This window comes from Roseovarius ramblicola (assembly GCF_042430665.1).
GTDB lineage: Bacteria > Pseudomonadota > Alphaproteobacteria > Rhodobacterales > Rhodobacteraceae > Roseovarius > Roseovarius ramblicola.
This window is the reverse complement of record NZ_JBHMEC010000026.1, coordinates 223081-275871: the sequence shown is the minus strand read 5'-3', so window position 1 is coordinate 275871 and position 52791 is coordinate 223081. Positions and strand designations below refer to the sequence as shown.

Here is a 52791-nt window from a genome sequence, read left to right as displayed (position 1 = left end):
CGATCAGCAGGTGCAAAGAGTAGCTTGATTTACGCCAGATCCTGTCCAAGAGACGGGGAGTAGCTCAGACATTCGAACCGGCAATGTGACGCACATAAAATCAATAACCTAGACGCCAGAGAAGGTTGGGTTTCAGGCCCATCCCCTCCGCCACTTGCCCTTGCGAAAATGTTCTCCCGATCTGGCTGCGACCGGATTGTTCCGTTGTTGTCGGGGGTTGTGCGGGAGGGGCTGGGCACTAGCCCCTGCGCCAAAAGGCCCGGAAAGGGTCTCTCCGGGCCAGTTTTCTCCGGACCTGATGACTGCACTGATTTGGTGAAGAGCTTGTAGCTTGCTGAAATTATTATTCTTTTCAATCCGGAAACCTGAACACTTTGATGCCAGTGGCTCTCGCAGAGATGGAACGTAAATCGAACGTTCGCCATTTCTCGTGCGCTTACTGCTGCAGGTCAGTCTCCCCACGCAGAATCGCCCCGTGTCGCGATACCAGCCGTTCGCCGCGGCCCGCACAAACGACCGGGTTGCGGACAAACCGCTCTGATGCTGGCGCAGCAACTCTTTTGGCCCTTTGTCCCACCCGCCCCTTGCACTTGCAGCATGGCGATTGCGGCATTGCGGCAAACTTCGCCGAACCGGTCGTTCAAGCGCCCACCTGACCCCTGAATTTGATCCGGCCATTCGACGAGCCGTCAATGAACTGGCCCGCCCCCACCGGTCGCAGAGCTTATACATGACGACGATCCACGTGTAGCCCCTGACATAACGATGGGTGGAAACATCAGTTTTGATATGTATAGTCTATTCAACGACCAACAGACGTTTAACCAAAGGGGAGGTCTAGAAATGAGAAAATTGTCTGCCACACTTATGTCGGTCGCGGTATCGGCGGCGCTCGCGACGGGCGCCTCGGCGCAGGACCAGGTCAAGATCGGCATGATGCAGGGCTTCACCGGCCCGACCGAATCGCTGGTGAAGCCGATGGCGCTGGGCGGCGAAATGGCAATCAAGGAGGTGTCGGACAGTGGCATCTTCCTCGGTGGCCGCGAGGTCGTCACAGTCCGAGGCGACAGCACCTGCATCGACGCCGCCGCCGCCACGGCCGCGGCCGAGCGGCTGGTGTCGTCCGAGGGCGTCCACGGCATCAACGGGGCGACCTGCTCGGGTGCTACCACGGCAGTGCTCAATAACGTCGTGCGCGCGAATGGCATCGTCATGATCTCGCCGTCGGCAACTTCGCCGGCGCTGTCGACGATCGAAGACGGCGGCTATTTCTTCCGCACGGCCCCGTCGGACGCGCGTCAGGGCCAGATCATCGCCGACATACTGGAGCGTCGCGGAATCGGTTCCGCCGCGCTGACCTACACAAACAACGACTACGGCAAGGGTCTCGCCGATGCGATCCAGGCGGCCTATGAAGCCACGGGCGGTGAAATCACCGCCGTCGCGGCGCACGAGGACGGCAAGGCCGACTACTCGGCCGAGATCGGCACGCTGGCGTCGGCCGGCGGCGAAGTGCTGATCGTGGCCGGCTACCTCGACCAGGGCGGCAAGGGCATGATCCAGGCGGCCCTCGATACCGGCGCCTTCAGCAAGTTCGTGCTGCCGGACGGCATGGTCGGCGAGGCGCTGACCGATCACTTCGGCGAGGCGCTGGACGGTTCCATCGGCACCAATCCGGGCACCGACAGTCCGGGCGCCTCGATGTTGGCCGAGTTGGCCGAGGGCAAGGACTTCAAGGGCGACGACCCCTATGTGCCGGAGGCCTACGACGCCTCGGCGATTATGCTGCTCGCCATGCAGGCCGCCGATTCGACCGACAGCGCCGTCTACAAGGACAAGGTGTTCGACGTCGCCAACGCCCCGGGCGAGAAGATCTTCCCGGGTGAGCTTGCCAAGGGCTTGAAGATCCTCGCCGACGGCGGAGAGATCGATTATGTCGGCGGCACCGCGCTGGAGTTGATCGAGCCGGGCGAATCCGCCGGCAGCTTCCGCGAGACGGAGGTCAAGGGCGGCACGTTCGAAACGGTGATGTACCACTGAGGCATCGCCGGGCGAAAGACCGGCCTCACGGGAACGGTTGGGGAGTCCGACCCCCAGCCGTTCCTTCCTTATCGGCAACCGGGAACGATTGAATGATAACGGTCGAAAACGTCGCCAAGAATTTCGGCGGCATCCGCGCGGTCGATGGCGTGTCGCTGTCGATCGAGAAAGGCTCGGTCACGGGACTGATCGGCCCCAACGGGGCCGGCAAGACGACGCTGTTCAACATCGTCGCGGGCGTCTTCCCGCCGTCTTCAGGCACGATCTATCTGGATGGCGAGGACGTGACCGGACTCGAGCCGCACGAGCTTTTCCACAAGGGCCTGTTGCGCACCTTCCAGATCGCGCATGAATTCTCGACGTTGACCGTGCTGGAGAACCTGTTGGTCGTCCCCGGCGATCAGCCGGGCGAGCAACTGCGCCAGAGCTGGTTCAATTTCGCCCGCGTCAGGGAAGTCGAGGCGCAGAATCGCGAGCGGGCGCTGGACGTGATCGAATTCCTCGAGATCGACCACCTGAAGGACGAGCTCGCCGGCAATCTCTCGGGCGGCCAGAAGAAGCTGCTGGAGCTGGGTCGCACCATGATGGTGGACGCCAAGATCGTCTTTCTCGACGAGGTCGGCGCCGGGGTGAACCGCACGCTTTTGAACACCATCGCAACCTCGATCCAGCGCCTCAACGAGGAGCGCGGCTACACCTTTTGCCTGATCGAGCACGACATGGATTTCATCGCGCGCCTGTGTGACCCCGTCATCGTCATGGCCGATGGCAAGCTCCTCACCCAAGGCACGATCGAGGAGGTCAAGAACAACGAAGAGGTCATCGAGGCCTATCTCGGCACGGGCCGCAAGCACGAGCGGAAGGCGCCAGCATGAGTTTCCTGAGCGCGACCGGCATGACCTGCGGATATGGCGGTGCCGACATCATTCACGATTGCACCATCACGGTGGAGCAAGGCGAGATCGCCGTTGTCGTCGGCCCGAACGGCGCCGGCAAGTCGACGGCGATGAAGGCCGTCTTCGGCATGCTCGACCTGCGTGAGGGCACGGTCACGCTGAACGGCAAGGACATCACCGGCCTCGCCCCGCAGGACCGGGTGCCGCAGGGGATGGCCTTCGTGCCGCAGAACCGTAACGTCTTCGTCTCGCTGACCGTGGAAGAGAATCTCGAAATGGGGGCCTTCATCCGCGAAGACACCGAGATCGAAGAGACGAAGGAGCAGGTCTTCGCGCTGTTCCCGATCCTGGCCGAGAAACGCAACCAGCCGGCGGGCGAGTTGTCCGGCGGGCAGCGCCAGCAGGTGGCCGTCGGTCGCGCGCTCATGACACGCCCGGACCTTCTGATGCTCGACGAGCCGACAGCGGGCGTCTCGCCAATCGTGATGGATGAGCTGTTCGACAAGATCCTGGAGATCGCCAGGACCGGCGTCGCCATCCTGATGGTCGAGCAGAACGCGCGCCAGGCGCTGGAGATCGCCGATCACGGCTTCGTCATGGTTCAGGGCCGCAACCGATTTACCGACACGGGCGAAGCGCTTCTTGCCAACGAAGAAGTGCGCCGGTCCTTTCTGGGGGGATGAATGGAGGTCCTTAACGCACTTGCACTGTTCGCCAATTTCGTGGTCGTTCCGGCGACGGCCTATGGCGCGCAGCTTGCATTGGGGGCGCTCGGCGTCACCATCATCTTCGGAATTTTGAAATTCGCCAACTTCTCGCATGGCGAGTTGATGTCGTTCGGCACCATGATCACGATCCTCGTGACATGGGGCCTTCAGGGCATGGGGGTGAGCATCGCGCCATTGCCCACGGCGCTGCTGGCCCTGCCGGTCGGCATATTGGCGGCCATTGGCGTGGCGCTGCTTACGGACCGCATGGTGTTTCGCTTCTACCGACGGCAGCGCTCCAACCCGATCGTCTTCGCCATCGTCTCGGTCGGTGTCATGTTCGTGCTGGCCGGGCTGATCCGCATCATCATCGGGCCGGCCGACCAGAGTTTCGCCGACGGCCAGCGCTTCATCATCGGTGCCTTCGAGTCGCGTGACCTGCTCGGCCTCGACGAGGGCATCGCCATCAAACAGACCCAGGTGATCACCGTCGTCGTCGCCCTCGTCGTCGTCACCTGGCTGTTCTGGTTCTTGCAGAAGACGCGCTCGGGCAAGGCGATGCGGGCCTATTCGGACGACGAGGATCTGGCGCTGCTGTGCGGCATCAATCCCGAGCGCGTGGTGATGATCGCGTGGATCATCGCCGCCTCGCTCGCGGCCATCGCCGGGACACTCTACGGCCTCGACAAGACCTACAAGCCGTTCATCTTCCTTCAGATCCTGCTGCCGATCTTCGCCGCGACCATTCTTGGCGGCATCGGTCAGCCGGTCGGCGCGATCCTTGGCGCCTTCATCGTCGCCTTTTCCGAGGTGATGGTGACCTACGCCTTTAAGAAATTCCTGGGCTATCTCGGTCCGGCCGAGTGGGCGCCGGATGGGCTCGTGCAACTCTTGTCGACGGATTACAAGTTCGCAGTCTCCTTCATCATACTGGTCGCAGTCCTGCTGATCCGGCCGACCGGCATCATCCGTGGGAAAGTGATATGACGCAGAGGGTTCTACTCCTTTACGGCCTCATGGGCCTGGTGCTGATCATGGTCGGCTTCTATCAGAGCTGGAACGTCGCCTTCGGAATCTTCAATCTTTGCGTCATCTCCGCGGTGATGGCACTCGGCGTCAACATGCAGTGGGGCTATGCAGGCCTCTTCAATGTCGGCGTCATGGGCTTCACGGCGCTGGGCGGGTTGACGGCGGTGCTGGTCTCCATGCCGCCGGTCACCGAGGCGTGGGCCGTTGCCGGCGGCGACCTCGCGCTGTCGCTCCTGAGTCTTGTCGCCACGGTGGCCGCCATCATCTTCGCGCGGCGCGCGGTGCCGCCAGCACTCAGGCTGCCAGTGACGCTGGTGCTGCTGGTGGCCGGCTATTTCGTCATCGGGTATTTCTTCCGCCCGGCGACCGACGCGATCGAGGCGATCAACCCCGCCCTGAGCGGCTATCTCGGTGGCGCCGGGCTGCCGGTGGTTCTGGCCTGGCCGATCGGCGGTCTGGTCGCGGCCGGGGCGGGCTGGTTCATCGGGCGCATCGCGCTGGGGCTGCGCGCCGACTACCTGGCGATCGCCACGCTGGGCATTGCCGAGATCATCATCGCCGTCATCAAGTACGAGGAATGGCTGTCACGCGGCGTGAAGAACGTCACCGGCATTCCGCGCCCCGTCCCCTACGAGGTCGATCTGGTCGAGAAAGACTGGTTCATCGGGCTGGCCAATGTCTTCGGCGCCGCAGATATCTCCGATGCCGCCAGCCTCTTCGTAAAGCTGTGCTATGCGGCGCTGTTCATCGCCGTGCTGGCGATCATCATGTGGTTCGCCGAACGCGCACTGCGCTCTCCCTGGGGACGAATGATGCGCGCCATCCGCGACAACCGCGACGCCGCCGCCGCCATGGGCAAGAACGTCAAGGCGCGTCATCTGCAGACGTTCGTGCTGGGGTGTTTCACCTGCGGCGTCGCGGGCGCGATGCTGACCACGCTCGAGGGTCAGCTCACGCCGACGAGCTATATCCCGCTGCGGTTCACCTTCCTGGTGTGGGTGATGGTGATCCTGGGCGGGTCAGGGAACAACTGGGGTGCCGTGCTGGGCGGGTTCATCATCTGGTTCCTCTGGGTTCAGGCCGAGCCATTCGGCAACTGGTTCATGGCGACGGTGACATGGCCACTGGGCGAAGACTCCGACCTGGCGCAGCACCTTGTCGGCGGGGCGGCATATATGCGCTACCTGATGATGGGAACGATCCTGCTTGTCGTCATGAGGTTCGCGCCAAAGGGTTTGATACCCGAACGGTAACCTCGGATCGCCGGCCGGCTGTTTTGCATGGCTGTCCCGAGCCCGCGTCTCGCCGGGAAGCACGTTCAGGGCGCCAGCCACTTTGGCCTGGTCGGCTGAACGCAGGTGCCGCGACCGCCCCGGAGCAAATGTTTCCGCAGGTGCATCGCGCGGCTTTGTCCACGAGGCGGTCGTAGTCGGTGAAAACCTTTCCACGGCTTGCCTTAACGGCAGGCTATCTCGCCGGGCAGTAGTGATGATTTCTTGCTGCGTGGCAGCAGTAATTTCTCTGAGAGCGCGCGCAGCGAGGATTTGACGCTTCCGGTTTGGGCTCGATCCAGCAGTTCGCGGCTCCGTGCTCCAACGGCCGCTTTAGCTTGATTGTTGGAAATGATCGGGTTGCGCTACCCATTCGCGAGAAAATGGCTCCAGCACTCTTGATAGCGTGACCTCCGGCCCCTGCTTCCCGTCCAGCATCGCCTCGGCGATGTCCGGCGCGACGGGGTGGCACCATCCGGCATCTGCATCTCCTTCCTCCCGCCGCACTTCACGACGCGGAACGGGACGTGGAGCGTCACGGTGTCGGGAACCGGCGTGCCGCGGGTCATGCTGCGGCCTCGATGCCACCGGCCTGCATCTCGCGGGCCAAGGCGTCCGCGTTGGAGGCAACTGCCTGCCGGAGCGCAAGTTCACTCTCGCCGGCCCGCCTGAGCACCGCGGCGCCCTTCGGATTGCCCAGCCTGATCCAGCGCGCCTTGGCTGCCGCCAGTGCCCGCTGGCGCCGGTGACCGGGAGTCTGAGATCGGCGGGCGTGACGTCGCTTCGCGCCCTCGCGGATGAACTCAACACACGCGGCATCCGGACACGGCGTGGTGGACGGTGGCACGTGTCGACCGTCCGCAACTTGCTCGTGCGATTGAAACAGGCCCCGTGAGCAGCGGGTGATGCGGTCTTGCACCGGGCGCGTCGTTTCTGAAGGCTGCTGAAGAAATCCGCCTCGACAGGGAGTTTCGAGCATGAATTGCCCGTATCGGATCACGAAGGGGGTGATGATGCGCTGGACGCACGAGCCAGCGGGTCGCGGTTCAGCTATGTGGATATTGAGAAACCGATCTCTGCAGGTCACCGGCTTCGCATGATCGGTCGGGTCGTCAACGATGCGCTGGGGAGCCTCGACGCCGAGTTCGACGCGCTGTTTGCCGACTTCGGCCGACCTTCGATCGCGCCGTCCTGTGCCTCCGCGACTGCGAGTCCAGAAACTGCGCTCCTTATCGCTGAGGGTGATCGCAACCTGTGCACGAACCTACGTGCCGCACCCTCCAATTCTGCCTCAAATCAACGAGGGCAAACTCGTTGCCGGGAGGCAAGGTGTCGGACTGCGGGCGGCAGGGTATCACCCGCTCCTGACCAGCCTCTGTCAGCACATGCTCCGAAATGTGCCGCAGCGTCCGCGCCTCCGGGCTCGGAGTGGTGTTTGCATACGGCCTGTCCGTAAGGATGAAAGGGCTGGACTCGAACACCACAGGGGCGTGCCCGGCGGGGCATACGATATCTTGCGCAGGGTCTGCCCATAGCGTCGCCGCTGTCAGCAGCAGGTTGCCGCCGAACCACAGAGCTTGGCTAGGCCCGTGGGCCGCCCCCCTGTTCAGGGGATGGACGCGGCGCGGCGGAATTCGTGGGATGGTCGCGGGATCACGCAAATGGAGGCACGATACGGTGCGGGACGATAGGAAACTGGGCACGAGCCGGTCCTCCGGGCCGGGGCGGCGCCGCGCGCTGGCCATGCTGGGGGCGGTTGGGCTGGCCCCGCGCGCGGCGCTGGCGCAGGAGGCGGACGCGCCCGAGGTCTGGGCCTGCGGGGCCTCCCGGCCCACGCAGTTCGGGATGCACCGGCTGGAATACATGCTCAAGGGCCGCGAGGCGACGGCGATCCGGGGCGTCATGCGCTTCGACCTCGACGACAACGAATGGCTTTTGGAGCATGAGGATACCCGAGAGATATCCCTCGACGCCGAGTCGAACTTTTTCGCTCTGATCTACGCCGAAGCCGAGCGCCGCCGCGCGGCGCTGCACCGGATCCCCGACGGCGCAGAGCGCGATATCGTGTCCAGTTCAATCGACAACATGTACCTCGCCGCAGCCTGGAATGGCGGGGGGCTTATGGACCTTGCACTGCGCACACCGCCCGGCCGCGCCGACACGCTGGTGCCCGAGAAGATGATCCTCCGCTTCCCGCCAATGGGCAAGCTCGCAGGGGTGGATAACGACTTCCTTGGTATCACCGCGCAGACCGCCACCGGCGACAGGATCAGCGAGTGGGCCTACAAGGTGACCGACGCGGACTCGTCCCTTTCCGGCGCGGGACCGGAGCCGGTGATCGTCGAGGATGACCGCGCCAAGCTCCAGACACTGGCCGACAGGATGGTGGCGGGCGAGCGTGTCGCCTTTCGCGTGACGGACGAGGACCAGCAGACCCTGTACCAGCTCGTGCTTCCAATGGGCTATGACTGGGCCACGGAATATGCCGCGATGACCGGCCTTTTACCCGTCGCGCAGCAGGCCGCGCGCGCCAAGGTGCAAGGCAACTATGACGCCTACCGCGCGGACAATCCCCAGGGCGGCACCTGCGAAAAGCGCGACTGTTTTTTGACCACCGCCACGGCCGGGGCGGTGGGCCTGCCCGATGATTGCTGGGAACTGTCCACCCTGCGCGCTTTCCGCGACGGCTGGCTGGCGCGGCATCCCGGCGGGGCGGCGCTGACCGCGCATTACTACCGGCTGGCGCCCATGATGGTGCACCGGATCGAGCGGCGCGCCGATGCGCGCGCCGTCTGGCTGCGCGCCTGGGCCTTCGGCGTGCTGCCCGCCGCCCTGGCCGCCCGGTTGGGTCTGAACCGGCTGGCGCTGCGGGCCTACCGGCGGCTGGTGCGCAGCCTGGCCCGCAAGGCGCCCGCCGCGCACCCCGCCAAGGTGCTTGAAGACCCGCCTTGGCCATACCCCACCCTTGAAGGAAGGGACCCGACATGAACCACGCACCCGGATACGCACTACTGGCAACATGCCTTTCGCTGCTCACGGCCGCGCCTGCTCTGACCCAGGACGACCGCAGCCCGCAGGAGTGGCTACGCCTCGCGAACGAGGGCAACCTGAAAGCCAATATGGTGGTTTGCGGCGGGTATCTCGGCGGCGCGGCCGGTTTCGCCAAGGATATCTCCAAGGCCTTTCCGTTCTGCAAGGTGTATGCAGACGAAACCGGAAATCCCGTGGCGCAGACGGTGGTGGCCAATCTTTACCAGCAGGGTCACGGCGTCGCCCGGAACGACGCCAAGGCAGCGAAATATTCCCGGTTGGCCGCTCATCAGGGCAATGCAGCGGCGCAGTTCGCGTTGGGAAACATGCATCATCATGGCCGCGGGGTCGAAAAGGACCTGGTCGAGGCGCGCAAATGGTACGAACGCGCCGCCGCGCAGGACCACGCGGCCGGCCTGACCTACCTGGGCAACTTCCACTACCGCGGCCTGGGCGGCCTGCCCGAGGATCACGCCAGGGCGGCCCGACTTTACCGGCGCGCGGCCGACCTGGGCCATGCGCAGGCACAGGGCAATCTCGCCCACCTGCTGGAACACGGCAAGGGCGTGCCCAAGGACATCGAAGAGGCCAAGCGCCTCTACAAGCTGGCCGCCGAGCAGGGCAACAAGACGGCGGCGGCCAACTTCCGGCGGCTCGCCGGGCAATAGCGGCGCTCAGGGCGACGCGATCCTTTCGGCCAGCGCGGCTGCGTCCACCGCGCGACGCCGCGTCCAGGGCCAATGGCCGATGACCAGCGCCGCCCCGATCAGGACCAGCAACAAAACCGGCATCGCGGCCCCCGCCAACCGGCCCCCCGACAGGCCCTCGGCCAGCACCGCGGCGCCGATCCCGGCGCCGGAAAGCAGCGCCAGCACACCAAAGCCGAACAGGGTCCACCGGGCCCCACGCGGCGCGCCCAGCGTCACCGTCATGTCCGGCCTCGCCGCCGCCAGCGCGCGCAGGACGGCGGCCACCGCCGCGCGGTGTTCCCGCGCGTCGGGATTGTCGGCATGGCCCCGGCGCCCGCCGTTGAACCCGATCGCCCGGCGCGCGCCCGGCCAGGTCAGGTCAAGCCGGACCATCTGGCTGTCGCCAAGGGAATGGGTGACGAAAGCCGCCACCTCGACGCGCGAAAGCTCGAACGGCCCGTCGCCCGCGATCCACAAGCGGTCGCCGTCAAGGCGCACCTCCTGCGCGGGGCGCATCAGCGCCGGCTTGTAGTGAAACGTCCGCTTTCCAGACTCAGTCACGTCCCGCTCCGGGGTCGCGGGTGTTTGCCGAAAACGAGATGCGCAAGCCAGGTGCACAACCAGGCGGCCACGACATGCGCCGCGAAAAGCCCGGCAAGCCACACGAGGAATCCGTCGGGCGGGACAACCAGGGCCGCCAGCACCGCCGCGACGCCCCATGATACCACCGCGCCGCCCAGCGCTACGCGCCATGAAATGCCACCGTCGCGCCGGTCGCTCAGGGCGACGATCAGCCCCACGGCGACGCTCGACACCGCCCCGAAGCTGTAGGCGATCGGCAATCCGGCCACCAGCGTAAGCAGCAACCCCCGCCCCAGCAGCGCGCCTATCGCCTCGAACCGGCCCTGCGCGACCTCGGTGATCACCGACAGCGCCACGAACAGCAGCACCACGCACACCGCCCCCAACAACGGCCCAAGAACGGCATAAAGCGCGACGAGCCCGGCAAACCGGCGCCACCCCTGTCGGGACGGCGGCGGGGCACTCGTGGCCGGATCGTCATGCATTGACGGGGTCTCCCGAGGATTGGCAACCGTGGCGGTGCGCGTCATTGCTTGCGGTAGGGATTGATGTAGCACATGACGGTCACGGCCATGTCGGCATAACTCTGGAAGTCCCCATACCAGGCTTGGACGTCATCCCAATGCGCGCCGCCTTCGGTGAAGCCGTTCGCGGGATTGCCGCCCGCCATCACGTCCTCGATGAATGCCTCGGCGTCGAGTTCGCCAAGGTTGTCCACGTCGCGGCAGCGCAGGAAGAACGCCATCGCGGCGGCCGCCTCGTCCGTGGTCAGCGGGTTCTGACCCGCGCGGGCATCGGCCCACGCATCTCGGGGGGGCGCCAGCACGCCCTTGTCGTTCACCGGCCCAGCCGCGAGGGCCGGGACGGCCGCCAGCGCCAAAACCGTTGTCGCGAATATTCCTGTCGTCCTCATCGATTCCCCCTGTCATTCACGCCACACCTTACGATGCCGCGCGCGCACCCTGCCGCATATCCCCCGAACGGGGGATGCGCCGGGCAAGGCCGCCTCAGCATTCGGCACCCGGGTCATGCGCGCAACGCAGCCAGTCGTAGCTTTCCGGCTGGATGTCGGTTTCCTCGAGCGCGGCCACCATCTGCATGGCCTCGTGCGAAAGGCGCGCCAGCGCGGCCTCTTCCACATTCGTCATGAACGCGCGCGTGGTGCCAATGAGGTTTTCGTGGTAATACCAGTCCTCCAGACGCTGGCGCAGCGTCCAACCCAGCCGATCCGCCTGTGCCGGGAATTCGTACAGTCGCGAGGCTGCATGGCGCCGCAGGCGCCGGTGGCTGACCACCGAGAGCATGGCCAGTTGAACGAACAGGCGCGGGTCCCGCTCCCACAGAAACACCAGGTCGATCCGGTTACCCGAAAGGGCCGTCAGCAGATCCGTGTCGGCCTCGCGCGGCGTGACGGTCAGGACCGACCCGCCAGGCAGCGCGACCTCCTGCGCCGTGCCAATCCCATTGGCCAGGCGGGTCGCGATGCCGCTCTCGGCGGGGCTCAACGCCCCGTCTGCCATCATTGCGGCCAGCGCTGGGCGCGCGCCCGCCGCACGCCATGCCTCCAGGGCTTTATCGGAGTCCGGGCTACCGGTCTGCGCGGGGGCGGCGCTTAGCACCCACGCCAGCAAAACCGGCAGAGTATTGCGAGAAACGCCTTTCATGGTTTTCTAAGTTTCCTTTGATCCCGCGTCGGTGTCCCACTCCAGTCTGACACAGCCCCGCGCCGCCACGGAATCCCCGGAACAGGGGGTATTGGCGCGCAGGCGTCACAGCGCATCGCGGCACCTCATGAAAGCTCTGGATTCACCCGCCGCTCCATCAATCGGAAAAACTATTTCGACGGAATTGCCTACTTCAAGCGTCATCGTGCCGCCCATCGCAATTCGTGCCATGACAGACCCTATATCCGACCCCGAAATCCTCGCTACGGCGTTCGCACCGGCACGTCCGCTCTTGTTCACACTGAATTGGAGCGCGAAGCTGCGCCCCGATGAGAAGCGCATTGCTCCCTGCACCCGGGGTGTCTCCACTGCGTCGAGATCGGAGGCCGCCACAGCCAGGAGCTGTGCCCCCTTGGCAGCCGTTATGGCCATCAGCGGTAGCCGGATGCCATACCGCATCTGGCAGATCTGCGATCCATCCGACCTACTCTGCGGGTCGTGAGTTACACTCCATTGTTCGCCCGCAGCCAGGGATGAAGAAGTGGACAATGCCCAAATCAGGCCGCCGATAAAAAATAGTGAAGCCTTGCGCATCATGAGATCCCTTGGGCTTGATGCGTCGGTCCCAGGGATCGGTGATGTGCCAATTGACGCCGCCATCCCGGGCATGTTCATTCCTCGGCCATTTGTTTGCGACAGTCTTTCATGCGCCGGGCCGCGCCGGCCGCGCCGTCGAGCGGAAAGCGCACGCTGATATCCGGTGCCGCCACAATGCTCATCGCCTCGTCCCAGAGCCAGATTGCATCCAGAACCGTGCTCAACCCGGTTGGCGAAAGCTGCGCGGTGTAACTTCCGTTCGCGCCAAGCCAGTTCAGCGTGTAGCTGTTGCCGCCGGCAAAGCGCAGATCGGCTTCCAGGTCGACGTCCTTACCCTTCAGGCGCGGGGCGAAAACCCCGATGAACTGCTTGCCCGGATGGGCGATGATCGACAGCACGCGTGCCCCGTCACGGCGAGTCATGTGACAATAGGCTTGGCCATTTTCTTGCGCCACCGGGGCGGCGGACGCCTCCCAGGCATCATCTGCGGCATGGGTGAGGGTGCCGGTGATGGCTCCAGCCAGACCACAGATCAAAAGTGAAGCCTTGCGCATCGTTGAATTCCCTTTTGTTTCGGGTATCAGTCGTCGGGTGAGGTGACGTAGAAGTTGACGCCGCCGCCGGGGCGCACCTGCATGCGCTTGCGCACCTCTTTGTAGCCATTGCCGACGGCCACGTCCCAGCAGCCGGATGAAACGGTGAAGGCATAGCTTTCGCCGGGGTCGAGCCACAGGCCGGCGGGCAGACGGTTGAGCCCGTAGCTGCCCACATCGCAATCCGAGATCAGCACCGAGGGCACGCTGATCCCGGTCCGGTTGTGGACCACGATAGTCCCCGTTGGCTCTCCGGGCCGGATCAACGGCCCGCCGGTCAACAAATCGCCCGAACAGGCTGCCAGCGCCGTGGCCGATGCAATGGCGAGCCCGCGCGATATCCCTGCAAGAGTCATCATTCTCCGTCTCCCCGGCGATCCGGTTCCGACGACAATGGCCCATGCGTCATCGCCGTCATATCCCCCGAACAGGGGGGATGCATGTGTGCCGAAAGGCGGTAGAGTTGGCGCATGACATACCCCTTGCCCGAGCCAGCGGAACCACAGCGTTGACGTTGCGCATGACACCCGTTCTGACGCTCGTCGCCGCGCTGATGCTCGCGGCGGGCGGGGTTCTGGCCGTGCTGGCGACCGCCCTCGGCCAGCCCTGGGCGGGGCTGAATCTCGAAGCCTCGGAGGACGGCGGCGTCCTCATCCGCTCGTCCGATCCATACGGTCCGAATGGGGCGATCCCGCCGGGCAGTCGGCTTGGCAAGCTGGCCGCCGATCCCGAAGCGGAGGGGATCATGCCCATCGCCACAGATGTCGTGGAGGAGCCTGACACGTTCGAGACCTTTGCCGAAATGGAGCATTTCTTCGCCCGCCAGGCGCGCCTGCACGCCCTGATGTCCGGCGAGACGGTTCATGCCGATATCGCCACGCCGGATGAAACCTTTCCCGATGTCGCGCTCAACGTCTCGCCCCGGCGCGCGCCCGTTGACCTGCCGACGGTGTTCTGGGCGCAACTCCTGGTCGGCGTGACGGCGCTCATGATCGGGGCTTGGGTTGTCAGCCTCAGGCGGCAGAACGTGGCCGCCTGGCTGTTTGCCACCGCCGGGGCGGGCCTTTTCATGTCGGCGCTGCCCGCGGCGATCTACAGCACGCGCGAGCTGGCGCTGGATGGCGGGCTGTTTCGCCTGTTGTCCGGTCTGAACCTTGCCGGTGCGCTGACCTTCGGTGCAGGAATGATCGGGCTGTTTCTGTGCTATCCACGCCGCCTCGTGCGAGGTGCTGTCCTGATGACCCCTTTCGTCATCTTCGGAGGCTGGGTGCTCGCCGACAGCCTGCGGCTCCTGCCAGGCCCGCCCTCCAGCCGCCACCTGCCCACGGCGCTGGAGATGGCGACGATCACCGTCCTCATCGCAGTGCAGTTCCGCGCGACGCGAGGTGATCCGCGCGACAGGGCGGCGTTGCGGGCGCTGGGGCTGTCGGTGCTTGTCGGGGCTGGCGGCTTCGTGCTCACGATTATCGTTCCGCCTCTGTTCGGGGCCACCGCCGTCCTGTCACAGGGCTACGCCTTCCTGTTCTTTCTGCTCATCTATGTCGGCGTCGCCTTCGGCGTGCTGCGTTACCGGCTGTTCGATCTCGACGAATGGGCCTTCCGCATCCTCTACTACATGGTCGGCATCTTCCTTATCGCGCTGCTCGACGCGACGCTGGTGCTGGTCATGTCGGTGGAGAAGGTCGCGGCCTTCTCGGTGTCGTTTATCCTCGTCGCGCTCCTCTACCTGCCCTTCCGCGACATGCTGTGGCGGCGCGCCTTCGTGGGCAAGGCGGTCGACCGCGAGCGGCTGTTCGCGCAGATCGTCGATATCGCGCTCACCCCGCCGGGACGCAGCCAGGAGACGCGCTGGCGCGACATGCTCGCCGAGCTCTTCGACCCTCTCAACATGGACGCGGCCGCGACCGGTGCGACGCCTGGGATCACTGCTGATGGCCTGTCGCTCGTCGCGCCTGGCGTCGGCGGCCTGGCGGCGCTGCGGCTCGATTACGCGCAGCACGGACGGCGGCTGTTCGGGTCGCGCGACGAGGCGCGCGTCGAGGAACTGGCCGCGATGCTGCGCCATGCCATCGAGAGCCGGCAGGCCTACGAGCGCGGCGTCGCCGAGGAGCGCGCCCGGATCGCGAGCGACATGCATGACAACATCGGCGCGCAACTCCTGAGCGCGCTGCACAGCCGCGAGCCCGAGCGCAAGAACGCGCTGGTGCGCGAATCCCTGTCCGACCTGCGCGACATCGTCAATGACGCGGCCAGTCCCGGGCATTCCTTCGAGGAAAACCTCGCCGACCTGCGCGCCGAGACCGCCGAGCGTCTGAGCGGGGCGGGCGTGGATCTCGAATGGTGCGATGCGGGCGCCGCGGACGTGTCTCTGGAGCCGGGCCACATGCACGCGCTGCGCTCTGTCCTGCGCGAGGCGGTGAGCAATGTCGTCCGCCATGCGGGCGCGACGCGGGTCGGCATCGATATCGCCCGGCAGGACAATTGGCTAACGGTGCGGGTGGCCGATGACGGCAAGGGATACGATCCCGTCCGCGCGCAGGCCGGTAACGGGATTGCCAACATGCGCGCGCGGATCAAGCGGCTCGACGGCACCCTCGAAATCGCGCCCTTGGACAAGGGAACCGCGCTCTGTGCGCGGTTCCGGCTCGACACGGCAAGGGCAGGCAGATGAATAGCATCCTGATTGTCGAAGACATCACCGAAACCCGCCGCTGGTTGTTGGAGATCGCGACCACGGCCTTTCCCGGCTGCACGCTCACCGAGGCGGCCAACATGCGCGCCGGCATCGCGCGGGTGGCGGGCAACGATTTCGACCTGGCGCTGATCGATCTCGGCCTGCCGGACGGCTCGGGGCTGGACGTGCTGCGCAATCTGCGCCTCGTGCGGCCCGAAACGGTATGCGTGGTGACGACCGTGATGGGCGACGATGCTCACATCGTCGCCGCGCTCTCGGCGGGTGCGGACGGCTACCTTCTAAAGGAACAGCCCGAGGACCTGCTCGCCCGGCAACTGCGCCAACTGGCCGAGGGCATTCCGGCGCTCACGCCGTCCATCGCCCGGCGCATCATGGCGCATTTCCGCCACACCGGCCCGGCCGCCAATCTGGCGGACGAGTTAACGAGCCGCGAGACGGAGGTCCTGGCCCTGATCGCGAAGGGTCTGCGCAATGCCGAGGTGGCCCGGCAAATGCGGATCGCTGAAAGCACGGTGGCCGGGTATATCAAGGCCGTCTACCGCAAGCTCGGCATTTCCTCGCGCGCCGAGGCCGCCTGGCACGCCGCGCGCATGGGGCTAGTCACGCCGCGCAGGTAGTGCCCGGAGCTTTCTCCGACGCGCCGATCGCGCAGGATGTCGGTGAGCCGGGGCGTAACGCGACCCCGGCGGGCCGGCCGCGCGCTGCACCAAAAGGCTCCACGCGCAGCCTATTACACCACCCAGTGGGGCACCACTTCGCCGATCGCAATCTGGCCTGAAGTCGATCACGCATCGGTTCACCACTCTCGGCAAACCATACAAACACCCAATGATCGCTATTGGCCGCAGACTCGCGATCATCGCAAACGTCGTCCTCGGGACCGATGTCCAATGGCGGTCCAAACCCTGCGCACAGACCCAGCTTTCAGATCACATGGTTCGCATAAGCCTGAGACCATCGTAAACCGCCGCATGGATGTTGCGGGAGACAACCGCGTCACCGATGCGAAACAGTGCAAACCCTGCCCCGGGATTGCGCGTAATGCTTTGGGCTTGTCCCGTGAGCATCGCGTCCCGGTCCACCTCGCCAAGGTTGCGCGAATGCGGTTTCAACGCAAAGTACAGATCGTCCAGCGGCACTGTGCCATTGTTGACCACGACCTGATCGACCTCGCGCGTCATACGCGCTGTGCTGTAATCGCTGCAAAGGTCGGCCAACAGCCTGTTGCCCTCCCGCCGCACCGCGTTGAGACGCCAAGTGACGGTAAAATGTACGTCTTTGCCCTGCACCTCGCGCAGGAATGGCGTCAATGTCATGGGCATCACCTCGGACGATAGCGCGCGGTCAGGGCTGACAATCTCGACCCGCGCGCCCGTCGCAGCGATCATCTCGGTGGCCTGAAGGCCCGCCGCATCGCCGGCGTTGTCAAAGACCAGCACATTCTGGCCCGGTCGTGCGTCCCCGGACAGGATATCCCAGCTTGAGACCGGCAAATCCTGCCCGGCATGCAGCGGCACGTCGTGTGGCAGGCCGCCGGTGGCGATGATCACCAGATCTGCATCCGAGTCCAGCACCGTTTCAGGCTCCGCAAGGCTGTTGAAGTGAAACCGGACGCCCAGCCGTTCGCATTCGGCCATGCGCCAGCCGATGAGGGACAGGATCTCACGCCGCCGCTCGGATTGGGCCATCAGCCGCACCTGGCCGCCGGGGTCGTTGGCCGCCTCGTGCAGTTCGACATCATGTCCACGCTCGGCGGCCACGCGAGCGGCCTCTAGCCCTCCGGGACCGGCCCCGATCACAAGCACCCGGCGCGAAACGTCGGCGGGCGCTATGGAATGCGGCTGTTCCTGTTCCCGGCCCGTGGACGGGTTGTGCGCACAAAGCGCGGCGGCCCCCTGAAACCGCCGGTCGAGGCAAAAATTCGCGCCCACGCAAGGGCGAATACGATCCTCTTGCCCGGCCTCGATCCGGCGGACGATATCGGGATCGGCCAGATGGGCGCGGGTCATGCCGATCATGTCCACCATGCCGGTTGCGATTGCGTGGCGGGCGGTGGCGACATCCGCCACCTTGGCGGCGTGGAATACGGGGATATCGGTCGCCTCGCGCAACCGGGCCGCGGCGGCAAGATGTGGGGCGCTGCGCATGCCGTGCACGGGGATCATGTCGGTAAGCCCCGCATCCGTATCAATGTGCCCTCGCGTGACATTGACGAAATCCACCAGCCCGCTTTCCTTCAGGCGGCGGGATATTTCGAGCCCTTCCTCCGCATCGACCCCGTCCGCGCACATCTCGTCCCCGGCATAGCGCAGCCCCAGCAAGAAGCCGGACCCGACCCTGCGGCGCGTCTCTGTCAGCACCTCCATCGCCAGCCGCATGCGATTTTCGAGCGATCCGCCATAGGGCGCATCGAGATGGTTGGAGCGCGGCGACCAGAACTGATCCAGCAAATGCCCCGTCGCGAGAAATTCGACACCGTCGAGCCCGGCCGCGCGCATGCGCTCCGCGGCGGTGGCGTAATCCTCGATGATCCGGGAGATATCCCAATCCTCGGCCAGTTTGGCGGCGTGACGGTGCGAGATTTCGCGTTCCTGGCTCGATGATACCGTGGGCAACCAGCCCCCGCGATCCCAACGTGTCCGCCGGCCATGATGGGTCAGTTGGATCATCACCGCGCACCCTTCGTCATGACATTCCTGCGCAAGGGCCTGCATCCAGGGCACGATCTCGTCGCGAAACGCCTCTATGCCTCCGCCGGAGGGCGCGCTGTCAGGGGAAACCGATGCCGAGCCCATGGTCATGGTCAGCGCCACACCGCCCCGCGCGCGCGCAACATGATAGGCGCGGTAGCGATCCTTGGGCAGCCCGTCCTCGGCATAACCAGGTTCATGGCCGGTGATCAGCAGACGGTTCTTCAGCGTCAGGTGTCCGATCTGGCAAGGCTGCAACAACGGATCGTCACGCATGGGGTGGAAACTCCTTTACAGTGGCTCAGGTACACTTTTTCCGGGTCGGTCGACCGGCGCCCGTCTGCGTTTGATTCTGACAGGGATGAAAGCGCATATGCTGTGGTATCCGGGCTGGAAACCGCAGAAAAAACCGTGACGAATGGTCGATACTGTGCAGGAGATGTGATTAGCCGCTGCGCGGCCCGGCCTGATGTGCCATAGCAACGGAAAAACAGAGGCTTGCGAACTTATGGCGAGACAGTTGGGCGAAACCACGGACGACGAAAACGCGCCGGAGGCAGACGATACCCTGCGCGACAGCTTTCGCGTGGACAAGTTCATCGCCACGGCGCACCGGATCAGCCCCGCCGACCGCACGCTTTTGCACGAATTGACTGTTGGAGTGTTCTGGGCGCACCGCCGTCGTGATCTCGACATGCTCATCTCGCTTGGCGAAGGCTATCTTGCGATTGACGAAATCGGGCGCGCGATGGGATCTGCCATGTGCTTTCGCGCGGGAAGCGATTTTGCCATGCTGGGTATGATGGTCACTGCGCCTCGTCTTCAGACGATGGGCACCGGACGCTGGCTCTTGCGCCGGGTGATGAACGACTGCCCCGGCATGGATTTGAGGCTGAGCGCAACTCGTCAAGGGTACCGGCTCTACAAGGAAGAGGGCTTTGTTCCGCTCGGCACGATCTGGCAGCATCAGGGCGTGACGCGGCCAATCCACCTTCCCGTGCCTGTGCCGGGCCTTGCATTGCGCCCAATGAAACCGGCTGATGAAACGCAAGTTCGTGCACTTGACACGCACGCTTATGGAGCGGCGCGTGATGACACGATGGCGGCGATGCTGAATCTGTCCGACGGGATGGTGGTCGAGGCCGGAGGCGAGATACTCGGTTTTGCACTGCGCCGACGCTTTGGGCGGGGATGGGTGATCGGGCCGCTCGTCGCCGAAACCGAAAGCATGGCCATGATGCTCGCGGCGCCGCTCATTCAGCGCAGCCAGGGTGATTTCGTCCGCCTTGATACGCCAGTCGAAAGTGAAGAGTTCGGTGCATTTCTGTCAGCGGCCGGAATGGGCGTCCACGACACGGTCACCGAGATGTATCTGGGCAACCAGCGCCGCTCGCTAAGCGGCCCGAGGATGTTCGGGCTTGCCGCCCATTCATTGGGCTAACCAGCCGTGGCATCAGGATAGCCGATCCTTCATCGAGAACCACAGCCCCACCAATGGCAGGAACCACGGGCGCCCGGAATATCCCGGCACCTTGGGCCAGTCGAGACCGGCCAGGGGGTTGGCATCCGCCTGCCCCATGGCCATGTCCGCCAGCGACGCACCTACCAGGGTCGACATTTGCGCGCCATGACCGGAGTAGCCCATGCCATAGATCATGCCGTCCAATTCGCCGGCGCGGGGGAACCGGTCCTTGGTCATCCCGACAAGGCCACCCCAGCAATAGTCGATCTCGACATTTGCCAGGTGGGGAAATATCCGCGCCATCCCGGCGCGCAGGATATCGCCCGATTTCGCGTCCGAGCGTTGGTTGGAACTGGCTGAAAACCGTGCGCGACCACCAAAGATAAGGCGGTTGTCCGGCGACAGGCGGAAATAATTGCCGATATTCATCGAAGTCACGCAAGTGCGATTGCCGGGCAAGGTCGCGGCGACCTCTGCGTCGGTCAGCGGGCGTGTCGCCACGATGAACGAGCCGACCGAGATGATGCGCCTGCAAAAGGATTTGAGCGGCGCCCCCTTGACCGCACCGGCATAGGCGCCTGTGGCGGCGATGACCCGCTCCGCGTGCAGATGGCCGCGCGGGGTGTCGAGCCGCCACAGGCCATCCTGTTTGCGCCGCCCCGTCACCGGTGCGTTTTCCCAGATCAGCGCCCCGTGCCCAGCCGCCGCCCGCGCCAACCCCGACACATAGCGCCCCATATGCATCATTGCCGATTTCGGTTGCAGGCTGGCACCGTGGAATGCGCGTGATCCGATCTCGGCGCGCAGCGCGTCAGGGTCCAGCCAACGCGCCTCGGGATCGACCTCACGCGCGATCAACTCACAATTGGCGCGCAGCGACGCGACATGGCTTGGCTTCGACGCCAGCTTGAGCTTGCCCGAACGGCGAAAGTCGCAAGCAATTCGCTCCTCGGCGATGGTATCCTCGATCATGTCGATCGAGCGGTCATAGGCCCGATAGAGGGCGTTGGCGCGCTCTGCCCCCAGATGCGCCTTGGCCTCGGCATAGCTGTGCGCCATGCCGTTGTTGAGGTGACCACCATTGCGGCCCGATCCGCCAGCCCCGACATGCTCTGCCTCGAGCAGCGCCACCGACACCCCCGCGCGCGCCAGCCGACGCGCCGCGCTCAGCCCGGTGAAACCGCCGCCGATCACCGCTACGTCAAAGCGGCCCTCGACCGGGCCTTGTTGTCCGGCCTCGAAGGCGGGGGCGGTATCGTGCCAGTAGGATGCGTATTTCATGATCGTCTCTGCCTGGCCTATAGCCCGACCAGAGCGGGCAGCCCGGAGACATCCGGGATCTCGGTATAGCCGTAATACGGATTCGCCGGTTCATGGCCACGATTCACCCATGCCTTGTGGGTGATGCCGAGGTCGTGCGCCGTCATCAGATCGTAGCGAAAGCTCGACGATACGTGCAACACGTCCTCCGGCCCGCACCCGAGCTGATCGAACATATACTCGAACGCACGCATCTGCGGTTTGTATGCCTGTGCATCCTCTGCGGTGAAGACATGGGCAATGGGTGCCCCAAGATTGGCGATGTTGTGCGGGATCTGGCTGTTCATCGCATTGGTCAGCGCTACCAACGGGATTTTGTCGGCGATCCTGGCAAGGCCTGCGGGGACGTCTGCATGCGGCCCCCATGTCGGCACACGCTGGTAGATTGCCGTTGCGATATCCGCATCGAACGCCACGCCGTTGCGCTTGCAGGTCCGTTCCAGCGAATTGTGCACCACCTCGGCATAGGGCTTCCATGCCCCGAGAACCTCATCGAGCCGATAGGCCGCGAAATCCCGGATGAACACCTCCATCGCCTCGGGTGACAGCGTCTCAGCGTAGTGATCGCGCGCCGCGCCGGCCATGTCGTAAAAGATCATGGTTCCGTGGCAGTCAAACGTGATGAACTTGGGGCGGAAGGTCATGAGGGTCTCCAAAGCGTCTGCGATGCCCTCATCCTTGCCGTTTGGCGGCGGAATGGATTGCCGCGTTTGCCGGGCGTGCCGCAGGATATCGCGTTGTACGGGCAGGATCCGGCAAAAGGTGCCGTTGGAACCGCACGAAGCAATGCCCCTCCCGTCTCGCTTCGGTGCAGGATCAAACATGCCTGCGCGCCATCTGACAAAAGGACACACAGCCACCATGGCCTCTGCCCGCACACCCCATGAGATGCTCGCCCGGCTTGTCGGCTTCGACACGGTTGTCGGGCGTCCGAACCTGTCCTTGATCGAGGCGGTCGCGGATTGGTTCGACGGGCACGGCATTTCCTGCCGCATCCTCGTCGGCCCGGAAGGCGACCGTGCCAACCTCTTTGCCACGATCGGGGACGCGACGCGAGCCGGATATATCCTGTCGGGTCATGTCGATGTGGTCCCGTCCGAAGAACCCGGCTGGCAGGCCGATCCGTTCATCCTGCGCCAGACCGGCGATCGGCTGATCGGGCGCGGGGCGTGTGACATGAAGGGCTTTGTTGCCGCCGTCCTTGCCGCCGCACCGGATCTGGCGGCGATGGCACCGGCCACCCCCATTCATATTGCGCTCTCATATGACGAGGAGGCCGGCTGCAAAGGCGTGCCACACATGATCGCCAGGCTGCCAGAGCTGTGCGCGGCGCCGCTCGGTTGCATCGTCGGAGAACCCACGGGGCTAGTGCCGGTGCTCGCGCACAAGGGCAAGGCGGCGCTGCGCCTGCGCGCGACGGGCGTGGCAGGCCATAGCTCGCGTCCCGATCTGGGGCGAAACGCGATCCACGCGCTGCTGCCCGCGCTGGTCGCGGCCGAGGCACAGGCGCGCGACTTGCAAGCACGCGGACCACAGGACGACCGGTTCGCGCCACCGTGGTCCAGCCTGCAGGTCGGCACGGTCACGGGCGGACAGGCGCTCAATATCATTCCGGACCGGGCGGAGGCAGAGATTGAGGCCCGCGCCATCGCCGGGACAGATCCCGGGTCGCTGCTCGCCCCGGTCCTGGCCGCAGCCGACAAGAGTGGTGTCGATACCGAGTGGCTTTCCAGCTATCCGCCCCTTGCCCTCAATGCCGCGCATCCGCTGGCCGCCCTCATATCCGAGGTTTCCGGTCATGGCGCGACCGCCGCGGTGAGTTTCGGGACGGAGGCAGGGCTTTATCAGCAGGCGGGTGTTCCGGCGATCATCTGTGGCCCCGGCGACATCGCGCGCGCGCACCGGCCCGAGGAATACCTGACCCTGCCGGAGCTTGGGGCCTGCCATGACATGATACTGGCCCTCGGTCGGGCCTGCACCGGGTAGAGGCGGCATTTCCTGCGGCGCAGGCGGCGCGACACAAGAGAAAACTGCCGCACCGATCACGCTTCAGGCGCAACATGCCGGTCCACGCGCCCTACCGTGACAGCGACAACAAGACGAGTGAGCTCATGACAGACGCGTCCACGCAACCCACGCTCGGGTCGGGGCTGGAAATCCGCCCGTTTGCGCCCGACCATGTGGCCGAGGCGCTGCGCCTCTCGCAACAGGTGGGCTGGCCACACAGGCAAGAGGACTGGGCACTGGCCCTTGCGGTCTCCGAGGGGGTCGTGGCGCTCGACGGCACACGCGTTGTCGGGACGGCGTGTTGCACACGTTTCGGCGCGGTCGCGCTCATCAACATGATCATCGTGGATGAGGCGATGCGCGGGCGCGGCCTTGGCCGGAGGCTGATGGCGGCGGCTATGGAGCTTGCGCGGGGGGCCGAAATGCGGCTCGTCGCCACCCTCGAGGGGTTACCGCTGTATGAAAAGCTGGGCTTTCGCGCCACGCACCGGATTTTCCAGCATCAGGGCATTGCGCAGACAGCGACACCCGAACTGCCGGTGCGGGATGGTACTGCGCAGGATGTGGCGCGGCTGGCGGAAATGGACCATGCGGCGTCCGGTCTCGACCGTCGTGCCCTGCTCGAAAGGATCGCGGTTGAGGGCGAAGTGCTTCTGGCCGAGCGCGGTTTCGCGCTTTTGCGAGATTTCGGGCGCGGGCGTGTGATCGGTCCCGTGGTCGCTCGCGACAACGCGACCGCGCGCGCGCTGATCGCCGAGGGAGTGCGGCGCAACGCAGGCACGTTCCTGCGTATCGACCTGCCCGAGGCAGCGGGGCTGTCGGATTTCGTGGCCACCCTCGGGCTGGCTCATGTCGCCGGAGGCACCGCGATGGCGCGTGACCCCGGCCCTGCCCGCACGGGCGATTTCACGAGTTTCGCGCTTGTTTCCCAAGCGCTCGGATAAATCTACCGGAGACGATCATGCTCACAAACTCTCTTGTCGAACTCGACCGTCGGCACCTTGTCCATCCGGTCTCTTCCTTCCACGGGCATGAGGCGCGCGGCGTGCGCGTGCTCCGCTCGGCGCGCGGGGCCACGGTGACGGACAGCGAAGGCCGCGAGCTGATCGACGGGTTTGCCGGTCTGTGGTGCGTCAACGCGGGTTACGGACATGAAAGCGTGATCGAGGCCGCCGCGACGCAGATGCGCGACCTGCCATATGCGACCGGCTATTTCGACCTGGGTGCCGAGGCACCGATCCGTCTGGCCGCCGAGTTGGCCGAGCGCGCGCCCGGCGATCTGGATCACGTATATTTCTGCCTTGGCGGGTCTGACGCGGTGGACAGCTCGATCCGGTTCATCCGCTACTACTGGCACGCCCGAGGTCAGCCGGAACGCGATCAGTTCATCTCGGTCGCGCAGGGCTATCACGGCTCGACCTCCGCCGGCGCTGGTCTGACCGCGCTGCCGGTGTTTCACGAGGGCTTTGGGGTGCCCTATGACTGGCAGCACAAGATCCCGTCGCATTATGCCTATCGCAACCCGGTGGGGCCGGACGACGCAGCCATCATCTCTGCGTCGGTTGCAGCCTTGCGTGCCAGGGCCGAGGAAATTGGCCCCGAACGGGTTGCCGCCTTCTATGTCGAACCCATTCAGGGGTCCGGCGGCGTTCTCGTGCCGCCCAAGGGCTGGATCAAGGCGATGCGCGATGCCTGCACCGAACTCGGCATCCTCTTTGTCGCCGACGAGGTGATCACCGCGTTTGGCCGGACCGGGCCGCTCTTTGCCTGCGAGTACGAAGGCATCGTGCCCGACCTGATGACCGTCGCCAAGGGCTTGACCTCCGGGTATGTGCCGATGGGCGCGGTGCTGATGAGCGAGCATGTCTACCAGACCATCGCCGAAGGTGCGGGCCCCAGGGCCGTCGGGCATGGATTCACCTATTCCGCGCACCCTGTTTCAGCCGCTGTCGCGCTCGAAGTGCTGAAACTTTACGAGGGTGGGCTGCTGGACAATGGCCGCCGTCAGGGCGCGCGCTTGCAGCAAGGGCTGGCCGCTCTGGCCGACCACCCCCTGGTGGGCGATGTACGCGGACGTGGGATGCTGGCCGCCGTCGAACTTGTTACGGACAAGGAAAAAAAGACACCTCTACCCGCCGCGCTGGACGCGGCGACGCGGCTCTTTGATCGCGCATGGGAGCAGGGGCTCATCCTGCGATCCTTTGCGCAAGGGGTCCTGGGCTATGCCCCGCCGCTGTGCTGCACCGACGCCGAGATCGACCGGATCGTCGAGCGCACACGCAAGGTACTGGACCTTACGCTGGAGGACCCTGAAATCCGCGAGGTGCTTCGCTCATGACGCTATTGATGCTCGGACCGCCCGAGCGCGCCCGTGCGTGGCTGCCGATTTTCGACGCCGCCGGAGAGGAACTGGTCGTGGGCGAGGATGCAGTGCAGGATCCGTCCGCCATCACGCATCTGGCCTGTTGGACGCCGCCCGCCGACCTTGGCCGTTATCCCAATCTCAAGGCGGTGATAAGCACCGGCGCGGGCGTGGATCAGATGCCGGCCCTGCCGCCGGGCGTCGCGCTAACCCGCACGTTGGCGCCCGGAATCGACGCGATGGTCCGCGACTGGGTGCTGATGGCGACGCTGATGCTGCATCGCGACATGCCGCGCTACCTGGAGCAGGCCGCGCTTGGCGAGTGGCGCACCCATCCCCCGCGCCCGGCCAGCGCGGGCCGCGTGGGTATCATGGGATTGGGCAGGATCGGGCGCGCGGCGGCGGCGAGCCTTTCGTCGCTGGGCTTCGACGTCGCGGGATGGAACCGCTCTGGCCACCCCGCCGACAATATCGAGGTCTACGGCCATGCCGATCTTGCCGCTTTTCTCGCCCGGACCGATCTGCTGATCTGTCTGCTGCCTCTGACAAACGAAACGCGGGGGCTGCTTGGGGCCGATGTCTTTGCGTTGCTGCCCGAGGGCGCGGCGCTCGTCCATGCCGGGCGCGGTGCGCAGCTTGATATGGAGGCAATGCGCAGCGCGCTTGATGCAGGGCGTCTTCGGGCTGCGATGCTGGACGTGACAGAGCCGGAACCACTGCCGCAGAGTCATTGGGCATGGACAGATCCAAGGGTCGTCATAACACCGCACACCGCGGCGGAAACGGATGCGGTCGAGGGTGCGCGTCACGCGCTGGCCGTGATCCGCGCCACCCGTGACGGCACTGTGATCCCAGGTCTCGTGGACAAGGAGCAGGGGTACTAGGCCGGACTCGGGCGCGGCATTTCTCGCCGCTCGCCCCCGCAAAACGAAAGAATCTGCCGCAGCGTCAACAAGATTCGACGTCACGGCCTTCGTCCAGCGGGCGATGATCAATCAAACGGGGCCGTGCCCCTTCCCCGAAGGGGGCATGAGAAGAAAAGGTCGTGTCGGATGACAACGGAAACGATGACAAAACCTTTGACCGCGTTCGCCTATATGAGCTTTGACGTCGTTGGCACGCTGATAGATTTCGAAGCTGCGATCACCGGCGCGCTGACGGCCATCGCCCGGGAGGCCGGTGTCGATCTCGATGGCGAAGAGGCATTGTCGGTCTATCGTGCGGCACGCTATGAGCCTGATGCTGGTCTGTTCCCGGATGATCTGGGTCGCTGCTACGGTCGGATCGCGGCGCGGTTTGGCCTGCCCGATACGGTCGAGTTGCGTGCCCGCGTGATCGACGCAGTGGGAGAAGCGTCCCCATTCCCCGACAGTCCCGAGGCACTCGCCCGGCTTGGCAAGCACTACAAGCTGATCGCCATGACCAATGCCCGCCGCTGGGCCTTTGAAAAATACGAGGCCAAGCTGGGCTTTCCGTTCCGGGCGGGGTTCACCGTGGACGATACCGGTACCGAAAAGCCTGACCCTGCCTTTTTCCACAAGGTGTTTGACTACGTGGAAGCGGCTGGCGGCACGGCTGACGACATCCTGCACACGGCGCAAAGTCAGCACCATGATATCGGCATCTCGCGGCGGCTCGGCATGACGAATGTCTGGATCGAACGCCGCCACGGGCAAGCGGGCTATGGCGCCACGATAGAGCCCGAGGCATTCACCGAACCCGACTACCATTTCCGATCGCTCATGGAACTGGCCGACGCAACCGAACGTGCGGCCACGACCTGAGCCCGCCACCCCGACCGAACCCGGCACACAGAACCGGATGGGGTCTCGACTGAACCACCAACCTCAACAGACACAGGGAACACAGACATGACCAACGATACTCCGAACAACTGGACCGCGCGCGACGACGCCATGGTCGAAGAGGCGATCCGCCGCGGTGCGTCGCGCCGTGATCTTCTGAAGATGCTCATGGGTTCGGGCGTGGCCCTCGGCGCAGGTGGCGGTCTCTTGATGCGGGCCACGCAGGCGGTCGCCGCGACGCCGAAGCGCGGCGGGCACCTGAAAGCAGCGGGCTGGTCGGCATCTACTGCCGACACGCTCGATCCGGCCAAGGCATCGCTCTCGACCGACTACACGCGCTGCTGCGCGCTCTATAATCGCCTGACCTTTCTGAACGAGGCCGGCGAAGTCGAGATGGAACTGGCCGAATCCATCGAATCGAGCGACGCCAAGACCTGGAACGTAAAGCTGAAATCCGGTGTCACCTTCCACGACGGCAAGACGCTAAGCTCGGCCGATGTGGTGTTCTCGCTCAAGCGTCACCTCGACCCGGATGTCGGTTCCAAGGTGAACTCCATCGCCAGGCAGATGGCCGAAATCACCGCGGTCGATAGTCTGAACGTCCGGATCGTTCTCAGCGAACCCAATGCCGACCTGCCGACCATCCTGTCGCTGCACCACTTCATGATTGTTGCCGACGGCACCACGGATTTCTCCAAGGGCAACGGCACCGGCGCATTCGTGCTCGAAGAGTTCGAGCCGGGCGTCCGCTCCATCGCGGCTCGCAATCCCAATTATTTCAAGACAACGGGCCCCCATCTCGACAGTTTCGAATTCTTCGCGATCTCCGACAACAATGCCCGGGTCAATGCGCTACTGTCTGACGACATCCACCTCGCGGGTGCGATCAATGCACGTTCTCTGCGGATGATGGAAGGTCAGCAGGGTGTGGACACCTCCATAACCACGACCGGCAACTATACAAATCTCAATATTCGTCTGGACATCGACCCCGGAGCGAAGGCCGGGTTCATCGAAGGCATGAAACACTTGGTCAATCGCGAGCTGATCCAGAAATCGATCTTGCGTGGATTGGCTGAGATCGGCAACGACCAGCCGGTCTCTCCCGCCAACCGCTACCACAACACCGAGTTGCAGCCCCGCGAGTATGACCCGGAACGCGCCCGCGCGCTGTTTGAGAAGGCAGGCGTTCTGGGTCAGACCATCCCGATTGTCGCATCCGATGCCGCCAACGCCTCGATCGACATGGCGACCGTCGTGCAGCAGGCCGGCTCTGAGATCGGCATGACATTCGATGTCCAGCGCGTGCCTTCTGACGGGTACTGGTCGAATTACTGGCTGAAGGCACCGGTCCATTTCGGCAACATCAACCCGCGCCCGACGCCGGACATCCTGTTCTCGCTGCTCTATCATTCCGAGGCGCCCTGGAATGAAAGCCAGTACAAATCCGAGAAATTCGACAACATGCTGATCGAGGCGCGCGGATTGCTGGACGAGACCAAGCGGACCGACATGTATTGGGAAATGCAGGAGATGGTTGCCAATGCGGCGGGCACCATCATCCCTGCCTATATCTCAAACATCGATGGGATCGTCAGCGAGCTCAAAGGGCTGCGTCCCAACCCTCTGGGCAACCTGATGGGGTATGCTTTCGCGGAATACGTCTGGCTGGACGAATAATCCCACTGCCAACGAGCGCCCGCGCATGGCAACATGCGCGGGCCATTTCCATTCCTGAAAAGGGGGTGCCCCATGCTCTGGTCAACCACGACATGGCGTCTCGTCGGGCAACGTCTCGGGATCGCATTCATTACCCTCATCATCGTCTCCTTCGCGGTGTTCTTTGCGACGGAGATGCTGCCCGGCGATGTCGCCCAAATCCTGCTTGGACAGGCAGCGACACCCGAAGCCGTTGCCGGACTACGCGAGGCGATGGGGCTTAACGAGCCGGCCTTTCAGCGCTTTCTTGGCTGGCTGGTGGGGCTCGCCACGGGCGATATGGGGCGCTCTTACGTCAACGACATCGAAGTGGTCGATCTTCTGGGGGGGCGATTGCAGAATTCGCTGCGCCTTGCCGGGATCGTGACCGTCATCTGCGTGCCGGTGGCACTCACCCTTGGCATCATCGCGGCAATGTTTCGCGGCTCCTGGCTTGACCGGGCGGTGTCGGTGGCCACGATTTCGGTGATCTCGGTGCCGGAATTCATGGTGGCCACCCTGTCCGTTCTGGTGTTTGCCGTCTGGCTGGGGTGGTTGCCGGCACTCAGTTACGGCGTCAATGTCGACAGCATCGGCGCGATGCTGAGGGCCTATGCCATGCCGGTCATCACGCTGAGCTTTGTCGTCTCGGCCCAGATGATCCGCATGACCCGGGCGGCCGTGATCGAAACCATCGAAACCCCGTATGTCGAGATGGCCTTGCTCAAAGGCGCCTCAAAGCCGCGTATGGTCCTGGTTCACGCGCTTCCCAACGCGCTTGGCCCCATTGCCAACGCGGTGGCGTTGTCGCTGTCCTATCTCGTCGGCGGGGTGATCATCGTCGAGACCGTGTTCAACTATCCGGGCGTGGCCAAGCTCATGGTGGACGCCGTCGCCACCCGTGACCTGCCGCTGATCCAGTCCTGCGCGATGGTCTTTTGCGTCAGCTACCTGACGCTGATCACACTGGCGGACATGATTGCAATCCTCTCGAACCCAAGGCTGCGTCAGTGATGAACATCCCCACAACCACCCCCCGCAAGTTTCGCCTGCCAACGCCACGCAACATGGGCTATTCCTTTGGCTGGACGGGGCGGATCGGCATCGCGATCATCGTTTTCTGGGCCATCGTCGCGCTGGTCGGAAACTGGCTCACGCCTTACCCGGTGGGCAAGATCGTCGACTGGGACTATTTCGGCGGAGTAAGTGCCAAACACTGGATGGGTACCGATTACCTGGGGCGTGACATCTTCTCGCGGGTTCTGATGGGCGCACGCTATACGGTGGGAATCGCACTGGCGGCGGTGACGCTGGCCTGCACCCTTGGTGTCATCCTCGGGATGATCGCGGCGGTGATCGGCGGCTGGTTCGACACGCTGCTGTCGCGGCTTCTGGATGCGTTCAACGGTATCCCCTCGTTGCTCTTCGGTCTCGTGGTGGTGGCCGCTGTCGGCTCATCCATTCCGGTTCTGGTGTTGACGCTGGCGGCAATCTACATGCCGGGGTCCTACCGGTTTGCCCGCGCGCTGGCCGTGAACATCAACACGATGGATTTCGTGACCGTTGCCCGCGCCCGTGGCGAGGGCACGCCCTACATGATCACGTTCGAGATATTCCCCAACATCCTCGGCCCGGTGCTTGCCGATTTCGGGTTGCGTTTCGTCTTCATCGTTCTCGTGTTGTCGGGCCTCTCGTTCCTCGGCCTGGGGGTTCAGCCTCCGCACGCCGATTGGGGTGCTCTGGTGCGTGAAAATATCGAAGGGCTGAGCCTTGGCGCACCAGCGGTGATCTTTCCGTGCATCGCCATCGCGTCGCTGACCATCTCGGTCAACATGTTCATCGACAACCTACCCACCAAGATCAGAGACAGGGCCGACTGATGACAGATACCCCTCTCGTTTCCGTCCGCGACCTGCGGATTGGTGCCGTCACCGACTCGGGCCGCAATGTCGAGATCATTCGTGGCGTGGACTTCGACATCGCGCCCGGAGAAATCCTGGCCCTGATCGGTGAATCCGGGTCGGGCAAGACGACGATCGCGCTCTCGCTCATGGGTCACACCCGCCGCGGCTGTGCCATCGAGGGCGGCACGATTCGCATCGGGGAGCACGATGTCACGGGCATGACCGAAAGCCAGCGCGCCAAGCTGCGCGGCACCGAGGTTTCCTATGTTCCGCAATCGGCGGCGGCCGCGTTCAATCCGAGCAAACGGATCATGGACCAGGTGGTGGAGACAACCCGCATCCATGACCTGATGCCGCGCGCCAAGGCCGAGGAACATGCCCGCGGTCTCTTTCGCGCGCTTGCGCTGCCCAATCCCGACACCATCGGCGAGCGTTACCCGCACCAGGTATCGGGCGGACAGCTTCAGCGGCTGTCGGCGGCGATGGCCCTGATCGGCGATCCGGAACTGGTGATCTTCGACGAACCGACCACCGCGCTGGACGTGACGACACAGATCGAGGTGCTGCGCGCCTTTCGCCGGGTGATGGCGGAGGGCAGCATGGCCGGTGTCTATGTCAGCCATGACCTCGCCGTTGTCGCCCAGATCGCGGATCGCATCGTGGTGCTCAAGAATGGCGAAATCCAGGAACAGGGCACGACTGAACAGATTCTCAACGCGCCCGAACACCCCTATACCAAGGAGCTTCTGGCCGCTTTCGATCCGGTGCCGCATGTCGCCGTGAAGGACGTCGAAGCGGAAACCGAGACGCCGATACTCGAAGTCCGGAACCTCTATGCCGGATATGGCCCCATCAAGGATGGCGAACCGTTGGCCAAGGTGATGAGCGACGTGAATTTCAAGCTTTATCGCGGGCGCAACCTGGGTGTGATCGGTGAGTCGGGTTCCGGCAAGTCAACGCTGGCGCGGGCCGTTGCGGGCATCTTGCCGGCCTATCGGGGCGACGTGCTGCTTGACGGGCACACGCTCGCGCCATCCCTGAATCAGCGCAGCAAGCAGGAACTGCGCCGCGCGCAGATCGTCTTTCAGTTGGCCGACACGGCACTGAACCCGGCGCATTCCGTGGGCAGCATAGTTGCCCGCCCCCTGCGGTTCTACAAGGGTCTGCGCGGCGGCGCCGCCGACAAGCGGGTGATCGAATTGCTGGATATGGTCCACCTGCCGCCGGCCTTGCGGCACCGGCTCCCATCCGAGCTGTCGGGCGGCCAGAAGCAACGCGTGAACCTTGCCCGCGCCCTGGCCGCCGAGCCCGAACTGATCCTCTGCGATGAGATCACCTCGGCCCTGGATACCGTGGTGGCGGCCGCGATTCTCGAACTGCTCAAGGAACTGCAGGGTGAACTGGGGCTCAGCTACATGTTCATCAGCCATGACCTTTCCACCGTCGAGGCGGTCTGCGACGACGTGCTCGTCATGTACAAGGGTGAGGTGGTCGAGGCCTTGCCGGCTGCACGGATGTCCCAGGATGCGACCCACGCCTATTCCCGGCTGCTGATATCTTCGGTGCCGCAGCTCGATACCGGTTGGCTCGCCGGTCTGGAACAGGATCCAGAGCTACTGGCCGCGTTTTCGGACCGCTGAGGCGCTGGGCCCCTGGCCTCTACTCGGAGTCCGTGAAAAGCCGGGTCAACGGCAGTTGCCGCTTGATGAACGGGGTCTTCATCACCACGAAGCTGAAATAGCGATCTATTCCCGTGTTGCGGTCGATCAGCTCTTCGATGATTTCCTGATAGTCGCTGATCCCAGCGGTGACGAACTTGGCCAGATAGTCGTATCCGCCCGAAATAAGGTGACATTCAACGCAATTATCGATCTTTTCCAGTGCTTCCTGGAACCGGGCAAAATCTATCTGCCGGTGGTTCTTCAGCGTGAACTCGGTGAACACGGTCAGCGTCTCCCCCAGCTTTGCTACGTTGATCAGCGCCGAGTATCCGGTGATGTAGCCCGATTTCTGCAATTTCTTGACACGGGTCAGACAAGGCGAGGGCGACAGGTGGACGAGATCGGCCAACTCGACATTGGTGATACGGCCGTTGCGCTGCAATTCGGCCAGTATACGGATGTCGATTCGGTCAAGCTTCTGCAAGTTGTTCATCGGTCCAGTCCTTGCATGTAGCGGCGCAACACGCGAGCCCGGCGATGTTTGGCATACCAGGCATCGATAATACGAAGCGATCTGCTGACCATCTGCGCAAATGCGGCATAAACAACTGAAATCCTACAGCTAGGCTCCCAGAAACACATAGGAAAATCATGCCTGAACCTCTGCTTGAGATCGAGACCCACTCCGCGCTTCCCGACAAGGCCGACTGCGTGGTCATTGGCGGTGGAATTGTCGGCGTCAGTACCGCGTACTGGCTCGCCCGCGCAGGGCAGAACGTCGTTCTGCTCGAGAAAGGCCGCATAGGTGCGGAGCAATCGAGCCGCAACTGGGGTTGGTGCCGCCAGCAAAATCGTGATGCCCGGGAATTGCCGCTGTCCACCCGCAGCCTCGCGCTCTGGGAAGAGATGAGCGCCGATATCGGTGCCGATCTCGGGTTTCGGCGCTGCGGGTTGCTCTACCTCTCCAACGACTCCGACGAGATCGAAGGTTGGGCCAGATGGGGTCGATTTGCCCGCGGTGAAGGTGTCGATACCCGGATGCTGACCCCGGACGAAGCCACCGAACGCGGTACCGCCACCGGTCAGCGCTGGCAGGGGGGTGTCTGGTCGCCAAGCGACGGCGTCGCCGATCCATCGCGCGCGGCACCGCTGATCGCGCAGGGGATCATGGCGCATGGCGGTACGGTACTGCAGGGTTGCGCGGCGCGCGGACTGGAAGCCGAGGCCGGTGCCGTTTCGGGCGTCATTACCGAGCGCGGCACGATCCGGACGCGCGTGGTGGTGATGGCAGGTGGTGCCTGGGCCAGCAGCTTTCTGCATCGTCACGGCGTCGCGTTCCCGCAGGCGGCGGTGCGCAGCTCGATACTGTCCGTGGCACCGGGGGCCGAAGGATTGCCCCACGCGCTCCACACCGCCGACGTATCGGTCACGCGCCGCGGCGACGGCGCGCATACGCTGGCCGTGTCGGGACTGGCCAATCTCGATCCCACGCCAGGGGCGGTCGTCGGGGCACGCCATTTCCTGCCGATGTTCGCCAAGCGTTGGCGCGCACTGCGCCCGGGCGGGGCGCAGGCCTGGTGCGCAGGGTTTGAGACGCGCAAGAAATGGGCGTTCGATCGCGAAACACCGATGGAGCGCAGCCGCATCCTCGACCCCCGCCCCAGCAAGGCGCTGATTGAGCTGACGCTCAAGCGTGCGCGTACCCTGTTGCCCGCGCTGAAGACTATTCCGGTCCAGGCGCAGTGGGCAGGATATATCGACAGCACCCCGGATGGTGTGCCGGTGATCGACGCCGATATCGGGACGCCCGGCCTCGTGCTCGCGGCCGGGCTTTCGGGGCATGGGTTCGGCATCGGGCCAGGTGTGGGGCACCTGGTGGCCGACATGGTGCTCGGACGCACCCCGATCTGTGAAACCGCCCAGTACAGCCTTGGCAGGTTCGGCAAGGGCCAGTGGGGCAAGGTGGCAGAGTTCTGATCTCATGCCGCGAAACGGGTGATGGAAAAATCCGCCAACGGCGTCGCACACCCACCGGTGGCGATCAATTCGGCCATGGCGTCGCCGACTCCGGGGCCCAGTTGGAAACCGTGCCCACAGAAACCGAAGGCGTGAAACAGTCCCGGCGTGGTGCCAGAGGCCCCCATCACTGGCAGGTTGTCGGCCACGTAGCCCTCGCATCCGGACCACTGGCGGATCACCGCAACCTCACCCAGTGCCGGAACCAACTTCAGAACCGATGCCACCTGAGTGGGCAGAGAGAACGGATCGGCATGGGCAAAACCTGGGTCAGGTGCCACCGGAACGCGCGGGACAGCGCCGCCAAACACCACGTTGCCGCGTTCGACCTGCCGCAGATAGGCCCCATGCGCCCGGCTCCAGACGCCGACCACAGGTGCGATGCGGTGGGGCACCGGTTCTGTCACGGCCATTTGCGGCCCCCATGTACCGAGCGGGACCTCTTCGCCAAAGCGCGCGGCCACCTCCCGGCCCCACGCGCCCGCACAATTCAACAGGGTGGCGGCTCGATGCACACCCTTTGCCGTTTTCACCTCAAAGTCGGCCTCGCTCTGTCGCATGTCCAGAACCGGGGCCTCATCGACGATGCAGGCCCCGGCGCGCGCCGCCGCGTCGGCAAAGGCCGGGGCCACCAACCGAGGATTCGCCGATCCGTCCCTTGGCGAGAAGGAGGCGGCAATGGCGTCCGGTCCAAGCCCTGGAAAGCGGCGGCGGAGGTCGTCGGGCCCGAGTTCTTCAAGCGTGAGATCGTTGCCCCGCGCGGCGCGCGCATAGCGGCGCATGTCGTCCAACCCGTCGGTGTCGAAAATGAGCCGCAGATGCCCGGTCGCGCGAAACTCCACGTCGCGCCCCAACAGCGTCTGCGCCTCGTTCCAGATCGCGAGAGACCGGGCAGCCAGAGGCAATTGCGCCAAATGCCGTCCACTGCGCCGGATGTTGCCAAAAGAAGCCACGGTCGCCCCCGCGCCGATCCGGCGACGCTCGATTAATGTCACCCGGACACCGCGGCGTGCGAGGAAAAAGGCCGAGGCCGTCCCCATCAGACCGCCGCCCAGAACGATCGCATCCATGCCGTCATGCCCCTTTTGACAAAGGAATTTCAATCATCAGACCTTGCTAACCCGGTTGTGTCAAAGTCGGTAAACATGGCACCCTATAAGCCTGACCTATAGGAGAAACGCGATGCGCGCGCGCCAACTCGAAGTCTTTACCGCTGTCATGCGGGCCGGGACCGTGACCGGGGCAGCGCGGCTTCTCAATATATCACAACCCGCGCTCAGCCAGATTCTCATTCATACGGAGGCGCAACTTGGCTTTGCCCTCTTTGATCGCGAAAAGGGCAGGTTGCGCCCCACGCCCGAGGCTTTTGAGCTCTATCCGGAGGCCGAGCGCCTGTTTGCGGGTCTGGAAGGGCTGCGCCGCAAGACATCGGATCTGCGGCTTGGCCGGGCCGGGCTGGTGCGGATCGCGGCCTCGCCACCGCCTGGCATGTCCCTGCTGCCCCGCGCGCTCAAGGCGTTTCGATCGGAGCATCCGAATGTCGTTTTGCGCACGCATGTCGCCCCTCTGGCCGCGATGGTGGACCTTCTGCGCACTGGCGATGCTTCCATGGCCCTGGCGCTCGATGATGACCTACCTCCCGACATCGCGGTCGAAAACATAGGTACCACGAGCTTTTGCTGCCTGTTGCCAGAGGGGCACGGGCTGACAGGCGCGCAAGAGGTGGGGTTCTCCGACCTGGAGGACGAGACGATCATATCCTATCGCAGCCAGACCCGACCGCATGACGAACTGGACATGGCCCTGCGCCGACGCGGCGGCAGCTTTGCGCCACAGATCGAGATCGACAGCTCAATCTCGGCGGCCGGGTTCGTTCGCGCCGGGCTGGGCGTCGCACTGGTCGATGCGCTTTTGCCCTGGGCGCAGTTTCCCGGCATCGTGGCGCTTCCGCTGCGCGACGCGCCCGGTTTGCCGGTGTCTCTCCTGACCGCGCGTGACAAGTCGCTGTCGCGCGCCGAAGAGGCCATGCGCAAGCTGCTACATGCCACCCCGCTCGTCGAAACATAAGCGCCACTTATACACCGCCGTGCTATCCGTCTTGGACGCGGCACGTCCGATCTGGTCGAGTTCCGGCAAACGACCGGAAAGGATCGGCGAGAGATGGATGGCAACACCGCCCCTGCGGATTGGAAGATCGGTGTCGATATCGGCGGCACCTTCATGGATTTTTGCGCACTGGACACCCGTAGTGGCCGGATTGCGTCGCTCAAGGTGCTGACCACCCCCGACGATCCGGGTGTCGAATTGCTGACGGGGCTCGATTTGCTGGACGAGCGTGAAGGGCTCGATCCGGGCGCTGTGACCCGGTTCGTGCATGGCACCACGGTGGGCATCAACACGATCCTTCAACGCAAGGGCGCGCGCTTGGCGCTCATCACCAATCAGGGCTTTGAGGACGTGATCGAGCTGGCGCGCCTGGGAATGCCGGAGATGTATTCGCTGTTCTGCCACCGGGCAGAGCCCTTGATCCCGCGTGACCGGGTCTTTGGTATCCCCGTGCGGCTGCACGCGGACGGCAGCGAGCCGATGGCCCCGACACCCGAAATTGTCCATGACGCGGTGCGGCAGGCGCAAGAGGCCGGTGCCGATGGCATTGTCGTCTCGTTTCTGCACAGTTGGCGCAACGGCGCGCAGGAAGCCACGGTAAAGGCGATGATCGAGGCCGAGGCCCCCGATCTTTTCGTCTTCACCTCCTCCGAGGTGTGGCCGGTGATCCGCGAATACGAGCGCAGTTCGACCGCGATTCTGAATGGTTATGTCCACCCCCGCGTGGCCGGCTACCTGTCCGCGCTGGAGGATCGTCTGGCCGCCCGGGGCGTGCCGGCGCGCGCCTTGCTGACCAAATCGAATGGCGGTTTGATGAGCGCGCATCAGGGTCGTCGGGACTGTGTGTCGATGCTGCTTTCGGGCACGGCGTCGGGCGTGATGGGGGCGGCCTGGCTGGCACGGCAAGCCGGAGAGTCGCATGTTCTGACCCTCGATATCGGCGGAACCTCGGCCGATTTTGCGCTCATCGTCGATGGCGAGGTGCAATTCGGGACCGATGAGCGGATCGGCGACTTTCCCCTGCATATCCCCTCGGTTTCGGTCAGTTCCATCGCGATCGGCGGCGGCTCGATCGCCAGCGTCGACAGCCACGGCGTGCTGCGCGTCGGGCCTGACTCGGCAGGCTCCAGCCCCGGACCGGCCTGCTACGGGCGCGGCGGCACGGCCCCCACGGTGACCGATGCGATGGCCGTCTGCGGCTGGCTGGGACAGGCTGAAATGGCCTATGGTCAACTCAGCATCGACCGCGATCTCGCCCGCGACGCGGTGGCCCGGATTGCCGGGCCGATGGGCCGCAGCGTAGAGGAAACGGCGCAGGCCATTCTCGACATCGCCGTGTCCGAACTGTTCGTGGAGGTGGAAAAACTGGGGTCGCGCGCGGGCGTCGATCTGCGCGACTATACGCTCATGCCGTTCGGCGGCGGCGGACCGATGCTCGGGGCATTCCTCGCGCGCGAACTTGGCATGACGCGCGTTCTGGCCCCCCGCACGCCCGGCGTCGTTTCGGCGCTCGGCGGACTCGTGGCGGATATGCGGGGCGATTTCCTGCGAACGGTGTTCACCGATCTCGATGCCACGGCCCCCCGCCAACTGTGCGCCGCATTCGCAGAGTTGCAGAACGAGGGAGATGCCTGGCTCAAGGCGCAGGGCCATGCTGGCGAGGCACAGGTCCGGCTCTCGGCCGACATGCGCTATGCCGGTCAGAGTTATGAGATCGAGACCGCGCTCGAGCCGGATTGGCTCTCCGATCCCGCCCGGCTGGCGACGGCATTCCACGAGACGCACCGCCGGATATACGATTTCGACGACCCGGCGGGCGCAATTGAAATCGTGAACCTGCGGCTTTCGGCGATCGGCGTCACGCCCAAGCCGGACTTTGCCGAGGCGATCACAACGACCGCTCACGCCACACCCGCCCGGCAAGTGCAGGTGCATCTGAACGGTGCGCGCCACATCCCGCTCTTCGAGCGTGCCGATCTCGTGGCCGGCGCCACCTTCGACGGCCCCGCCGTGGTCTGTCAGGAGGACACCACGCTTGCCATCCCGGAGGGCGCGCGCGCCCACGTTGACAGGCGTCTCAATATCCACCTCGAATTCGCGGAGTGAGCCCATGTCTGACAAGATGACCCTTCAGGTGCTGGCCAACCATGCCCGTGCCGCCGCCGAAAACATGGCGCACACGCTGCATCGCACGGCGCATTCCGCCTTCGTCAAGGAGACACAGGATTTCACGGTGATGCTGATGGACCGCCACGGCGACACCTTTGCCGTGCCGATGGACCTGGGGGCCACATGGTATCCGGGCCTGAGCTACCGGCGGGCCATCGACATGGTCGGGGATTATCGCCCCGGCGACGTGGCATTTACCAACGATCCCTATTCCGGCCATGTCGCCACGCATGCCCCGGATACGCATCTGTGGAAACCGGTCTTTCATGATGGTGAGATCGTGGCATGGACCGGTGGGCATATCCACAATACCGATATGGGCGGCGCGGTGCCTGCGTCCCTGTCGCGCTCGCTGACCGAAATTCATCAGGAAGGGGTGCGGTTTCCGCCGATGAAGCTGGTCAACGAGGGGGTCTTTGATACGCAGATCCTGCGTATCATGGAAACCAATGTCCGCAAGCCCGGCCTGAACATCGGCGACATCAAGGCGCTGGTCGGCGCGCTCAATACCGGCGAACGCAAGGTCCACGCGATGCTGGCACGATTTGGCCGCCACGGCTTTCTTTCCGGGGTCGCGGCGCTCAAGGATCAGGCCGAGGCGCAGGCCCGCGAGATCCTGCGCGGCATTCCCGATGGCGACTATGTGTTTGCCGATTACGCCGACGAGGACAGCGATTTTGCAAATCCCTGCCGGCTGCACCTGACCCTGCGTATCCGGGGCGACAGTGCCGAGCTGGATTTCACCGGGTCCGACCCGCAGCTTGGCTCGTCTCTCAACGTCCCTTCGGGGGGCGATCCGCGCCATACCATGCTGTTGGTCGGGGTTTACTATGTCCTCTACACGGTCAATCCACGGCTCTTGCTGAATACCGGGCTGACGCGGCCCTTTACCTGCATTGCGCCCGAGGGCACCGTGCTCAACCCGGTTGCGCCGGCGGCGGTGGGGATGCGGTCGTTGACCTGCGCGCGGCTGCGATCGGTGATTTTCGGCGCGTTCAGTCAGGCCATCCCCGAGCGGATGCCCGCCGCGCCAGCGGGAAACAACTGCATCGTGAACGTCATGACCCACGACGAGCGCAGCGGGCAAAAGGTCATCGCGGCGGTCAATCCGGTGGTCGGCGGCGGTGGCGGGATGCCGCACCGCGATGGCACCAACGGCTCGGGCGCGGATGCTGCCTATCTCAAGAACACGCCGATCGAGATCACCGAAACCGAGGTGCCGGTGGAGTTCGTCAAGTACGGTCTCGCACCCGACACAGGTGGGGCAGGACGCTGGCGCGGCGGCTTGGCAACGGAAATGGCCTTTCGCGTTTTCGCCCCTGACACGCGCATCACTGCGCGTAACCGCGACCGCTCGCGGTTTCGCCCCTGGGGGGTCCTGGGGGGGCGCGCAGCCGGGCTGGCGGAAATGGTGATCAATCCCGGCACACCGGAGGTGCGGCGCATGGGCAGTGCCGACACGGCCATTTTGCAGCCGGGTGACGTGCTGTCCATCCGTTCGGCAGGCGGGGGCGGACGCGGCGATCCGATGCGCCGCGAGCCATGGCGTGTGGCGCAGGACGTGGCGCGCGGTCACGTTTCGGAAGGGGCCGCGCGCCGTGACTACGGCGTCGTCATGCAAGGCGGCGCGGTCGATGAGACCGCGACCGCTGCGTTGCGCGGCGAGGCGCGCGGGCATGACGGGCATTTCCATTTCGGGCCCGAGCGCGACGCTTTCGAGGCGCAATGGACCGATGCGGCCTATGCCCGTTTGACCGATATCCTGATGGCCCTGCCTGTGCATTGGCGGTTTTTCGTCAAGACAGAGGTTTTTCGCCGGATGGAGGCGCGCAGGGGCGCAGAGGGCGTGAATGCCGCCTACGCCGACACCCGCAAGCGGTTCCCCGATATCCCGCACGTCCGCGCCCATGCCGAGGCCGCGGAATGAGTGATTCCGCCCCAAGTGCGGGCCGCATAAGGCGGCTGGCCGAGACGGAGCGCGCGGCGCTGCCCTTCTGCTTCGATGGCACGGCATATTCAGGGCTGGACGGCGACACGGTGCTGACCGCTGTACTGGCTGCGTTACCCGATCTGCGCGCAGCGGAATTCGGACCCGGGCGGCGGGCGGGGTTTTGCCTGATGGGGGCCTGCCAGGATTGCTGGCTGTGGCAGGCGGACGGTCCGCGCCTGCGGGCCTGCTCGACCCCGTTGCGCGCGGGGATGCGCCTGCGTTCCGCCCCATCGGACGACTGGCCCGGAACTGCGCCATGACCCGCGTTGTTGTCGTGGGCGCGGGTCCTGCGGGTATCCGCGCTACTGAGACGCTCGTTGCTGCCGGGCTGTGCCCGACCGTCGTTGACGAAGGATCGCGGGCGGGGGGGCAGATTTATCGGCGCCCGCCCGCGGGGTTCACCCGGTCGCCGGGCACGCTCTATGGTCCGGAGGCTGGCAAGGCCCGGCAATTGCACGACGTCTTTGACGGGTTCGTGCGGGACCGCAAGATCGCGTATCACCCGGAATGCAGCGTTCTGGGCCTGCATGACGGGGCCGCGCAGGTGCTGGGACCTGCCGGTGTGAAGTCGCTGCCTTATGACAGGTTGATCATCGCGACCGGGGCAACGGACCGGCTCGCCCCCGTGCCGGGGTGGCAGATGGCGGGGGTCTACAGTCTTGGCGCCACACAGATCGCGCTCAAGGCGCAAGGGGTGGCACTCGGCCGGCGCATCGTTCTGGCAGGTTCGGGCCCCCTACTGACGCTGGTTGCCGCGCAACTGATCGACGCAGGTGCCGGGGTGGCGGCGGTTCTGGATACCGCACCGTGGCGCGCACAGGTCAGGGGTGGTGCGAGGATGGTGCTGGCCCGTCCCTTGTTTACGCTGCGCGGGCTGCGCCTGCGCGCGCGCCTCGGTGCCCTCTACAAGGCTGGTGTCACGCTTGCCTCCATCGAGGGTGACGGGGCCGGTCCCCAAGCAATCAACTGGCGCGATGCCCGCGGTCGTGCGCGGCGCACGGCTTGCGATACGGTGGCGCTCGGCTGGCATTTGCGGGCCGAGACGGCTCTCGCCGACCTCGCGGGGGCCTCGTTCGAATGGTCGGATACCTGGGAACAATGGCTTCCCCGAGCGGACGCTGAGGGCCGTGCCGCGGACGGGCTGTATCTCGCGGGTGACGGGATGTCCCTGCTCGGTGCCGACGGTGCGGAAATCAGCGGGCGCTTGGCGGCGCGCGCCTGCCTTGCCGATTTGGGATACCAGATGGACATGGGCGCCTACGTGCGTGACTTGCGGGGCGCGCGTCGCTTGCGCCGCTTTGCCAAAGGTGTCGCCGATGCCTTCCCATGGCCTGCGGACATGGTCCGTGCTCTGCCGAACGATGCAATCCTGTGCCGCTGCGAGGGCGTCACGGCCGGCGAACTGCGCGCGACCTTGCCTCTCTCCGGGCCTGAGGCGAACCGCGCCAAATCGCTTAGCCGCGTTGGTATGGGGCGCTGTCAGGGGCGCTATTGCCAGCTTGCCGGGGTGGAGGTGATGGCGGCGGCTACGGGGGTGCGCGCGGCACAGATGGGCCGGCTGCGGGCGCAGCCACCCGTGCGCCCGGTACCGCTCGCCGCGTTCGTGACACGCAGCGATAGCCAGGACTGAGCCGCACCATCTTCTGCGCCCGTAGCCGGGACTTGCGGCGAAAAATGCTGCCAACCGGGTGCTTTCGGCAAATGCTGTCAGTCTAACCGCGCAAGGCTAAGGGCGACAGACACGAGGTTCTCATGACATTCGCCTTCGATCCTTTGGGGTTGACCCTGCCGCCTGGTCATCACATCGGCGGTCAATATGTTTCCGCAGCCGAGGACATTGCCGTCTCTGCGCCGTCCAACGGTGCATCACTGGGGTCGATCCCGCGGGCCGATGCGGCGATGGTTGACCGCGCGGTGGAGGCGGCTCGCACCGCCTTGCGGACCTCCGGCTGGGGAATCGTGGCCCCGCGAGACAGGCTGCGTGCACTGCACCGCTGGGCCGATCTGATCGAGCAGGAGGCCGAAACGCTGGCGCGCCTGGAGGCTGTCTGTTCCTCGCGCCCGGTCGCCGAGGTGATCGCGGGAGATATCCCGGTCACCGCCGAACAAATCCGGTTCTTTGCGGAATTCGCGGACAAGGAATGCGATACGCTTGCGCCGACGGCAGAGGGGCATCTGGGCATGATCACCTCCGAGCCCTATGGCGTGGTGGGGGCAATTACGCCGTGGAACTTCCCTATTTCCATGGCCGGGTGGAAGCTGGGCCCCGCTCTTGCCGCAGGCAACGCGGTCGTTCTGAAGCCGTCGGAGATGACACCGTGGTCCGCGCTTTTCATGGCCGAACTCTCGGTGCGCGCGGGCCTTCCGGCAGGGCTGATCAATGTCGTTCTGGGGGACGGTCCGGGAACCGGCGCGGCGATCACCGGCCATCCCGGTATCGACAAGGTGTCCTTTACCGGATCGACCCGCGCCGGTGCCGCGATCATGGAGAATGTCGCCCGCTGCGGGATCAAGCCGATGACGCTGGAGCTTGGCGGCAAAAGCCCGATGGTCGTCTTCGCCGATGCCGATCTCGACCTCGTGGCGGACTGTCTGGAACGCGGCATCCTGCCGAATGCCGGGCAATTTTGCGTTGCCGGATCGCGCATGATCGTGGCCCGCGAAATTGCCGGTGATCTGGCAGAGCGTCTGACCGAACGGTTCAACCGGCATGTCCCCGCGCCGACATGGGCCGAGCATCCCGGCTTCTGCCCGATCATTTCCGAGACGCAGCTCACGCGGATCGACGGCATCGTGCACGCTGCCCGCGACCACGGGGCCGATATTCTCTGCGGCGGCACGCGCTTTGACACCGAAGGCAGCTATTACCGCCCGACGCTCCTCGGTGGTGCGGCCATGGACAACCCCGCTGTTACCGACGAGATATTCGGCCCCGTCGCCACCTTGCAGACCTTTGACAGCGAGGACGAGGCGATTGCCATGGCCGCGCACCCGACATACGGTCTCTGTGCCGGTCTGTTCACCCGTGATCTCGCCCGCGCGCTCCGCCTGTCGCGAAGGATCGAGGCCGGCACCGTGTGGATCAATCGCTACGGTCGCTCGCGCGATCACATCCTGCCCACCGGCGGCTGGAAAGCCAGCGGTCTGGGCAAGGATCTGGGCCGCGAAGCCTACACCGCCAATCGCCGCACGAAATCCGTGCTGGCAACGCTTTGAACGGCTACCTTGAGGGAATGAACATGACCAAGCACAAGATCGCCCTGATCCCGGGTGACGGGATCGGAACAGATGTGACGGACGCAACCATGAAGGTGCTGCACGCCGTGGCCGCCACTGCCGGTTTCACGCTGGAAACCACGACCTTTCCATGGTCCTGCGCGCACTATCAAGAGACCGGCGCGATGATGCCCGAGGATGGCATCGAGACGCTGCGCGCGTTCGATGCGATCTATCTGGGCGCGGTCGGTTGGCCGGATACTGTGCCCGATGCCGTGTCCTTGCACGGGCTGCTGCTGCCGATTCGCAAGGCATTCGACCAATATGCCAATATCCGCCCGCACCGTCTTTTGCCGGGGGTGGAGGGGCCGCTGAAATCCGGCGCGTTCGACATCCTGTGCATCCGCGAGAACACCGAGGGCGAGTATGCCGGCGCGGGCGGTCGCGTCCATCAGGGGCGTGACAATGAGGTGGCGGTCGAAACCTCGATCTTTACCCGCAAGGGGGTGGAGCGCATCCTGCGCTTCGGATTCGAGCAGGCCCGCGCAAGACGCGGGCATCTGACCTCTGTCACCAAGTCGAACGCGCAGAAATACTCCATGGTTTTCTGGGACGAAATGACCCGCATCCTCGCCCCCGAATATCCCGATGTAACGGTCAGCCACATGCATATCGACGCCATGGCCGCCAGGATGGTGATGGCGCCCGACACACTCGACGTCGTTGTGGCCTCGAACCTGTTCGGCGACATCCTGACCGACCTTGGCGCGGCCATTCAGGGCGGGCTGGGCTTTGCCGCCTCGGCCAATATCTGCCCGGACCGCTCCGGCCCGTCGATGTTCGAGCCGGTGCACGGCTCGGCCCCGGACATCGCGGGCCGGGGGATTGCCAATCCCGTCGCGGCGATCTGGTCGGGTGCGATGATGTTGCATCATCTGGGCGAGAGCACCGCCGCGGAAACGGTGGAGAGGGCCCTTGCCGCGACCACCGGACGGGGCATCGGCGTGCGTCCCGGCAGCCACGGAACCGACGAGATCACCGACGCTGTGATATCCGCAGTGAAAGGTTGACCGATGAAACCCTCCGATCCCGACCTGCTTCGCGAGGCCGCCCTGATCGGCGGTGAATGGATCGCACGGGTCGGCATGTAGCGCCCCTTCCCCGCACGCGGTGCCGCGATGGGCACCATGCCAGACATCAGCAAAGATGAGACCACGCGCGCCATCTCCGCCGCCGAGACCGCGACGGGTGACGTGATCCCGGTTTTGCGGTCACTCAGCGGTCCCCTGACTGGCGCGCCCCACGTCCTCGGGGGCGACGGCAACGGTCTTGATGATGGCATGGCAGGTCTGGCCGGGGACAAGGCCCATGGCGTCGGCGGACCGTCGGGTAATGCGGGCCGACAGACGGTCGCCGCCGAGATCCAGCGTGACCATGGTGCCCGGCCCCCGCCCGGGGCGGATCTCGGCCACCGTGCCCACAAGGGTATTCAGCGCCGAAAGCCCTTCGGGGCGCGCGCGCGACAAGATCACGTCCTGCGCTGCGATGCGCACCCGGATCGTGGCTCCTTCGCGGGCCGCGACCCGCGGCAGCCAGAGCGGTCCGGCCACGGCGGCAAGCTCGCTCAGCCCGTCGGGATGGTGCCTTGTGACACGCGCCGTCAGCACCGAGGCGGCCCCCCGCGCACCCATCGCACCCACGTCGCCCAGCACCTCACCGGGCGGACCCATGGCCGCGACACGGCCATCACGCAACGCGACAACCGTGGTCGCCAGACGCGCGACTTCGGAGGCGGAATGGCTGACATAGAGGATCGGGACGTTGACCTCGTCGCGCAGACGCTCGAAATAGGGCAGGATTTCCGCCTTTCGCTCCTCGTCCAGAGCGGCCAGAGGTTCGTCGGCGAGGATCAGGCGCGGCGCGGAGAGCAGGGCGCGGCCGATGGCGACACGTTGTTTTTCCCCCCCGGAAAGCGCGCCGGGGCGGCGATCCAGCAGGTCGCCGATGCCCAGCATCCCGACAACGCGGGACATCTCCTCTCGCGGCGCATCCCTGGGGGCGAACCAGGCACCGTAGGCCAGGTTCTGCCGGACGGTCAGGTGCGGAAAGAGGCGTCCCTCCTGAAAGATATAGCCTAGCCGACGGTGATGGGGCTTGAGCCTGACCCCTGTTTCGGTGTCGAGCAGGGTCAGCTCGCCCGCAGAGATCCGCCCCGCATCGGGCGTCAGCAGCCCCGCAACGGTGTTCACGATGGTCGTCTTGCCCGAGCCCGAGCGACCGAACAGGACCGTCAAGCCGGGCGGCGCCTTGAAATCCGCATCCAGCGTGAAGCCCGCGAAGGCATGGCGCACCGATATCTCCAGCATCACGCGCCCCCGACCCGGGCCGCCACGCGCCGACCGATCAGTTCGGACAAGAGCAGCGCCGACATGGCGACGACGACCGACACGACCACAAGCGTCATCGCAGACCCTTCGCCCCCCGGCACTTGCAGGAACGCGTAGATCGCCAAAGGGACGGTGCGCGTCTGTCCGGGGATGTTCGACACGAAGGTGATGGTGGCGCCGAACTCGCCCATCGCCTTGGCGAAGGCGAGGATGGTCCCGGCGACAATGCCGGGCAGAGCCATCGGCAAGGTGACGGTCACAAAGACCCAAGGCGGCGACGCGCCCAACGTGGCACCGGCCTGTTCGAGCTTTGGATCCACCGCCTCGACCGACAGCCGGATCGCCCGGACCATGAGCGGAAAGGCCATGACCGCCGCCGCCACCGCCGCCCCGGTCCAGCGGAAGGCAAGCACGATCCCCCACTCGGCGAGGATGCTGCCAATCGGGCCCTGTGTGCCAAGGGTCAGCAACAGGACATAGCCGGTCACGACCGGCGGCAGGATCAGCGGCAGATGGACGATGCCGTTCAGCACCTGCTTGCCCGGAAAGGACCAGCGCGCCAGCGCATAGGCGATGAAAATTCCCGGCGGCAGGCTGGCCACCGTCGCCCAGACGGAAACCCGCAGAGAGAGCGCGACCGCCTTCCACTCTTCGGGGCCAAGCCACTCCATCATCGCTTACTCGGCAACGACAACGAAGCCCTGACGCTCAAAGGCCGCCCGCGCCCCTGCGCCGCGCAGGTAGTCGAGAAACGCGGCCTCGGCCGGGAAATCGCGGTTTGAAAGATCGGCGGCGGGATAGACGACGGGTGGGTGCGTGGCCGCCGGAAAGGTGCCGACGACCATCACGTTGTCTTCGGCCACGGCGTCGGTGGCGTAGACGATGCCATAGGGGGCCTCGCCGGTGGCCACGAAGGCAAGCGCGGCGCGCACGTTATCGGCTTGCGCGATCCGGGGCGCGACGCCACGCCAGAGCCCGAGGTGTTCCAGCGCCGCCTTGCCGTAGATGCCCGCCGGCACGGCATCGACCAGCGCCATGGCGAGCCGCCCCTCGCCCAGAACGCCCGCAAGATCCATACCCGGCCCGATCCGGACCGGTGCGGCATCCGTGCCCGCCGCGATCAGCACGATGGAATTGTTGAGAAGGTCGAACCGCGTGCCGTCCTCGACCAAACCATCCGCCTCCAGCGTGTCCATCCAGCCCGGATTGGCGGAGATGAAGATATCCGCCGGCGCGCCCTGCTGAATCTGCCGCGCGAGCGCGGAGGACCCTGCAAGCGACACGATCAGATCGTGACCCGTCTCCGCCTCGAAACCGGCTTCGATTTCGGCCATGGCATTGGTCAGGCTGGCGGCGGCGAAGACGGTGATTTCGTCGGCTTGCACGATTTCAGGCGCGGCGAAAATCAAAGCGATTGCAGCGACCTTGAAAGGCTTGGGCCTGGACATGGATGGGGCTCGCTCGTGCTGATATGTTTCCCGAAACACATCGCAAGGGCGCACCGCTGCAGTCAAGCGTTATTTTTCGCCGGGAATATCCCTCAGCATCCCCGTGAGCGCCGCGAGACGCCCTGCGCCGCCCGCGGCGGCCTCCGCTTCGAATGCACGGTATTCAGCCAGCACCTCGTGCCCCAGATCGGTCAGCACCGCCCCGCCGCCGCCCGGTCCGCCCCGCGTGCTCTCGACCACGGGCGCCCGGAACATCGCATTCAGCGTACCGATCAGCTCCCATGCACGCTTGTAGCTCATACCCATGTCCCGACCCGCCGCAGCGATCGAGCCGCACCGGTCGATCCTGTCCAGCAGATCCGCCTTGCCCGGCCCCATCATCTCGTCCTCGCCAAAGACGATACGGATGCGCAGGCGTGGCTCGGGAGGGCGTTGTGGTCCGGATTGCATATCGAACTGTGTGCCGCATTCCCCGACCCGGTTCAAGTACGCGGTTCACGCGACTCCATCGCCGTCACCGCCGTCTCGCCGCCGATCCGCCTGCGGCAGGCCAAGGCGATGCGCCGGGATATGGCCCTGCTGATCCTCGCGCGGGACACGGGGCCTGAACGCTGTCATGCAAAGGCCCCCGACAGCGACCGCCCATGCCGCTCCGCGCACCGCAGCTTTCCGGTGCGCGCCGGCGTTTCCGGCATCACAGGGCGTCTCCGGGCCATATCAGACCGGATCCCCCGATATCTGTCCGCGTTCGATGAACACATGCCGGTCATAGAACGTGTTGCCCTCGGAAAGGCTTGAATCCGACACCAGAACCGTGCGGTCGGAGCGGGAACTGAGCTGCGACATGATCTCGCTGATCCGCTGCACGAGGGCGGGGGCGACGCCTTCGAACGGCTCATCCAGCAACAGCACGTCCCGCCCCGCCAGCAGCGCGCGCCCCAGTGCGACCAGCTTTTGCTGCCCGCCGCTCAGCGACAGGGCCTGCCGCTGCGCGAACCCCTCCAGTTCGGGGATGAAGGCATAGACTTCGCCCAGCCTTGTCCGGTTATGCCTGTTGGCCCCCATCCAGGATGACATCAGGATATTTTCCTCGACCGTGTAGCGCGGGATGAGGCGCCGGTCCTCGGGCATGTAGCCGATGCCCAGATCGACCCGGCGATGGGCCGGCTCATCCGACAACACCCTGTCACCCAGGCTGATCCGCCCGGCCCGCACCGGCAGAAGCCCCATGATCGCACGCATGGTCGTGGTCTTGCCGGCACCGTTGCGCCCGACGAGCGACACCATCTCTCCCTTGCGCAGCGCCAGCGATACGGCGCGCAGGACCGGCGTCGAGTCGATGGCGACACTGACTTCGCTGAGTTCGAGCAACGGCCCGGCCGTCCGGGCGGCCGCCTGCGAATGGTCGGTCATGCGCTTCCTCCCGTGACATACCGCTTGACATCATCCTGACCGAGCGCCGCCTCGGTGGGTCCGTCGGCGAGGATGCGGCCCTCGTGAAACACGATCACCCGTGCCGCGTATCTGCGCACGATATCCATGTCGTGCTCGATGAACAGCACCGCGACATCATCATCCGCCAGCGCGTTCATCACCACATCCATGAAGGCGAACTTCTCGTTCGAGGCGACGCCGCTTGTCGGCTCGTCCAGGAGCAGCACCCGCGGATGGCTGATCGTGGCCATCCCGACATCCAGCAACTTGCGCGTCCCGCCGGACACCTCGGTCGCACGATTGTTGCGGAACCCGCCCAGACCGAACCTCGCCAGGATTTCCTCGACCATCCTGCGCGCATCGCGGTTCCCGGCGCTACGCAACGGGCTGTGCCGCCGCGCCGCCCCCCGGATCGCCACATTGACCGCCACCAGAAGGTTCTCCTCCAGGGTCAGGTCGTTGAACACCTGCGGGATCTGGAACGACCGGCAGACACCGAGCCGCGTGATCTGCCGCGGTTTCAGCCTGGTGATCTCGCGGCCCTGTGCGGTGATGGTGCCGCTGTCCGGCCTCAGATAGCCGGTCACCATGTTCACGAACGTTGTCTTGCCCGCACCGTTGGCCCCGATCAGGCTGACGATCTCGCCGTTGTTGATGGTGACCGACACGTCATCGGCGGCCTTGACCCCGTTGAACGCCTTCTTCAGCCCGCGCGCCTGCAATGCCTCAGACATCGGGGACCTCCTTTGCCGGCGCGGCGGTCCGCTTCGACGTCAGGCGGCCGGCCATCGCGCTGATGCCGTTGGGCATGAACAGGATCGACAACAGCAGGAAAGACCCCAGCAGGAACTGCCACGAATTCGGCATGTACTGCCCCGCGACCAGGCGGATCGTCTCGAATATCGCCGTCGCGCCAAAGGCCGACAGGATGCCGTTCGGCCCGCTCAGCACGGTGATGAAGACAAACTCGCCCGATGTTGTCCAATAGGCCAGCTCGGGGATGATATGGCCCGACACCATCGCCACCAGCGCCCCGCCGATGCCAGCAAGCGTCGAGGCGATGACGAAGTTGCAGATCACGAGATAGCGAACCGACAGGCCCAGATACTCCAGCCGGATCTCGCAATCCTTCACGCTCGCGGAGGCAAGCCCCATCTCGGATTTCGAGTAGACATAGGCAAAGAGACAGGCCACGGCCGCGACCGCAAGGGCAAACACGTAGAACACATAGAGCCGCATCCCGGTGCCCGGCGCAAAGCCGAGATAGGTCGGGGCGGCGACCCCCACCCCGTCGGAGCCACCCAGGCTGACTGATTTCAGCAGAACGCCATAGAGGATCATCGAGAGCGCCAGGTTGAACATGGCGAAGAAGACCCCCCGGTAAGCCGACAGGAAGAGACCGATGAAAAGGCCGGTCAGGGCGCTCCCGGCCGCGGCCAGGACGACGAGAAGAAACGCATCGCTGATCCCCGCCTGCGAGATCAACCCGCAGATATATGCCCCCGCACAGTAATAGAGCCCCTGGCCAAAGGACACCAGGTTCATCCGCAGCAGCAGGCAAAGACCCAGCACGACCAGCCCTTTGGCCAGCACCAGCGCGCCGGTGTACAGGATCCATTCCGGCACGAGATATCCGGCCCCGGCGAGCACACAGATCGCCCCGCCCGCGCCGCGCAGGATGGTGTTTTGCGACATGACCATGTCAGATTTTCCTTTGCTGGATTTGCCCGAACAGGCCTTCCGGCCGCACCAGGAGCACAAGGCTCATCACCGCGTAGATGACGAACAGTTCGGCCTCGGGCCAGAGGTTGATCGCCGCCGCCCGCGCCAGGCCGACGATGCAGGCACCGATTGCCGCCCCCCCGATTGAGCCGAGCCCGCCGATCACCACCACCGCGAAGCTGAGAATGATGGCATTGACACCGATCGACGGCGTGATCGCAATCATCGGCGCGGTGAACGCCCCGGCCAGCGTCGCGAGAAACACCCCGAAGGTGAACGCGCCCAGATACACCCGCCCGACATTGATGCCCATGGCGCGGCTGATCTCATCGTCGTGTATGACGCTCTGCACCACCTTCCCGACATTGGTGCGGTCCAGCACCAGATAGGTCACCAGACCGACGAACACGGCGAGGCCGACGATGAAGAAATCGTACCCCACATAGAACAGCGGTCCGGCCTCGATGTTGCCGAACAGCGCATAGGGCCCGGGCACATAATAGGAATAGACGCCCCAGATCATCTTGATGACGTCCTCCAGGATAAGCGACAGACCGAAGGTCACCAGAAGCAGCACCACCTCGTCGCGCTCATAGAAGAGCCGCAGCAGAAAACGCTCCAGCAGCGGGCCAAGCAACACGGCGGCGATGATCGCGCCCGCCAGCATCAGCAGGAGAACGGCAAACCCCTCGACCTGTCCGAACGCCTCGCTGTTGACCACGGTCGCCGCGGCATAGGCACCGATGGCATAGAGGGCCCCGTGCGCCACGTTGAGGATCTTCATGACACCGAAGACCAGTGTCAGCCCGACGGCGACGAGAAAGAGCCACGCACCGTAAACTATGCCATCGGCGAATATGAAAACCGCGACGTCCATTGTCTTTCGTCCTGACTGTTTGATTGGCGGAGGGGCGTGCCCGCACCCGGTCGGAGAGCGGGGCACGCCGTTTCAGGTGTCGTCGCGCCGAGGCCTCAGCCGTCGCACTCCGCGCCCTCGAAGCCGGACATGATCCACTCTTCCGAGGTCATGCCAGGCGGCGGGTTGATGCATTTCGCGTCGAAATGCTCGACATCGATGAGCTCGACCCGGCCCTTTTCGGCATTCCACTTCGAAATGCCGATGGCGTTGCCCTGGATCGCCTGGTGGCCATCGCCGATCGCCATTTCGACCGTGCCCGAAGGCGTCTCGAACGTTGCGAACCGGAAGGCCGCGGCGATCTCTTCGGAGCTTGGCTTGTCGCCGCCGGTCTCCTCCATCGCCGCCTCCACCGCGGTCTTGAGGCCAAGGATCGTCTGCACGAAGCGGAACGGACCCTGCACCGCCGGAATGCCGTATTTCTCCTCGTAGGCTTCATAGAACCAGTTCGCCAGAGGCGTGTCGGGACGCAGCGCGCCGACCGCCCCCCTGCCGCCGGTCATCAGCCCCTCGGGCACCTTGTCCCCGAGCCGCGGAAGAACGTGCTCGGCCATCGCGAAGACGACATTGGTACGCGAAAACAACTGCCTTGGCCCGGCCTGAAGCAGGAACGCCTCAAGATCCCCGCCCCAGAGACTGGAATGAACCACGTCCGGGTTCAGCCGCATGAGCACGTTGACCTGCG

Annotated in this window: 50 protein-coding genes and 1 pseudogene (1 of these 51 only partly in view); 29 read left to right on the top strand and 22 right to left on the bottom strand. The window is 65.0% G+C overall.

The features are described 5' to 3' along the window. Nucleotides 1-843: 843 nt before the first annotated feature. The 9 genes and pseudogenes from ACFFU4_RS16155 (at nucleotide 844) to ACFFU4_RS16115 (ending at nucleotide 9641) form a co-directional block, all read left to right on the top strand. Entirely contained in the window at nucleotides 844-2040 is a 1197-nt protein-coding gene (locus tag ACFFU4_RS16155) for an ABC transporter substrate-binding protein (RefSeq protein WP_377070866.1), read from the top strand. A gap of 92 nt (nucleotides 2041-2132) precedes the next feature. Beyond that, nucleotides 2133-2915, top strand: coding sequence for an ABC transporter ATP-binding protein (locus ACFFU4_RS16150; RefSeq protein ID WP_377070864.1), 783 nt, complete (start codon nucleotides 2133-2135; stop codon nucleotides 2913-2915). Then, nucleotides 2912-3619: an ABC transporter ATP-binding protein gene (locus tag ACFFU4_RS16145; RefSeq protein ID WP_377070862.1), complete on the top strand. Its 708-nt coding sequence runs from the start codon at nucleotides 2912-2914 to the stop codon at nucleotides 3617-3619. Before ACFFU4_RS16150 ends, ACFFU4_RS16145 begins: the two co-directional genes overlap by 4 nt. Then, entirely contained in the window at nucleotides 3620-4630 is a 1011-nt protein-coding gene (locus ACFFU4_RS16140; RefSeq protein WP_377070860.1) for a branched-chain amino acid ABC transporter permease, read from the top strand. Then, nucleotides 4627-5925: a branched-chain amino acid ABC transporter permease gene (locus ACFFU4_RS16135; RefSeq protein WP_377070859.1), complete on the top strand. Its 1299-nt coding sequence runs from the start codon at nucleotides 4627-4629 to the stop codon at nucleotides 5923-5925. The genes ACFFU4_RS16140 and ACFFU4_RS16135 overlap by 4 nt, the downstream gene beginning before the upstream one ends. Before the next feature lie 466 nt (nucleotides 5926-6391). After that, nucleotides 6392-6838, top strand: a complete 447-nt coding sequence (locus ACFFU4_RS16130; RefSeq protein WP_377070874.1) for a recombinase family protein — start codon at nucleotides 6392-6394, stop codon at nucleotides 6836-6838. A 123-nt stretch (nucleotides 6839-6961) separates the two neighbouring features. Next, nucleotides 6962-7132: pseudogene (locus tag ACFFU4_RS16125) on the top strand (IS5/IS1182 family transposase); the annotation flags it as partial. Between the two features lie 488 nt (nucleotides 7133-7620). Next, the gene (locus tag ACFFU4_RS16120; protein ID WP_377070858.1) at nucleotides 7621-8931 is read left to right on the top strand and encodes a CFI-box extended C-terminal domain-containing protein; all 1311 of its coding nucleotides are present in this window, start codon (nucleotides 7621-7623) and stop codon (nucleotides 8929-8931) included. Further along, complete coding sequence (locus ACFFU4_RS16115; RefSeq protein ID WP_377070857.1) at nucleotides 8928-9641, top strand: tetratricopeptide repeat protein; 714 nt, start codon at nucleotides 8928-8930, stop codon at nucleotides 9639-9641. Before ACFFU4_RS16120 ends, ACFFU4_RS16115 begins: the two co-directional genes overlap by 4 nt. 6 nt (nucleotides 9642-9647) lie before the next feature. Here ACFFU4_RS16115 and ACFFU4_RS16110 read toward each other — a convergent pair whose 3' ends face one another. The 7 genes from ACFFU4_RS16110 to ACFFU4_RS16080 all read right to left on the bottom strand — a co-directional run bounded on the left by ACFFU4_RS16110 (nucleotide 9648) and on the right by ACFFU4_RS16080 (nucleotide 13457). Further along, nucleotides 9648-10223, bottom strand: coding sequence for a hypothetical protein (locus ACFFU4_RS16110; protein WP_377070856.1), 576 nt, complete (start codon nucleotides 10221-10223; stop codon nucleotides 9648-9650). Continuing rightward, nucleotides 10220-10729 (bottom strand): hypothetical protein, encoded by a 510-nt coding sequence (locus ACFFU4_RS16105; RefSeq protein ID WP_377070855.1) that lies wholly within the window; start codon nucleotides 10727-10729, stop codon nucleotides 10220-10222. The genes ACFFU4_RS16110 and ACFFU4_RS16105 overlap by 4 nt, the downstream gene beginning before the upstream one ends. 41 nt (nucleotides 10730-10770) lie before the next feature. Further along, a complete protein-coding gene (locus tag ACFFU4_RS16100; RefSeq protein WP_377070854.1) occupies nucleotides 10771-11157 on the bottom strand; it encodes a hypothetical protein in 387 nt (128 codons plus the stop codon). A gap of 94 nt (nucleotides 11158-11251) precedes the next feature. Next, a complete protein-coding gene (locus ACFFU4_RS16095) occupies nucleotides 11252-11908 on the bottom strand; it encodes a hypothetical protein (RefSeq protein WP_377070852.1) in 657 nt (218 codons plus the stop codon). Between the two features lie 105 nt (nucleotides 11909-12013). Further along, on the bottom strand, nucleotides 12014-12505 hold the full coding sequence (locus ACFFU4_RS16090; protein WP_377070851.1) for a flagellin family protein: 492 nt from the start codon (nucleotides 12503-12505) through the stop codon (nucleotides 12014-12016). Nucleotides 12506-12579: 74 nt separating this feature from the next. Next, nucleotides 12580-13059, bottom strand: a complete 480-nt coding sequence (locus tag ACFFU4_RS16085; protein ID WP_377070850.1) for a hypothetical protein — start codon at nucleotides 13057-13059, stop codon at nucleotides 12580-12582. Between the two features lie 26 nt (nucleotides 13060-13085). Further along, on the bottom strand, nucleotides 13086-13457 hold the full coding sequence (locus ACFFU4_RS16080; protein ID WP_377070849.1) for a hypothetical protein: 372 nt from the start codon (nucleotides 13455-13457) through the stop codon (nucleotides 13086-13088). A 161-nt stretch (nucleotides 13458-13618) separates the two neighbouring features. On the opposite strand from ACFFU4_RS16080, the gene ACFFU4_RS16075 reads away from it, so the two are divergent. Next, nucleotides 13619-15769 carry a sensor histidine kinase gene (locus tag ACFFU4_RS16075; protein WP_377070848.1) on the top strand — a complete coding sequence of 717 codons (2151 nt, stop codon included), beginning with the start codon at nucleotides 13619-13621 and terminating at the stop codon, nucleotides 15767-15769. Beyond that, nucleotides 15766-16410 carry a response regulator gene (locus ACFFU4_RS16070; protein WP_377070847.1) on the top strand — a complete coding sequence of 215 codons (645 nt, stop codon included), beginning with the start codon at nucleotides 15766-15768 and terminating at the stop codon, nucleotides 16408-16410. Before ACFFU4_RS16075 ends, ACFFU4_RS16070 begins: the two co-directional genes overlap by 4 nt. Before the next feature lie 312 nt (nucleotides 16411-16722). Here ACFFU4_RS16070 and ACFFU4_RS16065 read toward each other — a convergent pair whose 3' ends face one another. After that, complete coding sequence (locus tag ACFFU4_RS16065) at nucleotides 16723-18759, bottom strand: oxidoreductase (RefSeq protein ID WP_377070846.1); 2037 nt, start codon at nucleotides 18757-18759, stop codon at nucleotides 16723-16725. 193 nt (nucleotides 18760-18952) lie between these two features. Here ACFFU4_RS16065 and ACFFU4_RS16060 point away from each other — a divergent pair, with 193 nt between their 5' ends. Beyond that, nucleotides 18953-19924 carry an N-acetyltransferase gene (locus tag ACFFU4_RS16060; protein WP_377070844.1) on the top strand — a complete coding sequence of 324 codons (972 nt, stop codon included), beginning with the start codon at nucleotides 18953-18955 and terminating at the stop codon, nucleotides 19922-19924. A gap of 12 nt (nucleotides 19925-19936) precedes the next feature. Here ACFFU4_RS16060 and ACFFU4_RS16055 read toward each other — a convergent pair whose 3' ends face one another. Together ACFFU4_RS16055 and ACFFU4_RS16050 are read right to left on the bottom strand one after the other, a co-directional pair. Continuing rightward, the gene (locus ACFFU4_RS16055; protein ID WP_377070843.1) at nucleotides 19937-21226 is read right to left on the bottom strand and encodes an NAD(P)/FAD-dependent oxidoreductase; all 1290 of its coding nucleotides are present in this window, start codon (nucleotides 21224-21226) and stop codon (nucleotides 19937-19939) included. Nucleotides 21227-21243: 17 nt separating this feature from the next. Beyond that, nucleotides 21244-21909, bottom strand: a complete 666-nt coding sequence (locus tag ACFFU4_RS16050) for a haloacid dehalogenase type II (RefSeq protein ID WP_377070841.1) — start codon at nucleotides 21907-21909, stop codon at nucleotides 21244-21246. Nucleotides 21910-22126: 217 nt separating this feature from the next. Here ACFFU4_RS16050 and argE point away from each other — a divergent pair, with 217 nt between their 5' ends. The 9 genes from argE (at nucleotide 22127) to ACFFU4_RS16005 (ending at nucleotide 32681) form a co-directional block, all read left to right on the top strand. After that, on the top strand, nucleotides 22127-23251 hold the full coding sequence (argE, locus tag ACFFU4_RS16045) for an acetylornithine deacetylase (protein ID WP_377070840.1): 1125 nt from the start codon (nucleotides 22127-22129) through the stop codon (nucleotides 23249-23251). A 125-nt stretch (nucleotides 23252-23376) separates the two neighbouring features. Continuing rightward, complete coding sequence (locus ACFFU4_RS16040) at nucleotides 23377-24216, top strand: GNAT family N-acetyltransferase (protein WP_377070839.1); 840 nt, start codon at nucleotides 23377-23379, stop codon at nucleotides 24214-24216. Between the two features lie 17 nt (nucleotides 24217-24233). Next, the gene (locus tag ACFFU4_RS16035) at nucleotides 24234-25610 is read left to right on the top strand and encodes an aspartate aminotransferase family protein (protein WP_377070837.1); all 1377 of its coding nucleotides are present in this window, start codon (nucleotides 24234-24236) and stop codon (nucleotides 25608-25610) included. Beyond that, a complete protein-coding gene (locus ACFFU4_RS16030; RefSeq protein WP_377070836.1) occupies nucleotides 25607-26518 on the top strand; it encodes a 2-hydroxyacid dehydrogenase in 912 nt (303 codons plus the stop codon). The genes ACFFU4_RS16035 and ACFFU4_RS16030 overlap by 4 nt, the downstream gene beginning before the upstream one ends. Before the next feature lie 183 nt (nucleotides 26519-26701). Beyond that, nucleotides 26702-27418, top strand: coding sequence for an HAD-IA family hydrolase (locus ACFFU4_RS16025; protein WP_377070835.1), 717 nt, complete (start codon nucleotides 26702-26704; stop codon nucleotides 27416-27418). Nucleotides 27419-27505: 87 nt separating this feature from the next. Next, the gene (locus ACFFU4_RS16020) at nucleotides 27506-29119 is read left to right on the top strand and encodes an ABC transporter substrate-binding protein (protein WP_377070834.1); all 1614 of its coding nucleotides are present in this window, start codon (nucleotides 27506-27508) and stop codon (nucleotides 29117-29119) included. Nucleotides 29120-29191: 72 nt separating this feature from the next. Continuing rightward, a complete protein-coding gene (locus tag ACFFU4_RS16015; RefSeq protein WP_377070833.1) occupies nucleotides 29192-30151 on the top strand; it encodes an ABC transporter permease in 960 nt (319 codons plus the stop codon). Next, nucleotides 30151-31017: an ABC transporter permease gene (locus ACFFU4_RS16010; protein WP_377070832.1), complete on the top strand. Its 867-nt coding sequence runs from the start codon at nucleotides 30151-30153 to the stop codon at nucleotides 31015-31017. The genes ACFFU4_RS16015 and ACFFU4_RS16010 overlap by 1 nt, the downstream gene beginning before the upstream one ends. After that, nucleotides 31017-32681, top strand: coding sequence for an ABC transporter ATP-binding protein (locus tag ACFFU4_RS16005; protein ID WP_377070873.1), 1665 nt, complete (start codon nucleotides 31017-31019; stop codon nucleotides 32679-32681). Before ACFFU4_RS16010 ends, ACFFU4_RS16005 begins: the two co-directional genes overlap by 1 nt. Nucleotides 32682-32700: 19 nt before the next feature. On the opposite strand, the gene ACFFU4_RS16000 is transcribed toward ACFFU4_RS16005, so the two are convergent. Further along, a complete protein-coding gene (locus ACFFU4_RS16000; RefSeq protein ID WP_377070831.1) occupies nucleotides 32701-33195 on the bottom strand; it encodes an Lrp/AsnC family transcriptional regulator in 495 nt (164 codons plus the stop codon). A gap of 158 nt (nucleotides 33196-33353) precedes the next feature. Here ACFFU4_RS16000 and ACFFU4_RS15995 point away from each other — a divergent pair, with 158 nt between their 5' ends. Next, nucleotides 33354-34679, top strand: coding sequence for an NAD(P)/FAD-dependent oxidoreductase (locus ACFFU4_RS15995; RefSeq protein ID WP_377070830.1), 1326 nt, complete (start codon nucleotides 33354-33356; stop codon nucleotides 34677-34679). Nucleotides 34680-34681: 2 nt separating this feature from the next. Here the strand turns inward: ACFFU4_RS15995 and ACFFU4_RS15990 are convergent, their stop codons facing one another. Then, the gene (locus ACFFU4_RS15990; protein WP_377070829.1) at nucleotides 34682-35788 is read right to left on the bottom strand and encodes an NAD(P)/FAD-dependent oxidoreductase; all 1107 of its coding nucleotides are present in this window, start codon (nucleotides 35786-35788) and stop codon (nucleotides 34682-34684) included. A 112-nt stretch (nucleotides 35789-35900) separates the two neighbouring features. On the opposite strand from ACFFU4_RS15990, the gene ACFFU4_RS15985 reads away from it, so the two are divergent. The 7 genes from ACFFU4_RS15985 (at nucleotide 35901) to ACFFU4_RS15955 (ending at nucleotide 45269) form a co-directional block, all read left to right on the top strand. Further along, nucleotides 35901-36785, top strand: coding sequence for a LysR family transcriptional regulator (locus tag ACFFU4_RS15985; RefSeq protein WP_377070828.1), 885 nt, complete (start codon nucleotides 35901-35903; stop codon nucleotides 36783-36785). Between the two features lie 93 nt (nucleotides 36786-36878). Beyond that, the gene (locus tag ACFFU4_RS15980; protein WP_377070827.1) at nucleotides 36879-38930 is read left to right on the top strand and encodes a hydantoinase/oxoprolinase family protein; all 2052 of its coding nucleotides are present in this window, start codon (nucleotides 36879-36881) and stop codon (nucleotides 38928-38930) included. Between the two features lie 4 nt (nucleotides 38931-38934). Further along, entirely contained in the window at nucleotides 38935-40920 is a 1986-nt protein-coding gene (locus tag ACFFU4_RS15975; protein WP_377070825.1) for a hydantoinase B/oxoprolinase family protein, read from the top strand. Then, entirely contained in the window at nucleotides 40917-41243 is a 327-nt protein-coding gene (locus tag ACFFU4_RS15970; RefSeq protein ID WP_377070824.1) for a (2Fe-2S)-binding protein, read from the top strand. The genes ACFFU4_RS15975 and ACFFU4_RS15970 overlap by 4 nt, the downstream gene beginning before the upstream one ends. Further along, on the top strand, nucleotides 41240-42613 hold the full coding sequence (locus ACFFU4_RS15965) for an FAD/NAD(P)-dependent oxidoreductase (RefSeq protein WP_377070823.1): 1374 nt from the start codon (nucleotides 41240-41242) through the stop codon (nucleotides 42611-42613). Before ACFFU4_RS15970 ends, ACFFU4_RS15965 begins: the two co-directional genes overlap by 4 nt. A gap of 122 nt (nucleotides 42614-42735) precedes the next feature. Further along, complete coding sequence (locus tag ACFFU4_RS15960; RefSeq protein ID WP_377070822.1) at nucleotides 42736-44199, top strand: aldehyde dehydrogenase family protein; 1464 nt, start codon at nucleotides 42736-42738, stop codon at nucleotides 44197-44199. Nucleotides 44200-44222: 23 nt separating this feature from the next. Further along, nucleotides 44223-45269 (top strand): tartrate dehydrogenase, encoded by a 1047-nt coding sequence (locus tag ACFFU4_RS15955; RefSeq protein WP_377070821.1) that lies wholly within the window; start codon nucleotides 44223-44225, stop codon nucleotides 45267-45269. Between the two features lie 201 nt (nucleotides 45270-45470). Here ACFFU4_RS15955 and modC read toward each other — a convergent pair whose 3' ends face one another. The 10 genes from modC to ACFFU4_RS15905 form a co-directional block, all read right to left on the bottom strand. Then, on the bottom strand, nucleotides 45471-46565 hold the full coding sequence (gene modC, locus ACFFU4_RS15950; protein ID WP_377070820.1) for a molybdenum ABC transporter ATP-binding protein: 1095 nt from the start codon (nucleotides 46563-46565) through the stop codon (nucleotides 45471-45473). Beyond that, entirely contained in the window at nucleotides 46565-47257 is a 693-nt protein-coding gene (modB, locus tag ACFFU4_RS15945; protein WP_377070819.1) for a molybdate ABC transporter permease subunit, read from the bottom strand. Before modB ends, modC begins: the two co-directional genes overlap by 1 nt. A gap of 6 nt (nucleotides 47258-47263) precedes the next feature. After that, nucleotides 47264-48034 carry a molybdate ABC transporter substrate-binding protein gene (gene modA, locus ACFFU4_RS15940; RefSeq protein WP_377070818.1) on the bottom strand — a complete coding sequence of 257 codons (771 nt, stop codon included), beginning with the start codon at nucleotides 48032-48034 and terminating at the stop codon, nucleotides 47264-47266. A 69-nt stretch (nucleotides 48035-48103) separates the two neighbouring features. Next, nucleotides 48104-48484: a winged helix-turn-helix domain-containing protein gene (locus ACFFU4_RS15935; RefSeq protein ID WP_377070817.1), complete on the bottom strand. Its 381-nt coding sequence runs from the start codon at nucleotides 48482-48484 to the stop codon at nucleotides 48104-48106. A gap of 45 nt (nucleotides 48485-48529) precedes the next feature. Beyond that, on the bottom strand, nucleotides 48530-48652 hold the full coding sequence (locus tag ACFFU4_RS15930) for a hypothetical protein (protein WP_377070816.1): 123 nt from the start codon (nucleotides 48650-48652) through the stop codon (nucleotides 48530-48532). Nucleotides 48653-48751: 99 nt separating this feature from the next. Beyond that, the gene (locus ACFFU4_RS15925) at nucleotides 48752-49447 is read right to left on the bottom strand and encodes an ATP-binding cassette domain-containing protein (protein ID WP_377070815.1); all 696 of its coding nucleotides are present in this window, start codon (nucleotides 49445-49447) and stop codon (nucleotides 48752-48754) included. After that, nucleotides 49444-50202, bottom strand: coding sequence for an ABC transporter ATP-binding protein (locus ACFFU4_RS15920; RefSeq protein WP_377070814.1), 759 nt, complete (start codon nucleotides 50200-50202; stop codon nucleotides 49444-49446). Before ACFFU4_RS15920 ends, ACFFU4_RS15925 begins: the two co-directional genes overlap by 4 nt. Then, nucleotides 50195-51163, bottom strand: coding sequence for a branched-chain amino acid ABC transporter permease (locus tag ACFFU4_RS15915; RefSeq protein ID WP_377070813.1), 969 nt, complete (start codon nucleotides 51161-51163; stop codon nucleotides 50195-50197). Before ACFFU4_RS15915 ends, ACFFU4_RS15920 begins: the two co-directional genes overlap by 8 nt. Nucleotides 51164-51170: 7 nt before the next feature. Beyond that, nucleotides 51171-52067: a branched-chain amino acid ABC transporter permease gene (locus ACFFU4_RS15910; RefSeq protein WP_377070812.1), complete on the bottom strand. Its 897-nt coding sequence runs from the start codon at nucleotides 52065-52067 to the stop codon at nucleotides 51171-51173. 95 nt (nucleotides 52068-52162) lie between these two features. Then, nucleotides 52163-52791 carry the final stretch of an ABC transporter substrate-binding protein gene (locus tag ACFFU4_RS15905; protein ID WP_377070811.1) on the bottom strand. The gene runs 682 nt beyond the window's last position, so the window shows 629 of its 1311 coding nt (coding positions 683-1311); its start codon lies off the right edge, out of view — the gene reads right to left on this strand; its stop codon occupies nucleotides 52163-52165.

Excerpts from the sequence above, each read along its gene's own strand:
- ACFFU4_RS16130 (WP_377070874.1), top strand. The coding sequence starts at position 6,392 with ATGTCCGGCGCGACGGGGTGGCACCATCCGGCATCTGCATCTCCTTCC.
- ACFFU4_RS16105 (WP_377070855.1), bottom strand. The coding sequence starts at position 10,729 with ATGCATGACGATCCGGCCACGAGTGCCCCGCCGCCGTCCCGACAGGGG.
- ACFFU4_RS16095 (WP_377070852.1), bottom strand. The coding sequence starts at position 11,908 with ATGAAAGGCGTTTCTCGCAATACTCTGCCGGTTTTGCTGGCGTGGGTG.
- ACFFU4_RS16100 (WP_377070854.1), bottom strand. The coding sequence starts at position 11,157 with ATGAGGACGACAGGAATATTCGCGACAACGGTTTTGGCGCTGGCGGCC.
- ACFFU4_RS15965 (WP_377070823.1), top strand. The coding sequence starts at position 41,240 with ATGACCCGCGTTGTTGTCGTGGGCGCGGGTCCTGCGGGTATCCGCGCT.
- ACFFU4_RS16015 (WP_377070833.1), top strand. The coding sequence starts at position 29,192 with ATGCTCTGGTCAACCACGACATGGCGTCTCGTCGGGCAACGTCTCGGG.
- ACFFU4_RS15995 (WP_377070830.1), top strand. The coding sequence starts at position 33,354 with ATGCCTGAACCTCTGCTTGAGATCGAGACCCACTCCGCGCTTCCCGAC.
- ACFFU4_RS16055 (WP_377070843.1), bottom strand. The coding sequence starts at position 21,226 with ATGAAATACGCATCCTACTGGCACGATACCGCCCCCGCCTTCGAGGCC.
- ACFFU4_RS16085 (WP_377070850.1), bottom strand. The coding sequence starts at position 13,059 with ATGCGCAAGGCTTCACTTTTGATCTGTGGTCTGGCTGGAGCCATCACC.
- ACFFU4_RS16005 (WP_377070873.1), top strand. The coding sequence starts at position 31,017 with ATGACAGATACCCCTCTCGTTTCCGTCCGCGACCTGCGGATTGGTGCC.
- ACFFU4_RS16080 (WP_377070849.1), bottom strand. The coding sequence starts at position 13,457 with ATGATGACTCTTGCAGGGATATCGCGCGGGCTCGCCATTGCATCGGCC.
- modA (WP_377070818.1), bottom strand. The coding sequence starts at position 48,034 with ATGTCCAGGCCCAAGCCTTTCAAGGTCGCTGCAATCGCTTTGATTTTC.
- ACFFU4_RS16010 (WP_377070832.1), top strand. The coding sequence starts at position 30,151 with ATGAACATCCCCACAACCACCCCCCGCAAGTTTCGCCTGCCAACGCCA.
- ACFFU4_RS15915 (WP_377070813.1), bottom strand. The coding sequence starts at position 51,163 with ATGTCGCAAAACACCATCCTGCGCGGCGCGGGCGGGGCGATCTGTGTG.
- ACFFU4_RS16065 (WP_377070846.1), bottom strand. The coding sequence starts at position 18,759 with ATGCGTGACGATCCGTTGTTGCAGCCTTGCCAGATCGGACACCTGACG.
- ACFFU4_RS15980 (WP_377070827.1), top strand. The coding sequence starts at position 36,879 with ATGGATGGCAACACCGCCCCTGCGGATTGGAAGATCGGTGTCGATATC.
- ACFFU4_RS16020 (WP_377070834.1), top strand. The coding sequence starts at position 27,506 with ATGACCAACGATACTCCGAACAACTGGACCGCGCGCGACGACGCCATG.
- ACFFU4_RS15970 (WP_377070824.1), top strand. The coding sequence starts at position 40,917 with ATGAGTGATTCCGCCCCAAGTGCGGGCCGCATAAGGCGGCTGGCCGAG.
- ACFFU4_RS16025 (WP_377070835.1), top strand. The coding sequence starts at position 26,702 with ATGACAAAACCTTTGACCGCGTTCGCCTATATGAGCTTTGACGTCGTT.
- ACFFU4_RS16070 (WP_377070847.1), top strand. The coding sequence starts at position 15,766 with ATGAATAGCATCCTGATTGTCGAAGACATCACCGAAACCCGCCGCTGG.
- ACFFU4_RS16000 (WP_377070831.1), bottom strand. The coding sequence starts at position 33,195 with ATGAACAACTTGCAGAAGCTTGACCGAATCGACATCCGTATACTGGCC.
- ACFFU4_RS16115 (WP_377070857.1), top strand. The coding sequence starts at position 8,928 with ATGAACCACGCACCCGGATACGCACTACTGGCAACATGCCTTTCGCTG.
- ACFFU4_RS16035 (WP_377070837.1), top strand. The coding sequence starts at position 24,234 with ATGCTCACAAACTCTCTTGTCGAACTCGACCGTCGGCACCTTGTCCAT.
- ACFFU4_RS15985 (WP_377070828.1), top strand. The coding sequence starts at position 35,901 with ATGCGCGCGCGCCAACTCGAAGTCTTTACCGCTGTCATGCGGGCCGGG.
- ACFFU4_RS16155 (WP_377070866.1), top strand. The coding sequence starts at position 844 with ATGAGAAAATTGTCTGCCACACTTATGTCGGTCGCGGTATCGGCGGCG.
- ACFFU4_RS15955 (WP_377070821.1), top strand. The coding sequence starts at position 44,223 with ATGACCAAGCACAAGATCGCCCTGATCCCGGGTGACGGGATCGGAACA.
- ACFFU4_RS16060 (WP_377070844.1), top strand. The coding sequence starts at position 18,953 with ATGTGCCATAGCAACGGAAAAACAGAGGCTTGCGAACTTATGGCGAGA.
- ACFFU4_RS15990 (WP_377070829.1), bottom strand. The coding sequence starts at position 35,788 with ATGGATGCGATCGTTCTGGGCGGCGGTCTGATGGGGACGGCCTCGGCC.
- ACFFU4_RS16050 (WP_377070841.1), bottom strand. The coding sequence starts at position 21,909 with ATGACCTTCCGCCCCAAGTTCATCACGTTTGACTGCCACGGAACCATG.
- ACFFU4_RS16135 (WP_377070859.1), top strand. The coding sequence starts at position 4,627 with ATGACGCAGAGGGTTCTACTCCTTTACGGCCTCATGGGCCTGGTGCTG.
- argE (WP_377070840.1), top strand. The coding sequence starts at position 22,127 with ATGGCCTCTGCCCGCACACCCCATGAGATGCTCGCCCGGCTTGTCGGC.
- ACFFU4_RS16030 (WP_377070836.1), top strand. The coding sequence starts at position 25,607 with ATGACGCTATTGATGCTCGGACCGCCCGAGCGCGCCCGTGCGTGGCTG.
- ACFFU4_RS16090 (WP_377070851.1), bottom strand. The coding sequence starts at position 12,505 with ATGATGCGCAAGGCTTCACTATTTTTTATCGGCGGCCTGATTTGGGCA.
- ACFFU4_RS15975 (WP_377070825.1), top strand. The coding sequence starts at position 38,935 with ATGTCTGACAAGATGACCCTTCAGGTGCTGGCCAACCATGCCCGTGCC.
- ACFFU4_RS16075 (WP_377070848.1), top strand. The coding sequence starts at position 13,619 with ATGACACCCGTTCTGACGCTCGTCGCCGCGCTGATGCTCGCGGCGGGC.
- ACFFU4_RS15920 (WP_377070814.1), bottom strand. The coding sequence starts at position 50,202 with ATGTCTGAGGCATTGCAGGCGCGCGGGCTGAAGAAGGCGTTCAACGGG.
- modB (WP_377070819.1), bottom strand. The coding sequence starts at position 47,257 with ATGGAGTGGCTTGGCCCCGAAGAGTGGAAGGCGGTCGCGCTCTCTCTG.
- ACFFU4_RS16040 (WP_377070839.1), top strand. The coding sequence starts at position 23,377 with ATGACAGACGCGTCCACGCAACCCACGCTCGGGTCGGGGCTGGAAATC.
- ACFFU4_RS15910 (WP_377070812.1), bottom strand. The coding sequence starts at position 52,067 with ATGGACGTCGCGGTTTTCATATTCGCCGATGGCATAGTTTACGGTGCG.
- ACFFU4_RS16145 (WP_377070862.1), top strand. The coding sequence starts at position 2,912 with ATGAGTTTCCTGAGCGCGACCGGCATGACCTGCGGATATGGCGGTGCC.
- ACFFU4_RS16150 (WP_377070864.1), top strand. The coding sequence starts at position 2,133 with ATGATAACGGTCGAAAACGTCGCCAAGAATTTCGGCGGCATCCGCGCG.
- modC (WP_377070820.1), bottom strand. The coding sequence starts at position 46,565 with ATGCTGGAGATATCGGTGCGCCATGCCTTCGCGGGCTTCACGCTGGAT.
- ACFFU4_RS15930 (WP_377070816.1), bottom strand. The coding sequence starts at position 48,652 with ATGACAGCGTTCAGGCCCCGTGTCCCGCGCGAGGATCAGCAGGGCCAT.
- ACFFU4_RS15960 (WP_377070822.1), top strand. The coding sequence starts at position 42,736 with ATGACATTCGCCTTCGATCCTTTGGGGTTGACCCTGCCGCCTGGTCAT.
- ACFFU4_RS15925 (WP_377070815.1), bottom strand. The coding sequence starts at position 49,447 with ATGACCGACCATTCGCAGGCGGCCGCCCGGACGGCCGGGCCGTTGCTC.
- ACFFU4_RS15935 (WP_377070817.1), bottom strand. The coding sequence starts at position 48,484 with ATGCAATCCGGACCACAACGCCCTCCCGAGCCACGCCTGCGCATCCGT.
- ACFFU4_RS16140 (WP_377070860.1), top strand. The coding sequence starts at position 3,620 with ATGGAGGTCCTTAACGCACTTGCACTGTTCGCCAATTTCGTGGTCGTT.